The organism is Kinneretia sp. DJ1R-11 (assembly GCF_025717595.1).
Lineage (GTDB): Bacteria > Pseudomonadota > Gammaproteobacteria > Burkholderiales > Burkholderiaceae_C > Paucibacter_A.
Window position 1 is genome coordinate 1 of the sequence record NZ_JAJIRR010000006.1, and the last position, 55,746, is coordinate 55,746.

General features: G+C 65.3%; 54 protein-coding genes and 1 tRNA gene. 23 read left to right on the top strand and 32 right to left on the bottom strand.

The genetic code is table 11. The features are described from left to right. Positions 1-46: 46 nt before the first annotated feature. The gene (locus LNV23_RS11740; RefSeq protein ID WP_263563152.1) at positions 47-496 is read right to left on the bottom strand and encodes a hypothetical protein; all 450 of its coding nucleotides are present in this window, start codon (positions 494-496) and stop codon (positions 47-49) included. Between the two features lie 290 nt (positions 497-786). On the opposite strand from LNV23_RS11740, the gene LNV23_RS11745 reads away from it, so the two are divergent. Continuing rightward, positions 787-1,866, top strand: coding sequence for an integron integrase (locus LNV23_RS11745; protein ID WP_263563153.1), 1,080 nt, complete (start codon positions 787-789; stop codon positions 1,864-1,866). 95 nt (positions 1,867-1,961) lie between these two features. Here the strand turns inward: LNV23_RS11745 and LNV23_RS11750 are convergent, their stop codons facing one another. The 14 genes from LNV23_RS11750 to LNV23_RS11815 all read right to left on the bottom strand — a co-directional run bounded on the left by LNV23_RS11750 (position 1,962) and on the right by LNV23_RS11815 (position 16,833). Continuing rightward, the gene (locus LNV23_RS11750; protein ID WP_171828253.1) at positions 1,962-3,155 is read right to left on the bottom strand and encodes an acyl-CoA dehydrogenase; all 1,194 of its coding nucleotides are present in this window, start codon (positions 3,153-3,155) and stop codon (positions 1,962-1,964) included. Positions 3,156-3,342: 187 nt separating this feature from the next. Then, positions 3,343-3,771, bottom strand: a complete 429-nt coding sequence (locus tag LNV23_RS11755; RefSeq protein ID WP_263563154.1) for a RidA family protein — start codon at positions 3,769-3,771, stop codon at positions 3,343-3,345. A gap of 7 nt (positions 3,772-3,778) precedes the next feature. After that, positions 3,779-4,309 carry an acyl-CoA thioesterase gene (locus LNV23_RS11760; protein WP_263563155.1) on the bottom strand — a complete coding sequence of 177 codons (531 nt, stop codon included), beginning with the start codon at positions 4,307-4,309 and terminating at the stop codon, positions 3,779-3,781. 15 nt (positions 4,310-4,324) lie between these two features. After that, on the bottom strand, positions 4,325-5,023 hold the full coding sequence (locus LNV23_RS11765) for an ABC transporter ATP-binding protein (protein ID WP_411910576.1): 699 nt from the start codon (positions 5,021-5,023) through the stop codon (positions 4,325-4,327). Between the two features lie 41 nt (positions 5,024-5,064). Then, a complete protein-coding gene (locus tag LNV23_RS11770; protein ID WP_263563156.1) occupies positions 5,065-5,862 on the bottom strand; it encodes an ABC transporter ATP-binding protein in 798 nt (265 codons plus the stop codon). Then, the gene (locus LNV23_RS11775; RefSeq protein ID WP_263563157.1) at positions 5,859-6,848 is read right to left on the bottom strand and encodes a branched-chain amino acid ABC transporter permease; all 990 of its coding nucleotides are present in this window, start codon (positions 6,846-6,848) and stop codon (positions 5,859-5,861) included. Before LNV23_RS11775 ends, LNV23_RS11770 begins: the two co-directional genes overlap by 4 nt. 30 nt (positions 6,849-6,878) lie before the next feature. Beyond that, on the bottom strand, positions 6,879-7,799 hold the full coding sequence (locus LNV23_RS11780) for a branched-chain amino acid ABC transporter permease (RefSeq protein WP_263563158.1): 921 nt from the start codon (positions 7,797-7,799) through the stop codon (positions 6,879-6,881). Positions 7,800-7,813: 14 nt separating this feature from the next. Further along, a complete protein-coding gene (locus tag LNV23_RS11785; protein WP_411910571.1) occupies positions 7,814-9,028 on the bottom strand; it encodes an ABC transporter substrate-binding protein in 1,215 nt (404 codons plus the stop codon). A 207-nt stretch (positions 9,029-9,235) separates the two neighbouring features. Then, positions 9,236-10,891, bottom strand: a complete 1,656-nt coding sequence (locus LNV23_RS11790) for an AMP-binding protein (protein WP_263563348.1) — start codon at positions 10,889-10,891, stop codon at positions 9,236-9,238. Positions 10,892-10,914: 23 nt separating this feature from the next. Then, entirely contained in the window at positions 10,915-12,078 is a 1,164-nt protein-coding gene (locus LNV23_RS11795; RefSeq protein ID WP_263563159.1) for an acyl-CoA dehydrogenase family protein, read from the bottom strand. A 170-nt stretch (positions 12,079-12,248) separates the two neighbouring features. Then, positions 12,249-13,103: an enoyl-CoA hydratase family protein gene (locus LNV23_RS11800; protein WP_263563160.1), complete on the bottom strand. Its 855-nt coding sequence runs from the start codon at positions 13,101-13,103 to the stop codon at positions 12,249-12,251. Further along, a complete protein-coding gene (locus LNV23_RS11805) occupies positions 13,100-13,672 on the bottom strand; it encodes a MarR family winged helix-turn-helix transcriptional regulator (RefSeq protein WP_263563349.1) in 573 nt (190 codons plus the stop codon). Before LNV23_RS11805 ends, LNV23_RS11800 begins: the two co-directional genes overlap by 4 nt. 5 nt (positions 13,673-13,677) lie before the next feature. After that, the gene (locus LNV23_RS11810; protein WP_263563161.1) at positions 13,678-14,475 is read right to left on the bottom strand and encodes an SDR family NAD(P)-dependent oxidoreductase; all 798 of its coding nucleotides are present in this window, start codon (positions 14,473-14,475) and stop codon (positions 13,678-13,680) included. A gap of 3 nt (positions 14,476-14,478) precedes the next feature. Further along, on the bottom strand, positions 14,479-16,833 hold the full coding sequence (locus LNV23_RS11815; protein ID WP_263563162.1) for a bifunctional salicylyl-CoA 5-hydroxylase/oxidoreductase: 2,355 nt from the start codon (positions 16,831-16,833) through the stop codon (positions 14,479-14,481). Between the two features lie 278 nt (positions 16,834-17,111). On the opposite strand from LNV23_RS11815, the gene kynB reads away from it, so the two are divergent. The 6 genes from kynB to LNV23_RS11845 all read left to right on the top strand — a co-directional run bounded on the left by kynB (position 17,112) and on the right by LNV23_RS11845 (position 25,331). Further along, positions 17,112-17,741 carry an arylformamidase gene (gene kynB / locus LNV23_RS11820; protein ID WP_263563163.1) on the top strand — a complete coding sequence of 210 codons (630 nt, stop codon included), beginning with the start codon at positions 17,112-17,114 and terminating at the stop codon, positions 17,739-17,741. Positions 17,742-17,781: 40 nt separating this feature from the next. Further along, positions 17,782-19,080, top strand: a complete 1,299-nt coding sequence (kynU, locus tag LNV23_RS11825; RefSeq protein WP_263563164.1) for a kynureninase — start codon at positions 17,782-17,784, stop codon at positions 19,078-19,080. Next, positions 19,077-19,946: a tryptophan 2,3-dioxygenase gene (gene kynA / locus LNV23_RS11830; RefSeq protein WP_263563165.1), complete on the top strand. Its 870-nt coding sequence runs from the start codon at positions 19,077-19,079 to the stop codon at positions 19,944-19,946. Before kynU ends, kynA begins: the two co-directional genes overlap by 4 nt. A 171-nt stretch (positions 19,947-20,117) precedes the next feature. Further along, entirely contained in the window at positions 20,118-20,939 is an 822-nt protein-coding gene (locus tag LNV23_RS11835) for an ABC transporter substrate-binding protein (RefSeq protein ID WP_263563166.1), read from the top strand. Between the two features lie 28 nt (positions 20,940-20,967). After that, positions 20,968-23,412 (top strand): sensor histidine kinase, encoded by a 2,445-nt coding sequence (locus LNV23_RS11840; RefSeq protein WP_263563167.1) that lies wholly within the window; start codon positions 20,968-20,970, stop codon positions 23,410-23,412. Between the two features lie 110 nt (positions 23,413-23,522). Continuing rightward, on the top strand, positions 23,523-25,331 hold the full coding sequence (locus LNV23_RS11845; RefSeq protein WP_263563168.1) for an aminopeptidase P family protein: 1,809 nt from the start codon (positions 23,523-23,525) through the stop codon (positions 25,329-25,331). 94 nt (positions 25,332-25,425) lie between these two features. On the opposite strand, the gene LNV23_RS11850 is transcribed toward LNV23_RS11845, so the two are convergent. The 5 genes from LNV23_RS11850 to LNV23_RS11870 all read right to left on the bottom strand — a co-directional run bounded on the left by LNV23_RS11850 (position 25,426) and on the right by LNV23_RS11870 (position 29,686). Further along, on the bottom strand, positions 25,426-26,331 hold the full coding sequence (locus LNV23_RS11850; RefSeq protein WP_263563169.1) for a LytR/AlgR family response regulator transcription factor: 906 nt from the start codon (positions 26,329-26,331) through the stop codon (positions 25,426-25,428). Continuing rightward, positions 26,328-27,497: a sensor histidine kinase gene (locus tag LNV23_RS11855; protein WP_263563170.1), complete on the bottom strand. Its 1,170-nt coding sequence runs from the start codon at positions 27,495-27,497 to the stop codon at positions 26,328-26,330. The genes LNV23_RS11850 and LNV23_RS11855 overlap by 4 nt, the downstream gene beginning before the upstream one ends. 145 nt (positions 27,498-27,642) lie before the next feature. Next, the gene (locus LNV23_RS11860; RefSeq protein ID WP_263519830.1) at positions 27,643-27,891 is read right to left on the bottom strand and encodes a hypothetical protein; all 249 of its coding nucleotides are present in this window, start codon (positions 27,889-27,891) and stop codon (positions 27,643-27,645) included. Between the two features lie 107 nt (positions 27,892-27,998). Beyond that, positions 27,999-28,703 (bottom strand): glutathione S-transferase N-terminal domain-containing protein, encoded by a 705-nt coding sequence (locus LNV23_RS11865; protein ID WP_263563171.1) that lies wholly within the window; start codon positions 28,701-28,703, stop codon positions 27,999-28,001. A 95-nt stretch (positions 28,704-28,798) separates the two neighbouring features. Further along, the gene (locus LNV23_RS11870; RefSeq protein ID WP_263563172.1) at positions 28,799-29,686 is read right to left on the bottom strand and encodes a dienelactone hydrolase family protein; all 888 of its coding nucleotides are present in this window, start codon (positions 29,684-29,686) and stop codon (positions 28,799-28,801) included. Positions 29,687-29,940: 254 nt separating this feature from the next. Here LNV23_RS11870 and LNV23_RS11875 point away from each other — a divergent pair, with 254 nt between their 5' ends. From LNV23_RS11875 to LNV23_RS11905, 7 genes are all read left to right on the top strand, one after another. Next, a complete protein-coding gene (locus LNV23_RS11875) occupies positions 29,941-31,527 on the top strand; it encodes an ABC transporter substrate-binding protein (RefSeq protein ID WP_263563173.1) in 1,587 nt (528 codons plus the stop codon). Positions 31,528-31,722: 195 nt separating this feature from the next. After that, positions 31,723-32,751, top strand: a complete 1,029-nt coding sequence (locus LNV23_RS11880) for a sulfate ABC transporter substrate-binding protein (protein WP_411910572.1) — start codon at positions 31,723-31,725, stop codon at positions 32,749-32,751. A 24-nt stretch (positions 32,752-32,775) separates the two neighbouring features. After that, complete coding sequence (gene cysT / locus LNV23_RS11885; protein ID WP_263563174.1) at positions 32,776-33,678, top strand: sulfate ABC transporter permease subunit CysT; 903 nt, start codon at positions 32,776-32,778, stop codon at positions 33,676-33,678. Beyond that, positions 33,678-34,574, top strand: coding sequence for a sulfate ABC transporter permease subunit CysW (gene cysW, locus LNV23_RS11890; RefSeq protein WP_263563175.1), 897 nt, complete (start codon positions 33,678-33,680; stop codon positions 34,572-34,574). Before cysT ends, cysW begins: the two co-directional genes overlap by 1 nt. Next, the gene (locus tag LNV23_RS11895) at positions 34,571-35,668 is read left to right on the top strand and encodes a sulfate/molybdate ABC transporter ATP-binding protein (protein WP_263563176.1); all 1,098 of its coding nucleotides are present in this window, start codon (positions 34,571-34,573) and stop codon (positions 35,666-35,668) included. Before cysW ends, LNV23_RS11895 begins: the two co-directional genes overlap by 4 nt. A gap of 3 nt (positions 35,669-35,671) precedes the next feature. Continuing rightward, the gene (locus LNV23_RS11900; RefSeq protein WP_263563177.1) at positions 35,672-36,625 is read left to right on the top strand and encodes a CysB family HTH-type transcriptional regulator; all 954 of its coding nucleotides are present in this window, start codon (positions 35,672-35,674) and stop codon (positions 36,623-36,625) included. A 296-nt stretch (positions 36,626-36,921) separates the two neighbouring features. Then, positions 36,922-37,635: a hypothetical protein gene (locus LNV23_RS11905; protein ID WP_263563178.1), complete on the top strand. Its 714-nt coding sequence runs from the start codon at positions 36,922-36,924 to the stop codon at positions 37,633-37,635. A 110-nt stretch (positions 37,636-37,745) separates the two neighbouring features. Here the strand turns inward: LNV23_RS11905 and LNV23_RS11910 are convergent. The 4 genes from LNV23_RS11910 to LNV23_RS11925 all read right to left on the bottom strand — a co-directional run bounded on the left by LNV23_RS11910 (position 37,746) and on the right by LNV23_RS11925 (position 40,718). After that, a tRNA-Ser gene (locus LNV23_RS11910) sits at positions 37,746-37,833 on the bottom strand. Positions 37,834-37,915: 82 nt separating this feature from the next. Then, a complete protein-coding gene (gene serS, locus LNV23_RS11915; RefSeq protein WP_263563179.1) occupies positions 37,916-39,211 on the bottom strand; it encodes a serine--tRNA ligase in 1,296 nt (431 codons plus the stop codon). 87 nt (positions 39,212-39,298) lie between these two features. Then, on the bottom strand, positions 39,299-40,273 hold the full coding sequence (gene ispH / locus LNV23_RS11920) for a 4-hydroxy-3-methylbut-2-enyl diphosphate reductase (RefSeq protein WP_263519818.1): 975 nt from the start codon (positions 40,271-40,273) through the stop codon (positions 39,299-39,301). Between the two features lies 1 nt (position 40,274). After that, a complete protein-coding gene (locus tag LNV23_RS11925) occupies positions 40,275-40,718 on the bottom strand; it encodes an FKBP-type peptidyl-prolyl cis-trans isomerase (RefSeq protein ID WP_263519817.1) in 444 nt (147 codons plus the stop codon). Between the two features lie 138 nt (positions 40,719-40,856). Between LNV23_RS11925 and radC the strand changes: the two genes are divergently transcribed. Next, a complete protein-coding gene (gene radC / locus LNV23_RS11930; RefSeq protein WP_263563180.1) occupies positions 40,857-41,531 on the top strand; it encodes a RadC family protein in 675 nt (224 codons plus the stop codon). Positions 41,532-41,542: 11 nt separating this feature from the next. Next, positions 41,543-42,211 carry a Smr/MutS family protein gene (locus LNV23_RS11935; RefSeq protein WP_263519815.1) on the top strand — a complete coding sequence of 223 codons (669 nt, stop codon included), beginning with the start codon at positions 41,543-41,545 and terminating at the stop codon, positions 42,209-42,211. A gap of 135 nt (positions 42,212-42,346) precedes the next feature. On the opposite strand, the gene LNV23_RS11940 is transcribed toward LNV23_RS11935, so the two are convergent. Genes LNV23_RS11940 through LNV23_RS11950 form a run of 3 tightly spaced genes read right to left on the bottom strand, consistent with a single transcriptional unit; the run spans position 42,347 to position 44,318 of the window. Then, positions 42,347-42,790, bottom strand: coding sequence for a group II truncated hemoglobin (locus tag LNV23_RS11940; protein WP_263563181.1), 444 nt, complete (start codon positions 42,788-42,790; stop codon positions 42,347-42,349). Continuing rightward, a complete protein-coding gene (locus LNV23_RS11945; RefSeq protein ID WP_263563182.1) occupies positions 42,787-43,626 on the bottom strand; it encodes a MinD/ParA family protein in 840 nt (279 codons plus the stop codon). The genes LNV23_RS11940 and LNV23_RS11945 overlap by 4 nt, the downstream gene beginning before the upstream one ends. Then, a complete protein-coding gene (locus LNV23_RS11950; protein WP_263563183.1) occupies positions 43,623-44,318 on the bottom strand; it encodes a GGDEF domain-containing protein in 696 nt (231 codons plus the stop codon). The genes LNV23_RS11945 and LNV23_RS11950 overlap by 4 nt, the downstream gene beginning before the upstream one ends. Before the next feature lie 214 nt (positions 44,319-44,532). Here LNV23_RS11950 and LNV23_RS11955 point away from each other — a divergent pair, with 214 nt between their 5' ends. From LNV23_RS11955 to LNV23_RS11970, 4 genes are all read left to right on the top strand, one after another. Beyond that, positions 44,533-45,384 carry a CheR family methyltransferase gene (locus tag LNV23_RS11955; RefSeq protein WP_263563184.1) on the top strand — a complete coding sequence of 284 codons (852 nt, stop codon included), beginning with the start codon at positions 44,533-44,535 and terminating at the stop codon, positions 45,382-45,384. A 95-nt stretch (positions 45,385-45,479) separates the two neighbouring features. Further along, positions 45,480-46,112 carry a chemoreceptor glutamine deamidase CheD gene (gene cheD, locus LNV23_RS11960; protein ID WP_263519861.1) on the top strand — a complete coding sequence of 211 codons (633 nt, stop codon included), beginning with the start codon at positions 45,480-45,482 and terminating at the stop codon, positions 46,110-46,112. 27 nt (positions 46,113-46,139) lie between these two features. Next, positions 46,140-47,258 (top strand): protein-glutamate methylesterase/protein-glutamine glutaminase, encoded by a 1,119-nt coding sequence (locus LNV23_RS11965; RefSeq protein WP_263563185.1) that lies wholly within the window; start codon positions 46,140-46,142, stop codon positions 47,256-47,258. Positions 47,259-47,386: 128 nt separating this feature from the next. After that, positions 47,387-49,195: a GGDEF domain-containing protein gene (locus tag LNV23_RS11970; protein ID WP_263563186.1), complete on the top strand. Its 1,809-nt coding sequence runs from the start codon at positions 47,387-47,389 to the stop codon at positions 49,193-49,195. A 13-nt stretch (positions 49,196-49,208) separates the two neighbouring features. On the opposite strand, the gene hemW is transcribed toward LNV23_RS11970, so the two are convergent. From hemW to LNV23_RS11995, 5 genes are read right to left on the bottom strand one after another with little or no spacing between them, the layout of a single operon-like run. After that, a complete protein-coding gene (gene hemW / locus LNV23_RS11975) occupies positions 49,209-50,399 on the bottom strand; it encodes a radical SAM family heme chaperone HemW (protein ID WP_263563350.1) in 1,191 nt (396 codons plus the stop codon). Between the two features lie 13 nt (positions 50,400-50,412). Further along, positions 50,413-51,027, bottom strand: coding sequence for an RdgB/HAM1 family non-canonical purine NTP pyrophosphatase (gene rdgB / locus LNV23_RS11980; RefSeq protein WP_263563187.1), 615 nt, complete (start codon positions 51,025-51,027; stop codon positions 50,413-50,415). Then, entirely contained in the window at positions 51,024-51,761 is a 738-nt protein-coding gene (gene rph, locus LNV23_RS11985; protein WP_318023231.1) for a ribonuclease PH, read from the bottom strand. Before rph ends, rdgB begins: the two co-directional genes overlap by 4 nt. Before the next feature lie 13 nt (positions 51,762-51,774). Beyond that, entirely contained in the window at positions 51,775-52,719 is a 945-nt protein-coding gene (locus LNV23_RS11990) for a PP2C family protein-serine/threonine phosphatase (protein WP_263563188.1), read from the bottom strand. After that, the gene (locus LNV23_RS11995) at positions 52,716-53,684 is read right to left on the bottom strand and encodes a serine/threonine protein kinase (protein WP_102769957.1); all 969 of its coding nucleotides are present in this window, start codon (positions 53,682-53,684) and stop codon (positions 52,716-52,718) included. The genes LNV23_RS11990 and LNV23_RS11995 overlap by 4 nt, the downstream gene beginning before the upstream one ends. Positions 53,685-53,729: 45 nt before the next feature. On the opposite strand from LNV23_RS11995, the gene LNV23_RS12000 reads away from it, so the two are divergent. From LNV23_RS12000 to rpoZ, 3 genes are all read left to right on the top strand, one after another. Next, the gene (locus tag LNV23_RS12000; RefSeq protein ID WP_318023232.1) at positions 53,730-54,662 is read left to right on the top strand and encodes a YicC/YloC family endoribonuclease; all 933 of its coding nucleotides are present in this window, start codon (positions 53,730-53,732) and stop codon (positions 54,660-54,662) included. Between the two features lie 54 nt (positions 54,663-54,716). Continuing rightward, a complete protein-coding gene (gene gmk, locus LNV23_RS12005) occupies positions 54,717-55,337 on the top strand; it encodes a guanylate kinase (RefSeq protein WP_263519805.1) in 621 nt (206 codons plus the stop codon). A gap of 66 nt (positions 55,338-55,403) precedes the next feature. Beyond that, complete coding sequence (gene rpoZ, locus LNV23_RS12010; protein WP_263519804.1) at positions 55,404-55,607, top strand: DNA-directed RNA polymerase subunit omega; 204 nt, start codon at positions 55,404-55,406, stop codon at positions 55,605-55,607. The last annotated feature ends 139 nt before the right edge of the window (positions 55,608-55,746 follow it).

The window sequence follows — 55,746 nt, forward strand, 5'->3', positions numbered from 1 at the left end:
GTCTTGCTATTGGAGCTTGAAACGGTGGGAAGTCCTTGTAGACCGGTTAGACCGCACGCTGAATGGCCTCAGCTTGCACCTTCTTCCGACGCCACTGCAGCAGCAGTACCACCACCATAGCAAATCCGAATGCGGAGGCGCATCCGGCGGCGGCGCGCCCCGCGGGATTCTCAGCCGTGGTGAACGAGATTAGAAACATGATTCCGATGAAAGCAGCTTGCCAAATACCGGCAATGGATCGGCCAACCAACGGTAATACGACCTCGCCATTCGCGTGGTTCTTCCATCCGGCGAGTGTTTGCCAATTTCCCACGTTCCCAAGGACTGCAGTAATGGTGTCTCCTGCCTCAATGCGGGGCCATCCAGGAACCTGAACTGCGTAGCACTTCTTCCCTCCGGATTCGAACGAAAAATCCGTGTGCTGAGGTGCGTAGCGCGTGGCGGCTCTGCGCTGAACATCGAACACGCGGTCGAACGTGATTCTCTCGATGTGCATTTGCGGTCTAACGTGTTGTATATCGATGGCAAACGCCGCTTATCACGGCTGACGTCGCAATAACCGGCTCCACGCGAGTCCAGGCAAGTGCCTGTCGGCTTTGACTTTTTTCCCTGATTGACTGTTGTTTCATACAGTATTAAATTTCTGGTCAAAAGCCGCGCCTGTTACAAACACTCTGACGGGTTCGCGCGGCACCCTCAGGCGGGAAGGCGGAGCGTATGTTGCCATCAAATCGTGGCGTTATTTCAGCTCGCGAAAAACCCGGGTTGCCAGTTTCTGGCGATGCGATGGGCTCGCTGTCTGCATCGCAGCAACAGCAACAGCATTCACCCCCATCACCGCTGCGCCCGGTGAAGCTGCTGGATCAGCTGCGCGAGCGAATTCGATTGCTGCACTACAGCCGCAGCACCGAGCAGGCTTATGTCCATTGGTGCCGGGCTTTCATCCGTTTCCATGGCCTGCGCCACCCGCGCGACATGGGCGGCGCTGAGGTGGAGGCTTACCTGACTCACCTGGCGGCGGATCGTGGCTTGGCGCCGTCCAGCCATAGGCAGGCGCTGTCTGCCCTGCTCTTTCTGTATGGGCAAGTTTTGGGCTTGCAACTGCCCTGGATGAAGGACATTGGGCGGCCGATCCCCAAGCGGCGATTGCCGGTCGTGCTGAGCCCGGACGAGGTGTCGACAGTGCTGCAAAGAATGGAGGGCGAGCATCAGCTCTTGGCCCAGCTTTTGTACGGCACCGGCATGCGCATTTCCGAAGCCCTCGGGCTGCGGGTCAAAGATCTTGATTTTTCCCAGGGCGCGATCTACGTGCGGCAAGGAAAAGGAAGCAAGGACCGGGTCGTCATGTTGCCCAACTCATTGGGCGCCGCGCTGCAAGACCAACTGCGCCGAGTGCGCGCCATGTGGTGGGCCGATGTGGAAGCAGGCCAGGCCGGGGTGGAGTTGCCCTACGCGCTGGAGCGCAAATACCCACGCGCGGGCAGCAGCTGGGCCTGGTTCTGGCTGTTTCCGCAAGACCGGCTGTCCACCGATCCACGCAGCGGCGTCATCCGCCGACACCACCTCTACGCCGAGACCTTCCAGCGGGCGTTCAAGCGGGCGCTGGCGGCCGCACGCATCAGCAAGCCTGCCACGCCGCACACCTTGCGCCACTGCTTCGCCACCCACTTGCTGCAAACAGGCTACGACATCCGCACGGTGCAGGAGTTGCTGGGCCACTCGGATGTGGCCACCACCATGATCTACACCCATGTGCTCAAGCTGGGGGGTGGCGCGGTGCGCAGCCCGGTCGACAGCTTGCCTCGGCAACTGAGGGAACCGCAGCCGCTCTACCGGCTGCAAGCTCCCGCCGCCCTGCTGCACTGACACCCAGAGGAAGAATGGTAGACAGGGGAGAACGGAAGTAAGAGACAACCATGCGATCCCACCTCGATGGATCGCATGTCATGTCTGGTCTCGCTTCAGAACGCCGCAATCCCCGTCTGCGCCCGGCCCAGGATCAGGGCGTGGATGTCGTGGGTGCCTTCATAGGTGTTGACCACCTCGAGGTTCACCAGATGGCGGGCGATGCCGAATTCATCGCTGATGCCGTTGCCGCCCAGCATGTCGCGGGCCATGCGGGCGATGTCCAGGCTCTTGCCGCAGCTGTTGCGCTTCATGATGGAGGTGATCTCCACCGCGGCCGTGCCTTCGTCCTTCATGCGGCCCAGGCGCAGGCAGCCTTGCAGGCCCAGGGTGATCTCGGTCTGCATATCGGCCAGCTTCTTCTGGATCAGTTGGTTGGCGGCCAGGGGCTTGCCGAACTGCTGACGGTCCAGCACGTACTGGCGGGCGGTGTGCCAGCAGTCTTCGGCCGCGCCCAGCGCGCCCCAGGCAATGCCGTAGCGGGCGCTGTTCAGGCAGGTAAACGGGCCCTTCAGGCCACGCACCTCGGGGAAGGCGTTTTCTTCCGGGCAGAACACACCGTCCATGACGATTTCGCCCGTGATGGAGGCACGCAGGCCCACCTTGCCGTGGATGGCCGGGGCGCTCAGACCCTTCCAGCCCTTCTCGAGCACAAAGCCGCGGATGGCGCCTTCGTCGTCCTTGGCCCAGACCACGAAGACATCGGCCACGGGGCTGTTGGTGATCCACATCTTGGAGCCGGTGAGGCTGTAGCCGCCGTCCACCTTCTTGGCGCGGGTGACCATGGAGCCGGGGTCCGAGCCGTGGTTGGGTTCGGTCAGGCCGAAGCAGCCGATCCATTCGCCGGTGGCCAGCTTGGGCAGGTATTTCTGCTTGGTGGCTTCGTTGCCGAAGTCGTTGATCGGCACCATGACCAGCGAGCTCTGCACGCTCATCATCGAGCGGTAGCCCGAATCCACGCGCTCCACCTCGCGGGCGATCAGGCCGTAGGCCACGTAGTTGAGGCCCGGGCCGCCGTACTCAGGCGCGATGGTGGGGCCGAGCAGGCCGATCTCGCCCATCTCGCGGAAAATGGCCAGGTCGGTGCGCTCGTTGCGGAAAGCTTCCAACACGCGCGGCGCCAGCCGCTCCTGGCAGTAGGCCGCCGCGGCGTCGCGCACCATGCGCTCGTCGTCGCTGAGCTGCTCGTTCAGCAGCAGGGGGTCGTCCCAGTGGAATGAAGGAGAAGGTGCCTTGTTGCTCTTGCTCATGGTGTGTCTCTCGATCTGTTTTCTTCGTTCGTGGTCTCTGAAAGTGCGGCCGGTTGGCACCGGCCGCGCCTGTGGATCTCATCGCGGCCTGTGGTCCAGGCCCTCGGACCAAGCGCCACTGCGTAACGCCACTGTAACCAGCCGGAACCTCAGCCCGGCTGAGGCAGCGCAAAGTCCGGGTTGGCGTTCAAGGTATGACGGCGGTGACCTCGATCTCGACCTTGGCCCGGTCTTCCATCAGGCCCGCCACCTGCACCGCCGACATGGCGATCTGGTACTCATGCCCCAGCACCTCGCGGTAGGCCTGGCCCACCTCTCGGCCACGGGCCAGGTACTCGCGCTTGTCCAGCAGGTACCAGGTCATGCGGGTGATGTGGGCGGGCGTGGCGCCGGCTTCCGCCAGCACAGCCTTGATATTGAGCAGCGTCTGGCGCACCTGGGCGATGAAGTCATCGCTCTCGAACTGGCACTGCGCGTTCCAGCCGATCTGGCCGGCCACAAAGACCTGGCGGCCCGTGGCCGCCACGCCATTGGCATAGCCGCGTGGCGCGGCCCAGCCGGCCGGTTGCAGGATTTGTTTGTCGAGCGAAGTCGGGTTCTGATCGGTACTGCTCATGGTGAATTCACTCCTTGGGCCCGTCATGCGGGCCTGGCGCGCGCAACGTCGAGGCCAGAGTCAAGGCTGCGCGCAAATCATCGGGAAAGGCTTGGGGGCGGTGGGTGTCCAGCGAGGTGCAGACCAGCACCTGTTGAAACACCACGCGAGGGCCGGGACGGAGCACGCTCGACTCAGGCGCCCTGCCTTCATCATCGCCCTCCCCCTCAAAATGCACCGTCAGCCCCAGCGAGCTGCGGCCCAGCCGGGTGATGGCGATGCGCTGGATCAGAGTGTCGCCCATGCGGCTGATGCGCCGGAAATCGGTCTCCAGGTGCACGGTCGGCAGGCCGACACGGCGCGGGCCCAGCAGCTGCGAAAAATCCACGCCCAGTCCCTCGCTGACCCAGTCTTCGATCAAGGCATTGAGCATCTCGAAATAGCGCGGGTAGAAGACGATGCCGGCCGGGTCGCAATGGCCGAAACGCACCCGCTCGAGGCGCTCGAATACCCAGCGGGGGGCGGGCTCGCTGAGCTTCGTTTCCGTGTTCGTGTTCATATGCGTGCTCACCATTCACACCCCCAGATAGCGCTGCCAGAGCTCGGGCTGCGCGGCCAGCGCGGCCGAGTCGCCCGACCAGACCATGCGGCCGCGCTCCAGGACGTGGTGCCGGTCGGCCAGGCGGATCAGGCGCCGCACGTATTTGTCCACCACCAGAATCGTTTGCCCCGCTGCGCGCAGGTGATCGAGGCAACGCCAGATCTCCTCGCGCACCAGGGGCGCCAAGCCCTCGCTGGCCTCGTCCAGCACCAAGAGGCGCGGGTTGCCCATCAGGGCGCGGGCAATCGCCAGCATCTGCTGCTCGCCGCCCGAGAGCTGGTTGCCCATATTGGCGGCGCGCTCCTGCAGGCGTGGGAACAGGTGGAACACCCGCTCCTCGGTCCAGGGCTCGCGCGCAGCGCAGCGGTTGGCGGCAAAAGCCGTGAGGTTCTCGCGCACGCTGAGGTTGGGGAAGATCTGACGCCCTTCCGGCACCAGGCCCAGACCCAGGCGCGCGATGCGGTCGGCCGACCAGCCGGTCACATCCTCACCGCAGAAGCGAATGCGCCCGGCCGTGGGCGCCATCCAGCCGCACAGGCAGCGCAGCGTCGTGCTCTTGCCCATGCCATTGCGGCCCAGCAGGGTCAGCACCTCGCCGGCCTGCAAACGCAAATCGAGCCCGAACAGCACCTGGCTGCTGCCGTAAGCGGCCTGCAGGCCGCTCACTTCCAAGAGCGCTTCGCCGCCCGAGCTTTGGACGCCAGTTCCTGTGCTCACAGCGCGGCCTCCATTTCGTCACTGGCCTCGTCGCCCAGATAGGCGCGGCGCACCTCGGGGTGCTCGCGAATCTCCTGCGGCGTGCCGCTGGCGATGATGCGGCCGAACACCAGGGTGGAGATGCGGTCGGCCAGGCGGAACACCGCGTCCATGTCATGCTCCACCAGCAGCAGGGTCAGGCCTTGCTCGGCACGCAGGCGCTGCAGCAGCACCACCATGCGCTCGGATTCATCAGGGCCCATGCCGGCCATGGGCTCGTCCAGCAGCAGCAGGCGCGGCTGCGCCGCCAGGGCCAGGCCCACCTCCAGCTGCCGTTGCTCGCCATGGGCCAGGCTGCCCGCCAGCTCGTCGGCCCGCGCCGCCAGGCCGCACAGCTCCAGCAAGGCGGCCGCCTGCTCCTGCAAGGCCCGCTCGGCCGAAGCGCGGCGCCAGAGATTGGGCAAGCCGGGCCGGCGCGCCTGCAAGCCCAGGGCGATGTTGTCGCGCACGCTCAGGCGTTTGAAGATGCTGGTGATCTGGAAGGAGCGCACCAGGCCGGCGGCGACGCGGCCGGCCATGCCCAGGGGGGTCAGGTCTTGCCCGTCGAGCAGCACCCGGCCGCTGTCCGGCCGCAGCGCGCCCGAGAGCTGGTGGATCAGCGTGGTCTTGCCGGCGCCATTGGGGCCGATCAAGGCATGGATCTCGCCGCGGTGCAGGGCGAAGCTGGCTTCATCCGTCGCAGCCAGGGCGCCGAAGCGCTTGCACAGGCGCTCAACCTGCAGCATCGGCCCGGTGTTCTGCAGTGCCGCGCTCATGCCCGTGCCCTCCAGCGTGCGGCCAGGCCGGCCAGGCCTTGCGGCGCCAGCATCACCACGGCCAGCAGCAGCAGGCCCAGTGCCATCTGCCAATGCAAGGTGTAGCCGCTGAGCAGTTCCTCCAGCAGCAAGAGCACCACAGCACCCAGGGCCCCGCCCCAGAGCGAGCCGGCGCCGCCGATGATGACCATGATCATCAGCTGGCCCGACTGCGACCAGTGCAAGGTGTGCGGCGTGACCAGGCCGCTCAGGTTCGCCAGCAGCGCACCAGCCAGGCCGGCGATCGCCCCCGCCAGCACAAAGGCCTGCCACTGCAGGGCGAACACCCGCGCGCCCAGGGCATGCATGCGCGCCTCGTTCTCCTTGATGCCCTGCAGCAGGTGGCCAAAGGGCGAGTTGATCAGGCGCTGCAAGCCCCACATCACCGCCGCCGCCAAGGCCAGCAGCAGCCAGTACATCTGCGCATCGTTCTGCAAATTAACCAGGCCGCTGAGCTGCGAGCGCTGGACCAGTGGCAAGCCGTCCTCGCCGCCGTAGGCCTTGAGCGACACGGCCAGGTAATAGAACATCTGCGCGAAGGCCAGCGTGATCATGATGAAGTAAACCCCGCGTGTGCGCAGGCTGATGGCGCCGATCAAACCCGCCGCCAGGCCGCTGACCAACATGGCCACCGGCCAGGCGATCCAGGCCGAGCTGATGCCCGCGTCCATCAAGATGCCCACGGTGTACGCACCAAGGCCCACAAAGGCCGCGTGGCCAAAGCTGACCATGCCGCCGAAACCGAGGATCAGGTTCAGGCTGGACGCTGCGATCACAAAGATCAGCACGCGGCTGGCCACGCCGGTGTAGAACTCCAGGCCCAGGGCTGTGAGCAGGGGCGGCAAGGCGGCCAGGGCCGCCAGCAGCGGCCAGGCCCAGAGCCCGAGGCCACGATGGTCAAGCCGGCTGAGCGCGGGCGCTGCGGTGTCGGTGCTGTTGTGCTTCATGGGTGTGTGTTCGTGGGTCCGCATCGCATCTCAACCGCGCGCCGGGAACAGGCCCTGAGGTTTCCAGAACAGCACGGCCGCCATCAAGACGTAAATCAGGATGGAGGCCAGCGCCGGGCCCAAATTGGCGGCCAGTTCGGGCGAGGCCAGCTGGCGCAAAGCGGCGGGCAGCAGGCTGCGGCTGCAGGTGTCCACCACGCCCACCAGGAGCGCGCCGACCAGGGCGCCGCGGATGGAGCCGATGCCGCCGATCACCACCACCACAAAGGCCAGGATCAGGATGCTCTCGCCCATGCCCACCTGCACCGCCAGCAGCGGCCCCAGCAGCGAACCGGCCAGCGCGCACAGCGCCGCGCCGAAGCCGAACACCGCCGTGAACAGCCAGCGGATGTTCACGCCCAAGGCCGTGGCCATGGGCCGGTTCGAGGCGCCGGCCCGCACCCACATGCCGATGCGGCTGCGCGTCACCAGCACATACAGCAAAAGCGCGACCGCCAAGCCGACACCGATGATGAGCAGGCGATAAGCCGGGTAGTAGAGCCCCGGCAGCAGCTCCACCGGCCCGGACAGCGCCGCCGGCGTGTTCAGCATCACCGGCTGTTCGCCCCAGATCATGCGCACGCCTTCGTTGCAGATCAGGATCAGGGCAAAGGTCGCCAGCACCTGGGACAGGTGGTCACGGGCATAGAGCCGGCGCAGCACGCTCATCTCCAGCAGCATGCCGAACACCGCCGTGCCCAAGAGCGAAGCCAGCACCGCCAGGCCGAAGGAACCCGTGGCCTGCGCCACGGCGGCCGCCAGGTAGGCGCCCACCATGTACAGCGAGCCATGGGCCAGATTGATCATGTCCATGATGCCGAACACCAGGGTCAGCCCCGCAGCCAGCAAAAACAGCATGAGTCCGAACTGCAGGCCGTTCAATGCCTGCTCGGCGACGAGCACCCAATCCATCGCTGCGCCTCAGCTCACTTGGCAGCCATCTTGCAGGACGCCGCGTAGGCATCTGCATGGTTGCTGAAGATCTTGCCCAGGGTCTTGTTGGTGACGCGGCCCTGGGCGTCCTTGCCGATCACGCGCAGGTAGTAGTCCTGGATCGGGTACTGGTTGTTGTTGAACTTGAAGGCACCACGCACGGACTCGAACTTGGCGGCCTTGATGGCCTTGAGCAGCGCGTCCTTGTCCTCGATCTTGCCCTTCACATCGCGTACCGCGGCATTCATCAGCAAGGCCGCGTCATAGCCCTGGCTGGCGTAAAGCGAAGGCAGGCGGCCATAGTCTTTCTGGAAGTCGGCCACGAACTTCTTGTTGGCGGCGTTGTCCATGTCGTGCGCCCAGTGCGAGCTGTTGAACATGCCCAGCATGGGCTCACCCACGGCCTTGATCACATCCTCGTCGGCCGAGAAGCCGGGGCCGAACAGCGTCACGTCCTTGGACAGGCCGGCGCCGACAAACTGCTTGATGAAATTGATGCCCATGCCGCCGGGCAGGAAGATGTACATGGCATCGGGCTTGGCGGCGCGCGCCTGCGCCAGCTCGGCGGCGTAGTCCAGCTGGCCAAGCTTGGTGTAGATCTCCTCGACCACCGCGCCCTTGTAGAAGCGCTTGAAGCCGGTCAGCGCATCCTTGCCGGCCGGGTAGTTGGGCGCCAGCAGCACCAGCTTCTTGAAGCCCTTGTCCATCACCGTCTTGCCCACGGCCTCGTGCAGGTTGTCGTTCTGCCAGGCCACGTTGAAGAAATAGGGGTTGCACTGCTCACCGGCGTATTGCGAGGGGCCGGCATTGGCGCTGATGTAGGGCGTCTTGCTCTCGAACACGCTGGGGCCCACGGCCAGCATCAGGTTGGAAAACACGATGCCGGTCATGAAGTCGACCTTGTCGCGCTTGATCAGGCGGTCCGAGGTCTGCTTGGCGACCTCGGGGTTCTGCTGGTCGTCCGCGGTGATCAGCTCGACCGGCAGGCCGCCGAACTTGCCCCCCGCATGCTTGAGCCCCAGCTGAAAGCCATCGCGGATGTCCACGCCCAGGCCGGCGCCAGGGCCGGACAAGGTGCTGAGCAGGCCGACCTTGACCTTGTCGGCCGCCAAAGCGGAGCCGCTGGCGCCGAGCAACACGCAAGCCATCGCAGCTGAGTTCAAGGCGGCGGGCACGAGCTTCATCATCATTGAGCGCTTGGTCTTCATGGCAAGGGTCTCCAGGGCGGGGGTGAATGGGGCAATCAGCAAATCACAACACGAGGAATGGAACTGTTAGCTTGGGAATTTTCGTAGCGAGCGGCTGTCAGGCTAGGCGGACGGAGCGCAGGAACCGGAACGTACTTCCTGTACGTGAGGATTCCGAGCACCGGACCAACGACGCATGGCAGTCGCGCAGTAGAAAATTCACAAGCTCTAGGCGGGTTGACGCAGGCGGAAGCGTTGCAGCTTGCCGGTCTCGGTGCGCGGCAGGCGATCGCGGAACTCGATGGCGCGCGGGTATTTGTACGGAGCGATGGTGGCCTTGACGAAATCCTGCAAGGTCTTGCTCAGCTCGGGCCCGGCCTCGAAGCCGGGCCGCAGCACCACCACGGCCTTGACGATCTGGCCACGTTCTTCATCGGCCTGCCCGACCACTCCGCACTCGGCCACGGCCGGATGCAGCAGCAGAGCCGCTTCCACCTCGGGGCCGGCGATGTTGTAGCCGCCGGAGATGATCATGTCGTCGGTGCGCGCCTGGTAGACGAAGAAACCCTGCTCGTCGACGAGGTAGGCATCGCCGGTCAGGTTCCAGCCGTTCAGCACATAGTTCTTCTGGCGCTCGTCGGCCAGGTAGCGGCAGCCGGTCGGGCCCTTGACGGCCAGTCGACCCACCTGACCGGGAGGCAAGATCTGACCCTCCTCGCCCAGCACGCAGGCGCGGTAGCCCGGCACCGGCCGACCGGTGGCACCGGGCCGGGCCGTGGCCTCGTCGTGCGAGATAAAAATATGCAGCAGCTCGGTGGCGCCGATGCCGTCGATCAGCTCGATGCCGCCCTCGCCCGCCGCCGTGCGGCCGCGGGTCGCTTCTTTCCAGAGCTGGCGCGTGGCGGCGGGCAAGGCCTCGCCGGCGCTGACGCATTTGCGCAGGCTGCTCAGATCATGCTGATCAAGCAGCGGGGCCATCACCCGGTAAGACGTGGGCGCCGTGAACAGGACGGTGGCGCCGTAGCGGGCCACCGCCGGCAGCAAGGCCTCGGGCGAGGCCTTCTCCAACAGCACGGTCGAGGCGCCCACCGTCATCGGGAACAGCAGCAGGCCGCCCAGGCCAAAGGTGAAGGCCAGCGGCGGGCTGCCGATGAAGACATCGTCGGCCTGCGGGCGCAGCAGATGCGGCGGCCAGCAGCGACAGATGGCCATCACATCGCGGTGGAAATGCATGGTGCCTTTGGGCTGGCCCGTGGTGCCCGAGGTGAAGGCGATGATGCAGCAGTCCTCGGCGGCAGTGTCCACGGTGGCGAACTGCGCCGGCTTGGCCGCGGCGCGCGCCTCCAGGCCATCAGGCGCGGCGCTGTGGAACAGCAGGGCCTGTGTCAGACCCGGGCAGCGTTCGCGCGCCAGGTGCAGCTCCTCGGCCAGGCGCTCGTCGCACAGGGCGTGACGGATCTCGGCTTTCTGGATGATCTGTTCCAGCTCCACCGCGCGCAGCAGCGGCATGGTCGCCACGGCGATGGCGCCCACCTTCATCACCGCGAACCAGCAGGCCGCCATGGCTGGCGTGTTGGCACCACGCAGCAGCACCCGGTTGCCCGGCACCACACCCAGCTCATCGACCAGCACATGGGCGATGCGGTTGGCCTCGGCCTGCAGCTGGGCATAGCTCCAGCGCAGCGGCTGGCCGTCAACGCCAAAGCCTTGCACACAGAGGCGCTCGCCCTGGCCGCGCTCGACCCAGGCGTCCAGCAGCTCATGCGCGCAGTTCAGGCGTTCTGGGAACTGCAGCTCGGGCAGCTCGAAGATCAGCTCGGGCCACTGCTCGCGCGGCGGCAGGTGCTCAAACGCGAAGCAATCCTGGTGCGATGTGTAGGCCATGGCAGTGTTGGAGGCAGAGTTGCTCATTTCAACAAGTCCCGTCCGATGATCAGCTGCTGCACCTCGCTCGCGCCCTCGTAAATGCGCAGGGCACGGATTTCCCGGTACAGCGATTCCACGATTTCGCCGCTGCGCACGCCGCGGCCGCCATGCAGTTGCAGCGCGGCGTCAATCACCTGCTGCGCGCCCTCGGTGGCCATGAGCTTGGCCATGGCGGCCTCGCGCGTGACCGTCTGGCCCTGGTCGCGCTGCCAGGCGGCGCGGTAGACCAGCAGGGCCGAGCTGTCCACCGTGCAGGCCATGTCGGCCAGCTTGGCCTGGGCCAGGGGCAGATCGGCCAGATGGGCGCCGAACATGGCCCGGCTCTTGGCCTGGGCCAGGCCCTCTTGCAGGCCGCGCCGCGCAAAGCCCAGGGCGGCGGCGGCCACCGAGGTGCGGAAGACGTCGAGGGTGCGCATGGCGATCTTGAAGCCTTCAGCCGGCGCGCCGATGCGCTGGCTGGCCGGGATGCGGCAGTCGCTGAACTTCAGTCGCGCCAGCGGGTGCGGCGCAATCACCTCGATGCGCTCGGCAATCTCGAAGCCCGGCGTGCCGGCATCGACGATGAAGGCGCTGATGCCGCGCGAACCGGCCGCTTCGCCGGTGCGAGCAAACACCACATAGAAGTCGGCGATGCCCCCGTTGGAAATCCAGGTCTTTTCGCCGTTCAAGACATAGCTGTCACCCTCCAGCCGCGCACTGCACTGCAGGGCCGCCACATCGGAGCCGGCCTGCGGCTCGGACAGGGCAAAAGCCGCCAGTTTCTCGCCGCGCGCCACGGCCGGCAGATAACGCGCGCGTTGCTCGGGCGTGCCCGCCAGCGAGATCGCACCCGAGCCCAGGCCCTGCATGGCGAAGGCAAAGTCAGCCAGGCCGTTGTAGCGAGCCAGGGTTTCGCGCAGCAGGCAGATGGCGCGGGTGTCGATCACCTCGGCCGCGCCACCAAGCGCCGTGCCAGCCACCGCATGGCGCAGCCAGCCGCCCTGCCCCAAGGCTCGCACCAGGCTGATGCACTCGGCATCCACATCGGCACCATGGCCGCTGTGCAAGAACTCAGCGCACCAGGCGTCCAGCTGTGCCGCCAGCTCGCGGTGGCGCGGATCGAAAAACGGCCACTCCAGGTGTTTCAAAGCAGGATTGTTGAGCATCAATATCTCCTGGCCTGGGAAGGCAAGCACGACGAAGCACCGATGCAAATGCAACCACAGAGGCACAGAGGCACAGAGAGATGCGCAGCAAGAAACACCGAGTTTTCTTCCTCTGTGTCTCTGTGTCTCTGTGGTCTATCCCCTGCATTCATCTCGAAAGCAGCCATCGCTCAGTCTCCCTGAAACTCGGGCCGCTGCTTGGCCACGAAGGCGTGATACGCGCGGTGGAAATCCTGCGTCATCATGCAAATGGCCTGGGCCTGGGTTTCGGACTCGATGGCCTCGTCCACGCCCATGGCCCATTCCTGGTGCAGCATCTTCTTGGTCATGGCGTGGGCAAAGGCCGGGCCACCAGCGATCTGCTGCGCCCATTCCAGGGCCTCGGGCAGCAGACGCTCGGGCTCAACCAGGCGGTTCATGAAGCCCCAGCTCAAGCCCTCCTCGCCGCCCAGGCTGCGGCCGCTGTAGAGCAGGTCAGACGCGCGGCCCTGGCCGACGATGCGCGGCAGGATGGAGCAGGCGCCCATATCGCAGCCGGCCAGGCCGACGCGGGTGAACAGGAACGCGGTCTTGCTGCGCGCCGTGCCGACGCGCAGGTCCGAGGCCATGGCCATGATGGCGCCGGCACCGGCACAGACGCCGTCAATGGCGGCGATCACCGGCTGCGGGCAGGCGCGCATGGCCTTGACCAGATCGCCCGTCATGCGGGTGAAGGCCAGCAGGTCGGGCATGCTCATGGTGGTCAGCGGGCCGATGATCTCGTGCACATCGCCGCCGCTGCAGAAGTTGCCGCCCGCGCCCTGCACCACGATGGCGCGCACCTCATCGACATAGCTCAGGCGGCGGAACAGATCGCGCAGCTCGGCATAGCTCTCGAAGGTCAGCGGGTTCTTGCGCTCGGGCCGGTTCAGGGTGATCAGACCCACATCGCCGTGCTGGGCCCAGCCAAAGTGCTGGGGCGTGTAACCCTGCAGGCTCTGGCGATTGCCGTCGCGCAGGTGTTCGCTCATGGCGCGTTCCGTCATTTCTTTTTCTCCTTGCTCACGGGGCTGGTGGTCGCGGTGGTCGCCGCTGAGGCAGCATCCAGCGCACCCAGATGATTTTTCAAGACGGCCATCAGGCCGTAGAGCTCTGTCTTCTGCTCGGCCGACCAGCCGCCCAGCAGCTCCACCACCCATTGCTCATGCGTGGCCGCCATGCGCTTGAACTGGCGCCGGCCTTGCGGCGTGAGCTTGACGGTGAAGGAGCGACGGTCGCTGGGATGGGCCTCGCGCACGACCAGGCCTTCGGATTCGAGTTGGTCGGTGATGCCGGTGATGTTGCCGCCGGTCACCATCAGGCGCTGCGAGAGCTCGCGCATGGCCAGGCCCTCGGGGTGGCGCTCCAGCTGGGCCAGCAGGTCGAAGCGCGGCAAGGTGGTGGCGAAGTCCTGGCTCAGGCGCTTGCGGATCACGCCCTCCACCCGGTTGGTGCAGGCCAGCAGGCGCAGCCAGAGCTTGAGCGCCTGGTGGTGGTCGTCGATCACCCGCGATTCCAGGTCCGGCCCCAGGTCCAGGCCCGGGTCCAGCTCGGCGGAACCGAGGGCGCTTGTCATGCTTGTCATGGCAGCTCGCCCCCGCAGACCGAGATCGCCTGGCCGTTGATGGCCGCACTGTCGCGCCGCGCCAGCCAAAGCACGGTGGCTGCCACTTCCTGCGGCTGGATCAGGCGGCCCAGCGGGTTGCCTGCCGCCAGCTCGGCGCGGGCTTCTTCGGCACTCCGGCCGGTCTTTTGCATGATGGTCTGCACCGCCCGGTCGACGATGTCGGTCTCGGTGTAGCCGGGGCAGACGGCGTTGACGGTGACGCCCTTCTTGGCCGTCTCCTGCGCCATGGCGCGGGTCAGGCCCAGCACGCCATGCTTGGCGGCGCAGTAGGCAGCCACATAGGCATAACCCGTCAACGCAGCGGTGCTTGCCACATTGATGATGCGGCCGAAGCCGCGCGCCGTCATCACCGGCAAGACCTCGCGGCTGCACAAAAAGGTGCCGGTCAGATTGACCTGCAGCATGCGCTGCCAGAGCTCCAGCGAGGTGCGCGAGATCGGCGCGGTTTCCACCTGGCCGGCGTTGTTGACCAGGATGTCCACCGGCGCCAGCGCCGTGGCGGCGGCAAAGCCGCGCTGCACACTGGCTTCGTCCCCGACATCGACGATCTGAAACCCCACCTCACCCAGGGCCGCCAGGGCCAGCTGCTGCACCTGCAGGCGCTCGTGGTTGCGGCCCATCAAGGTAACGCGAGCGCCGGCCTGAAGCAGGCTTTGCGCAATGGCCGCGCCGATGCCGCTGCCACCGCCGGTGACCACGGCGTGCAGGCCTTGCAAAGGCTGCTGGACCAGAGGCGGAAAGTTGCCGGCCATGGCTCAGACCCCCAAGGCCTTGTTGGCCTGCTCTTGCGCGCTCAGGCCCGCGCTGGCCGAGGCTTGCTGCGCGCGCTGGCGCTCGAACTCTTTTTCCAGCTGCGGCTTGGCCGAGAGGTAGGCGCGCGGCCAGTCCAGGCCCGGCCCGGCTTGGTAGCCGATGCGGGCCGCTTCGCTGAGCGTCCAGGCCGGGTTGGCAAGATGCGGGCGGGCGATGGCGCAGAGGTCGGCCCGGCCGGCCGCGATGATGCTGTTGACATGGTCGGCCTCCGAGATGGCACCCACGGCCATGGTGGCGATGCCGACGCGGTTGCGGATGCTCTCGGAGAACGGGGTCTGCCACATGCGGCCGTAGGTGGGCTTCTCCTGCTTGCTGACCTGGCCCGAGGACACATCGATCAGGTCGGCGCCGGCCGCCTTGAAGGCCGCCGCGATCAGCACCGCGTCTTCCGGCGTGTTGCCGCCGGGCACCCAGTCATGGGCGGAGATGCGCACCGACATCGGCCGCTCCTCCGGCCAGACCGCACGCAAGGCGCGGAAGACCTCGAGCGGGTAGCGCAGGCGGTTCTCCAACGAGCCGCCGTATTCGTCGTCACGGTGGTTGGTCAGCGGCGAGAGGAAGCTGGACAGCAGATAGCCGTGGGCGCAGTGCAGCTCCAGCCAGTCGAATCCGGCCGCGGCCGCGCGGCGGGCGGCGGCGACAAACTCATCGCGCACCCGGTCCATATCGGCGCGGTCCATGGCGCGCGAGGTCTGGCTCACACCGGCCAGGTACTGTTGGGGCGAGGCCGAGATTAGCGGCCAGTTGCCAGTTTCCAGCGGCTGGTCGATGCCCTCCCAGCCGCGCCGGGTCGAGCCCTTGGCGCCGGCATGGCCCAGCTGCATGGCGATCTTGGCGCTGCTGTGGGTGTGTACAAAATCCACGATGCGCTGCCAGGCCAGGCCCTGCTCGTCGGTGTAGAGGCCGGGGCAGCCCGGCGTGATGCGGCCATCGGCCGAGGGGCAGGTCATCTCGGCAAAGACCAGGCCGGCGCCGCCGGTGGCGCGCGCGCCCAGATGCATCAGGTGGTAGTCGCCCACGACACCATCGACGCAGGAGTACTGCGCCATGGGCGAAACCACAACGCGGTTCTTCAGCGTCAGCCCGCGCAAGCGAAAAGGCGTGAACATGGGCGGCACGGCCTGCTCGGGCAAGCCGCTCTGCGCCGCCAGCCAGGCTTCGAAGCGCCCCACATAGCCAGCATCGCGCTGACGCAAGTTCTCGTGCGAGATGCGCTGCGAGCGGGTCAGCAGGGAATAGGCAAACTGCTCGGGCGCCAGATGGGCATGGCGCTCGACGTTCTCAAACCATTCGGTGGAGTTGCGTGCGGCGTTCTGGATGCGCAGCACCTCGATGCTGCGACTGGCCTGGTAGACCTCCAGGGCGCGCGTCAGATCACCGCCGGCGTCGCCGATATCGCGTGCCAGGGCGATGGCGTCTTCCAGCGCCAGCTTGGTGCCCGAGCCGATGGAAAAGTGCGCGGTGTGGGCGGCATCGCCCATCAGCACCACGGGCGCACGGCCGTTGTGATGCACCCAGTTCTTGCAGACCACGCGCGGGAAACGGATCCACTGCGCCGAGCCACGCAGGTGTGAGGCATTGCTGATCAGCGTGTGGCCGTCCAGCACCTTGGCGAACAGGCGCTCGCAGAAGGCAATGCCCTCTTCCTTGCTCATGGCCTCCAGGCCGGCGGCCTGCCAGACCGACTCGGGCGTCTCGACGATGAAGGTCGAGTGCGTTTCGTCGAACTTGTAGGCATGGGCCTGGAACCAGCCATGCTCGGTCTTCTGGAAATCGAAGGTGAAGGCGTCGAAGAGCTTGGTCGTGCCCAGCCAGACAAAGCGGCAGTGACGCAAATCGATATCGGGCTGGTAGCTGGCGCTGTACTTCTGGCGGATGCGGCTGTTCAGGCCGTCGCAGGCGATGATGAGGTCGGCATCCACGCCTTCATCGTCTTGCACATCATGTTCGTAGACCAGCTTCACACCCAGCTCGGCGCAGCGCGCCTGCAGGATGTTCAGCAGCTTCATGCGGCCGATGCCGCAGAAACCATGGCCGCCCGAACGCATGCTGCGGCCGGCGATGTGCACATCGATATCGTCCCAGTGGTTGAAGGCGGTCAGGATGGCCTCAGCCGTGGGCGCGTCGGCTTCGCGCATGGCACCCAGGGTCTGGTCGGAGAAGACCACGCCCCAGCCGAAGGTGTCGCCAGGGCGGTTGCGCTCCAGCACGGTGATCTCATGGCTGGGGTCTTGCTGCTTCATCAGCAGGGCGAAATACAGGCCGGCCGGGCCGCCGCCGATACAGGTGATGCGCATGCTGGGCTCTCGCTGAAACCGTGGTGTTGCGGCGCACTTTAGGCCTTGATAGTTTAAGCGTCAACAATTATTCTGAGCTTGCCGGATCGGGACATACCCTGTTCAATTTGGCTTCCGATTTCGTTTCAAACCCTGGGGCCGAACGTGCGTGCGCAGATGTTGGAATTAACCGACACCACGCGCTTTCAGGCCTTGTTAAGGTCTCGCCCGCTGTGAGCTCAGCCCCTGGCTTGGCCGCAGCTTCTGAGCTGTTGTTGATTCACTGAGAGCCATTGCCCATGCCGCCCAAGACACTCTGGGACATCTCGCCCACGGTCTCGCCCGAGGCCCCGATCTTTCCCGGCGACGAGCCCTACCGCCTGAACTGGACGGCACGGCTCTCGCCCGACTGCCCGGTTAATCTGAGCGCACTGACGATGTCGCCCCATGTCGGCGCTCATGCCGATGCGCCCTTGCACTACGCCAACGATGCCGCCGACGCGGCCAGCGTGGCGCTCGACGCCTATCTGGGCCCCTGCCGGGTGATCCACGCGATCGGCTGCGGGCCGCTGATCCGCATCGAACATGTGCAGCACGCGGCCGAGGGCCTGCCGCCGCGCGTGCTGGTGCGCTGCTGCGAGCGCGCCGATACGGTCTGGAACCCTGATTTCAGCGCCTTCGCGCCCGAGACCGTGGCCTGGCTGGCCGCGCGCGGCGTGCGCCTGATCGGCCTGGACACACCCTCGGTGGACCCCGCCAGCAGCAAGAGCCTGGACAGCCACCAGCAGCTGTTGCGCCTGGACCTGCGCGTGCTGGAGAACCTGGTGCTGGACGAGGTGCCCGAGGGCGACTACGAGCTGATCGCCCTGCCCCTGAAGCTGGCAGGCGCCTGCGCCTCGCCGGTGCGCGCCGTGCTGCGCGCGCTCTGAACGAATCCACTGATTTCGACTTTCCCCTGGAGACACGACCATGACCACCTTGCAAGACTGCGACGTCCTCGACCAAGAGGACCTCTTGCGCGAGCTGCGCCAGCAGTTCGACCTGCCGCCCGGCGTCATCTACCTGGACGGCAATTCCCTGGGCGTGCTGCCGCGCGCCACCCTGGGCCGCGTGCAGGAGGTGATCCAGCGCGAATGGGGCCAGGACCTGATCAAGAGCTGGAACACCGCCGGCTGGATGGACCTGCCCGGCAAGATCGGCGACAAGATCGCGCGCCTGGTGGGCGCCGGCCCGGGCGAGCTGGTGGTGGCCGACTCGACCTCGCTGAACCTCTACAAAGTGCTGTCTGCCGCCCTGCGCATCGCACAAGCGGATGCCCGGGCGCGCAAGGTGATCGTGTCCGAGCGAAGCAACTTCCCGACCGACCTCTACATCGCCGAAAGCCTGGCACGCCAGCATGGCGCGCGCCTGCATCTGTTGGACAGCGTGGACGAGATCGCCGGCACGCTGAACGCCGAGCTGGCCGTGCTGATGATCACCGAGGTCAACTACCGCACCGGCTACAGGCACGATATGAAGGCCTTGAGCGCCGCCGCCCACGCGGCCGGCGCCCTGGTGATCTGGGACCTGGCCCACTCGGCCGGCGCCGTGCCGGTGGACCTGAAAGGCGCGGATGCCGACTTCGCCGTCGGCTGCGGCTACAAATACCTGAACGGCGGCCCCGGCGCCCCGGCTTTTGTGTGGGCCCACCCGCGCCATGCCGACCGTTTCTGGCAGCCGCTCTCGGGCTGGCTGGGCCATGCCGCACCCTTCCAGTTCACGCCCGACTACCAACCCGCCCCCGGCATCAAGCGCTACATCTGCGGCACGCCGGCCATGCTGTCCACCGCGGCACTGGAATGCGGGGTCGACACCGTGCTGGCGGCCGAGGGCCTGGGCGGCATGGCCGCGCTGCGCAAAAAGAGCATTGCCCTGACGGAGCTCTTTATCGAGCTGGCCGAGGAACGCTGCGGCGCCCTGGGTGTGCGCCTGGCCTCGCCCCGCAATCCTGAGCAGCGCGGCAGCCAGGTCTGCCTAAGCCTGGCCGCGCCGCTGCAGCATGCCGGCTATGCGGTGATCCAGGCCCTGATCGCACGCGGCGTGATCGGCGACTTCCGCGCCGGTGACCCGGCCCGACTCGACGAGGTTCCCCACATCCTGCGCTTCGGCTTCACACCGCTCTACATCGGCTTTGCCGATGTCTATGCCGCTGTGGAACACCTCTACCAGGTGCTCAAGACCGAAGAGTGGCAGCGCCCCGAGTTCGCACGCCAGGGAGCGGTGACATGAGCTGCCCCTTCCATCAAGAAGGCTCGGAGGGCCGGACAGAGCAGATTGTCAAAGAGGAAGGAGCCCAGCTCGATTTCTCGAAAGACATGAGCTATGGCGACTACCTCAAGCTCGACCAGATTCTCAGCGCCCAGCATCCGCTTTCGCCCGAGCACAACGAGATGCTCTTCATCGTCCAGCACCAGACCTCGGAGCTGTGGATGAAGCTGATGCTGCACGAGATGCAAGCCGCCGTGGCCTGTGTGGCGGCCGACCGTCTGCCCGAGGCTTTCAAGATGCTGGCCCGGGTGTCCAAGATCATGGAGCAGCTGGTCCATGCCTGGGACGTGCTGGCCACCATGACGCCGCCCGAGTACACGGCCATCCGGCCCTACCTGTCCAACAGCAGCGGCTTCCAGAGCGCGCAGTACCGCCGCATCGAGTTCATGCTGGGCAACAAGAACGCGGCCATGCTCAAGCCGCACGCCCACCGGCCCGATCTGCTGGCCGAGGTGGAGGCCGCCTGGCGCGCGCCCTCGCTCTACGACGAGGCGATCCGCCTGATGCAGCGACGCGGCATCGCCGTGCCGGCCGAGGCCCTGGAGCGCGACTGGACCCAACCCTATGCCGCCAGCGAAGGCGTCAAGGCCGCCTGGCTGGAGGTCTACCGCCAGCCCGAGCAGCACTGGGATCTATATCAGATGGGCGAGGAACTGGTCGACCTGGAAGACGCCTTCCGGCTTTGGCGCTTCCGCCATGTCACCACGGTCGAGCGGGTGATCGGCTTCAAGCGCGGCACCGGCGGCACCTCGGGCGTGGGCTATTTGCGCAAGATGCTGGACACGGTGCTGTTTCCTGAGCTTTGGGCGCTGCGCACAGAACTGTGAGATCGATCGGGCGACAAAGCCTGTTCAGGTCGGCTTCTCCGCCCTTTCCATGACCTAAACGCCCTGGGCTTTGCTATACAGTCGCCGAAGACGGCAGCCCGTGGGAGCACCGGGCCCTGGACGGCCCCAACAACGGTGCCTGGATGCATGCCGCACACAGGGGTTTTTGTCATGCGCAGTTCGATCCGTATTCCAGGCCTTGCCCCTGTCTTGGCTGGCCTGGGCTGTTTGGCATTCCTGAGCGCCGCGCCAGTCCCGGCCCAGGCCGGAGAGGTCCTGACACGGGTGCAGCGCAGCCAGCTGCTGCGCGTATGCATTTGGCCGGCCTATTACGGCGTCACCTTCCGCAGCCCGCGCACCCAGGAGCTGATCGGCATCGACATCGACCTCTCCGCCGCCCTGGCCCAGGATCTGGGCGTCAAGCTCGAGCATGTCGAATCGTCTTTCGCCAGCTTGATCGAGGATCTGCGCAGCGATCGTTGCGATGTCGCCATGTTCGCCATTGGCATGACGGCCGAGCGGCGCCAGCAGCTGAGCTTCAGCAAACCCTATTTGCAGAGCGATGTCTACGGCATCACCACCCGATCCAGCCGCAGCATCCGCAGCTGGGCCGACATCGACAAGCCCGGCGTCAAGGTGGCGGTGCAGGCCGGCACTTTCATGGAACCCATCGTCAGCGCCTGGCTGAAGCAGGCGCAGACGGTGGTGATTCGCCCCCCGCAAACACGCGAGCAGGAGCTCGAAGCGGGCCGGGTCGACATCTTCATGACCGACTACCCTTACAGCCGCCGCCTGCTGGACAAGGCCGACTGGGCCCGACTGGTGTCGCCGCCCACACCCTTCTCAGTCATGCCATACGCCTATGCCGCCAAGCCCGGTGACGAGGAATGGCTGCAGCGCCTGAACGGTTTTGTCAGCGCCATCCAGGGCGACGGGCGCCTGGCCGCGGCGGCCCGCAAGCATGGGCTCAGCGACATCGTGCTGAAACGCTGAAGCCTGTAGCGCGTCCAACTTGGCCTTCATGAGCAGCCACCGAGCACCGCAGCTTCCCGCCTGGGTGAATGGCCGCGTGGCCATCTGGGGCTGCAGCTTGCTGAGCCTGGCCCTGGTGCTGCTTGGTGCGGGCTTTCTCTGGCTGGTCAACAGTCAGGAGCGCCAAGCCGAAAGTGAACACTGCACTTTCTACGCGCACACCCTGGAGGTCCAAAGCAACCAGGCCCTGGGCAGTTCCGAGCTGGCCTTGCTGGGCGTGGCGCGCAGCCTGGAAAGCCTGGAAGCGAGCCCGGGGAACAGCCGGGCCATCGACCGCCTGCTCAGCCAGAGCCTGAGCAACCTGCCCTTTGTACGCAGCTTTTCCCTGCTTGATGAGCATGGTCTGGTGCTGGCCAGTAGCAACCCGGACAACCAAGGCCGCAGGGTGGAACTGGCCCGGCTGCTGCCCAGCGATGGTGGCCCTGGCCTGGGCAGCTTGATCGCCGGGCGCGACCTGTATGAGTTGCAGGCCCCGGCCCCGGCCTCGGGCGCATCGCTGCTGGCCTTCAGCATGACCGTGAAGCAAAGCCAAGGGGCTCGCCATTTGATTGCAGTGCTCAATCCCGATTACTTTGCCAATCTGTTCGAGCGTCAGCTTGGGCAAAGCAGCCACCGGGTGGGTTTGTTCAATCTCCAAGGCCAGCTGATCGCTGCGAACCAGGCCCTCAATCTGGCGCCAGGCAGCTTGCTGCCCTCCCACGAGGTTTTCAAGAATCTGGTGCAAAACCGGGAGTTCGGCAGCTACAGCACGGCCGAAGGCCTGGACGGCGAGCCAGCGCTGGGCAGCTACCGCCTGACGCGCAACTACCCTTGGGTGCTGATCGTCGAGCGCTCGCAAAGCCTTCTGGCCGAGCATTTCGCACAGCGCGCCCAGGTCGTCGGCCTGAGCGTGCTGTCCGGTCTGGCACTGATGGCCCTGCTGGGCGCCCTGGCTTGGCGTGCTCTGGCCGCCTATGACCTGGCCCGCCATGATCTGCAGGCTGCCCATGCCGATCTGGCACGCAAAGAGGGCGAACAAAGACTGCTGATCAGCAGCGTGCAGGAGTTGATGTTCCGCACCGATGCTGAAGGTCGCTTGCAGTTCATCAACCATGCCGATTTCCTTGGCAAGCAGGGTGCGAAGCTGGGTACCCAATTCGAAGCCCTGATCGACCCACGCGACCAGGCGCGCGCGCGCAGCCTCTTCCACGCGGGCAATGCCCTGCTGAATCTGCCGATCGCATTGCGACTGCAAAGTCAGCAAGGACGCCAAAGGGTGCTGGAGGTCAGTGTCACGGCCGTGCGTCTGGACAACGGCCAGATTGGCGGCTTCGTCGGTTTTGCCATCGATGTGACCGAGCGCGAGGATGCCCGCCAGCGTCTGCAGGCCCAGCTCGATTTCACGGCGCGGCTGATCGACGTCTGTCCAATTCCCATCTTCGCCAAGGACCTGGGCCTGCGCTTTGTCATGGTCAACCAAGCCTGGAGCGAAATGGCCGGGGTCGACAAAGACTTGGCCCTGGGCCGCCGCCTGAGCGAACTGCGCCCGGCTACGCTGGCCCGCCAGGCCGAGGAGCAGGACGCATGCCTGCTGCGCCGCGGCGGCAGCGAGCAGCTGGAGGTCCAAGAGGACGGGCGAGATCTGCTGACCCACCGCACCGTCTTCACCGACGCCCAGGGCCGCACCGCCGGTGTGCTGGGCAGCGCCATCGACATCAGCCGTTTTGTCGAGGCCGAACGCCAGACCCGCGAAGCGCGTGATGCCGCTGAGCGCGCCAACAACGTCAAGAGTGAGTTCGTCACCCATATGAGCCACGAACTGCGGACGCCGCTGCAAAGCATCATCGGCTTCTCGGAGCTGGGTGTGGGCCGCAGCGGAGAAACGCCGCGCCTGCAGGACATGTTCGCGCGCATCCATGCCGCCAGCCAGCGCATGCTCGAGCTGGTGGACAAGCTGCTCGACCTGTCGCGGCTGGAAAGCACTGCGGGCCAGCTCAGCTTGACGGTGCAAGACCTGAGCCCCTTGCTGATCGCCCTGTCACGCGAGCTTCAAGCCCAGGCCGAGCAGGCCGGCGTGCAGCTGAACCTGCAGCTGCCTCCCCAAGAGCTGCGCGCCGCGGTCGAACCCGCTCGCCTGCAGCAGGCCTTGCACAATGTGCTGGACAACGCCTTGCGCTTCAGCCCCAAGGGATCGAGCGTCGAGATGAGCGCCAGCCAGGACGCCGCCGGCCTGTGCCTGAGCGTGCGCGACCACGGCCCCGGGATTTCACCGGCCGAGCTCGACCTGGTGTTCGCACCCTTCGTGCAGGGCCGCGACCACAAGCCCGGTATTGGCAATATCGGCCTCGGTCTGGCGATCTCGCGCCGCATCATGGCCGCGCATGGCGGCTCCATCAGCGCCCACAACCATGCCCAAGGGGGCTGCTTGTTCGAACTGCGGTTGCCGCCCGCTTGAATCCGGCCTGTCTTGGCACCAGCCCTGCCCCTCAGCCATGCCGTGCCACCTACAATTCCGCCCACTTCCGGCGCACACCCGCGCCGCTCGACCGCTTCGGAGACCAGACCATGGACGCCCGCACTTCCACCTTGACCCTGCGCATTGAGAAGATGCGTGACGCCCTGCAGCGCAACAATGCACACGCTGTGTTGGTGCCTTCGGCCGACCCGCATCTGTCCGAATACCTGCCCGAGCGCTGGCAGGCACGCCAGTGGCTGTCGGGCTTCACCGGCTCGGTCGGCACCCTGGTAGTGACGCGCGAACGCGCCGCCATCTTTGCCGACAGCCGCTACTGGACCCAGGCCGAGACCGAACTGGCCGGCACCGGCATCGAGCTGGTCAAGGTCATGAGCGGTGCGGCCACCGACTACATCGCCTGGATCGCCTCCCAGCTGCAAGCCGGCCAGACCTTGGCTGTAGACGGCCAAGTGCTGGGCCTGGCCCTGGCACGCCTGCTGAGCACGGCCATGACCGAGGCGCGCATCACCCTGCGCACCGACATCGACCTGGTCGACGAAGTCTGGGCCGAGCGCCCGGGCCTGCCTGACAGCACCGTCTGGGAACACGCCGCCCCGCAGGCCACCGTCAGCCGCGCCGACAAGCTGGCCGCCATACGCGCCGCCGTGGCCACCCAAGGCTGCAGCCACCACTTCATCAGCAGCGTCGACGACGTGGCCTGGTTGCTGAACCTGCGCGGTGCCGACGTCGACTACAACCCGGTCTTCATGGCCCATGTGCTGCTGGACGCACAGGCCGCCACCCTGTTCGTGGCCGAAGGCAAGATCGACGCCGCCCTGCAGGCCCGCCTGGCCGCCGACGGCGTGAGCATGCGCCCCTACGCTGCAGCCGCCACAGCCCTGACCGCCCTGCCGGCCGATGCGCGCGTGCTGATGGACCCCAAGCGCGTCACCTTCGGCCTGCGCCAAGCCGTGCCGGCCAGCGCCAGCGTGCGTGAAGCCATCAACCCCAGCACCCTGGCCAAGAGCCGCAAGACCGCCGCCGAAGCGGCCTTTGTGCGCGAAGCCATGGAGCAAGACGGCGCCGCCATGTGCGAGTTTTACGCCTGGCTGGAAGGCGCACTGGGCCAGCAGCGCATCACCGAGCTGACCATCGACGAAGAGCTGACGGCCGCACGCGCGCGGCGCCCCGGCTTCAAGGGCCTGAGCTTCCCCACCATCGCCGGTTTCAATGCCAATGGCGCCATGCCGCACTACCGCGCCACGCCGGCCTCGCACAGCGTGATCGAAGGCAAGGGCCTGCTGCTGATCGATTCGGGCGGCCAGTACCTGGGCGGCACCACCGACATCACCCGCGTCTGGGGCATCGGCGAGGTCAGCGCCGCGCAAAAGCGCGACTACACCCTGGTGCTCAAGGGCACGATCAACCTCTCGCGCGCCTGCTTCCCGCGCGGCACGCTCAGCCCCATGCTGGACGCGCTAGCGCGCAGCCCGCTGTGGGAGCATGGCTTGGACTACAGCCACGGCACCGGCCACGGCGTCGGCTACTTCATGAACGTCCATGAAGGCCCGCAAAGCATCTCGAAGGCCGTGCCGGACGCGACCATGGCCATGGAGCACGGCATGATCACCTCGATCGAACCAGGCCTCTATCGCCCGGGCCAATGGGGCGTGCGCATCGAGAACCTGGTACTCAACACCGGCCTGGAAACCCCCGAGCGCGGCCAGTTTGGCGAGATGCTGCGCTTCGAGACCCTGACCCTGTGCCCGATCGAGACCCGCTGTATCGACCTGAGTCTGATGCGCGCGGACGAGATCGCCTGGCTGAACCAGTACCACGCCGAAGTTCGCCGCCGCCTGAGCCCGCTGCTCAGTGGCGCCGGCCTGACCTGGCTGATGGCTCGCACGGAAGCGATCTGATCGCACCCGCAGTGCAACCCTCAGCAAAGCGGCTTCGGCCGCTTTTTTCATGCCGCAAGGCTCGCAGTGAGCACGGCGGCGACATCGCAAACAGCTACATCTGCCGGAACAGATGCAAGTAGCTGCGGCTGACCGGCAGCACCTCGGGCCGCTCCTTCAGATGCACATCGGCGGTCTCGTTCGGGCCGCGGGTGACATGGCTGATGGCATGCAGATTGACCACCACCGAGCGGTGGACCTGGGCAAAACGCTGCGGGTCGATCTGCTCCATCAGCTCGCGGATGGGCGTGCGGATCAAGGCCTCGCCCTCGGGCCAGACCACCAGGGTGTACTTCTCGTCCGAGCGCAAATAGATGATTTCGTCGACCGGGATCAGCTTCAAACTGGCGCCGACCGAGGCGCGTATCCATTGCAAAAACGGCCCGGCCGGCGAGGTGGTCGACGAGGTGCTTGCCAACGCGTCTGAGGGCATGGCCGCGCTCGCCGTCGGCGAGCGGTGGAGCCGCTCCAGCAACTGGGCGAGCACAGCATCCAGCGCCGCCGCAGATTGTTCCGCGGCCTGCGGCTGTTGCTGCTGCTGCTGCGGCTTCTCGGCGAAACGCTGCTTGAGCCGGGCCACGGTGTCGGCCAGGCGAGCCTCTTCGACCGGCTTGACCAGATAGTCCAAAGCCCCTTGCTCGAAAGCCTGGACGGCGTACTGCTCATAGGCGGTGACGAACACGATGTGGGCGCGCCGAGCCAGCTGACGGGCTGCTTCCACGCCATTGATGCCCGGCATATGGACATCGAGAAAGACGATATCGGGCCGCAGCTGCTCGAACTTCTCCACCGCCTCGCGGCCATTTCGCGCCTGACCCAGCACCTGCAGCTCAGGCCAGGCCTGCGCCAGTGCGCGCACCAGGCTGTCGCGCAGCAGCGGCTCGTCATCGGCGACCAAGGCCGTGGGCCCTGTGGCCGCTGCGGAGTGCTCGGGCCTGTTCGGCAAGGGGTTTGGATTCATGGCTGGAACTCGATCTCGGCGCGCAAGCCGTGCGGCGAATTTTCACTCAGGGTCAGCTGGGCGCCGGCCGGGTAAAAGACCTTGAGGCGCTCGCGCAGATTGCGCAAACCGGTACCGCTGCCGCCACTCTGCTGCAGACCGATGCCGCTGTCGCTGACCCAGAGCCGCACCGAGCCCGAATCTCCCTCGCGCGCGGCGCCGAGTTCGATATGGCCGCCCTCTTCGCTGGGATCGATGCCATGGCGCACCGCGTTCTCCACCAAGGTCAGCAAGGCCATGGGCGGGAAGCGCAAGGCCTCCAGGGTCTGAGGCAGCTGGATCTCGAAACTGAGGCGGTCGGGCATGCGCAGGTGCATCAGCTCGAGGTAGGCACGCACGAGGGTCAGCTCGTCGCCCAGCGTGGCCGCTTCGTTCTGCAGGCGCGGCATGGCGGCGCGCAGGTAAGCGATCAGGCTGCGCAGCACCGGCGCCGCCTGCGGGCTGCCGGTCTCGACCAAGGCACGCACATTGGCCAGGGTGTTGAACAGGAAATGCGGTTCCACCTGGGCCTGCAACAGACGCAGGCGTACATCCAGGGCCTGACGCTCGAGTTCGCTGCGCTCCAGCTCAAAACGCAAGGCTTGGCTGCGTGCCTCGGCGTCGCGCTGCCGGTAGAGCGCGCCCATGGCCAGCAAAGGTGCCACCAGCAGGCCGGAACCGGCGATCCAGAGGAAGCCAAAGATGCGGTTCTCACTGTTCAGCAAACGCTGCAGATCGCCGCCTACGGCCACCAGATACACCACCAAGGTGGCGGTGGGCACCATCAGCACCACGGCCAGGACCTGCATCAGCCAGCGCCCCAACCATTTGGGCAAGCGGCGGGGCCAATGGCCCGCTGCAGCAAATGCCAGCAGACCGAGCAGGCCCACGAAGAGCGTGCGCCCCAGCAGCACCGGGAAGCTGGTGGCGAAGATCGGCGACAAGAGCAAGGCCGCAAAGCCGGCCAGACCCAAGGTCGACAAGACCCGGCTGGGGTTCAGATAGGCCAGAAAGGCCTGCCAGGCTTCGCCTTGACTGAGCACGGCCGACTCGGCCAGCTCGGCCGGAGGGAGCAGCCCACCGATCGGGCTGGTGGCGCTGCTAGAGCTTGCAACCGAACGGCTCAGCGGAGAGGGAACTTTCAACATGCGGCCAGCGTAGCCGCTGTGCGCCCGGCGACCAAGGCTTTGCCGGCGCCGAGGCGACGAACAGCGGTTTATCGACCTTGGGCGACTGCCGCCCGCCCCAGGGAACGGCGCTTTTCAGCCACAGGCCACAGCGCGGGCCAGCGTTTCAGGCCAGGGCGCCGACCCTGCACATCACGAAGTCGCGGCCGGCATTGATGGCAAAGCGCAGGGCCTCAGCCGGCGAAGACCAGCCAAAACCTCCCGCCAGGCTCTCATCCCGAAAGGCCTCTTGCCGCGCCTGCTGGCCGCGCACACGAACCACCACCACGGCGGCCACATAGCCATAGCTGTTCAGGCGGTTCATGGCTCCTGCGTAGATGCGGTAGTCACCGGTGTCGACTTCTTCGAAATGCATGATGAGCTCCTGTGCGCCGCGGAACATCCCGCTTGCGGTGCACTGTGCGCGCCGGCGCTGCATTTCGCTCTAACTCCAAAGAGGGCCCCCATTGGAGGGGCTGGCGCTCAAGGCGTGCCTGGCTGCAGCAAACCGCGCTGCACGGCCGGGCGGGCCAGAAAGCTGCGCAGCACCCGGTCGACCTCGGGAAAATCTGCAAAGCCAACCAGGTCGCCGGCGCCGTAGAAGTTCAGCAGATTGCTGACCCAGGGCAGCACCGCAATATCGGCCACGGTGTAGTCATCGCCCATCAGCCAGCTGCGCCCAGCGAGGCGCTGATTCAGGACAGCCAGCAAGCGGCGCGACTCTGCCACATAGCGATCGCGCGGGCGCTTGTCTTCGTAGTCCTTGCCGGCGAATTTGTGAAAGAAACCGAGCTGGCCAAACATGGGGCCGACGCCGCCCATCTGAAACATCAGCCACTGCAAAGTCTCATAACGGCGTGCCGCATCGGTGGGCAAAAGCTGCCCGGTCTTCTCGGCCAGATAGACCAGGATGGCGCCGGATTCCCAGAGCGCCAGCGGCGCGGCACCTGGCCCCTGCGGGTCCAGGATGGCGGGAATCTTGTTGTTCGGATTCAGGGACAGAAACTCGGGCGACAACTGGTCCTGGCTGTCGAAGCTGACGCGGTGCGCCTCGTAGGGCAGACCGAGCTCCTCCAGCGCGATCGAAACCTTGACGCCATTGGGCGTGGGCAGCGAGTAGAGCTGCAGGCGCTCGGGATGGCGGGCCGGCCATTTGCGGCTGATGGCGAAGGAGCTCAGATCAGACATGGGCAAGCAGGGAATGGAGTTGAAATAAAACGCAGCGGCAGATCATCGCCGCCTGCCCATGACCTTGCCCTGACAAGCTCATCGATGCATCAACATCAAGCCAGCTTGGCCTTGAAAAAGTCCACCGTGCGCTGCCAGGCCAGCTTGGCCGCCTCGGCATCGAAGCGCGGCGTGGTGTCGTTGTTGAAGCCGTGCTGGGTGCCGGCGTAGATGTGCGCCTCAAACGACACACCGGCCGCCTTGAGCGCGGCTTCGTACTTGGGCCAGCCAGCGTTGATGCGTTCGTCCTGGGCGGCGTAATGGATCAGCAAGGGCGCCTTGATCTTGGGCACTTCCTCGGCCGGCGGCTGGCCGCCATAGAAAGGCACGGCAGCGGCCAGGTCGGGCAGCTGAGTGGCCAGGTAGTTGGCGATGCCGCCGCCGAAGCAGAAACCGACGACGCCCACACGGCCATTGCCCTCAGACAAGGCCTGCAGCGCGCGGGCCGCGGCCACGAAATCGGCCCGGGTCTTGCCGGCATCGAGCTTGCCGAAGAGCTCGCGCGCCTTGTCTTCGTCGCCGGGATAGCCACCGAGATTGAACAGGGCATCGGGCGCAAACGCCAGGAAGCCGTCCAAGGCCAGGCGGCGCGTGATGTCCTCGATATGCGGGTTCAAGCCGCGGTTCTCATGGACCACCAGCACCGAAGGCAGGCGGCCCTTGGCGCCGGCGGGCCGGGCCAGATAACCACGCACTCGGCCATTGCCCTGCGGCGAATCGATCTCCAGCCAGCGCGTGCTGATGCGCGCATCGTCGGGCTTGACCTGCTGGGCGACCGCAAAGCGCGGCGACAGAGCGGCCAGGGTGGCCGTGGCCGCGGCCGCGCTGCCCAGGGCGCGCTGGGCCTGGTCCAGAAAGCCACGGCGGCTGAGCCCCCCGTGCACATAGTGGTCGAAGAGCTGGAGGATCTCGGGCGAGAAATCCTGGGCGGTCAAACGTGTCATGGGTCGCGGCTCCGTGGATGCATTGAGGGGCGCTGGGCCGGTCTTGAGACCGGAGGGGTCTGCTCCGGCCATCAGCCCGGCATTCAAACCGCATAGCAGTCTCCTTGTCTACGAAGCTTTTCGCAAGACGATCTTCGCAATGGCAATGGCAAAGCTGCGACCATTGGCCACTCGGGGCACGCCGAGGGAGCGGTTTGCGTACACTGCCGCCCCTCCCCCATGCCCACCTGCTTTTGTTCCCCGGAGTCCCCTTCATGAAATCGCCCTTGCTGGCCTGTCTCTTGAGTGCCGCCCTGGGCTTGCTGGCCCCGGCCCCGGCCCAAGCCCAAACCCTGCGCTGGGCCAGCGCTGGCGACCCGCTGACACTGGACCCCTATGCCCAGAACGAAACCCTGACCAACACCGTCAACGGCCAGATCTATGAGTTCCTGGTCACGCGCGACCGGCAGCTGAACCTGGTGCCGCAGCTGGCCACCGAGTGGAAGCAGTTGGGCCCGCAGAGCTGGCGACTGAAGCTGCGCCCGGGCGTGAAGTTCCACGACGGCCGGCCCTTCACGGCCGACGATGTGGTCTTCTCCATTCAGCGCGCCCAGCAGCCGAGCTCGCAGATCGCCATGTATGCCAATGCGGTGGGCGAGCCGCGCAAGGTGGACGAGATGACCGTGGAGTTCAAGCTGCCCCAGGTGAACCCGGTCTTTCTGCAGCACCTGGCCACCCTCTACATCATGAGCCGCGGCTGGGCCGAGGCCCACAAGGCCACGCGCACCCAGGATTTCTCATCCAAGGAAGAGTCCTACGCCGCCTTCAACGCCAACGGCACCGGCCCCTTCATGCTGGTCAGCCGCGCGCCAGACAGCAAGACGGTGTTCAAGCGCAACCCCAAGTACTGGGGCCAAATCGAGGGCAATGTGCAGGAGGTGATTTACACGCCGATCAAGAGCGACGCCACCCGCACCGCCGCCCTGGTCTCGGGCGAGGTGGACTTCGTGCTCGACCCCTCGCCGCGTGATCTGGAAAACCTGTCGCGCACGCCCGGCGTCAAGATCATCAACGGCCCCGAGAACCGCATCATCTTCATCGGCCTGGATCAGGGCCGCGACGAGCTGCTCTACAGCAATGTCAAAGGCAAGAACCCCTTCAAGGATGTGCGCGTGCGGCGCGCGCTCTACCAGGCCATTGACATCGAGCTGATCAAGAGCAAGCTGATGAACGGCCAGTCGGCCCCGACCGGCGCCCTGGTGCCCTCGCCCCTGGGCAGCTTCAAGGACCCGGCCCTGGAAGCCCGCCTGCCCTACGACCTGACGGCCGCCAAAAAGCTGCTGGCCGAGGCCGGCTACGCCAATGGCTTCGAGTTCACGCTCGACTGCCCCAACAACCGCTATGTCAACGACGAGCGCATCTGCATGACCCTGGCCTCGCAATGGGCCAAGCTCGGCATCAAGACCCGTGTGAACGCCCAGCCCAAGGGCCTGATCTTCAGCAAGCTGGAGCAGCTCGACACCTCGGCCTATCTCTTCGGCTGGGGCGGCTCCATCACCGACCCCGAGAGCATCTTCACCTCGCATTTCCGCAATCGGGGCGAGAAAGGCGTGGGCGAATACAACCGAGGCAATTTCAAGGACGATGAGCTCGACGCCCTGGTCGCCGCCTCCAGCAAGGAGCCCGATGAGGCCAAGCGTCAGCTGCTGATCAAGCAGGCCTTCCGGCGTCAGGCCGAACAGGTGCATTACATCCCGCTGCACCGCCAGTTCATCCCCTGGGCAGCGCGCAGCAATGTTGAGGTGGTGCACCGGCCGGACAACTGGTTGGAATGGCGCTGGGTCACCGTGGGCTCCAAGTGAATCAGAGGAGCTTCACGCCCTCTGGCGGCCGACAGCAGCGCCCGAACTCCTGCAGCCGGTGGCCGGCTTTCAATTCAGCTCGTTATTCGATTCGCAGATAAACAAATTAAAAAACTATTGTTCCATGAATAAAGAGCGGCAGGCACAGTGCGGGTCCGACCTCACATACGGGCATGCCCTGCCCCGCCGCACATCATGGACAAGACCTCCCGCCGCACCGTTGCCCTGGCCGCCACCGCCCTGCTGGCCTGGAGCCTGATGCCCGCCGCTGCGCAAGCCCAAGGCGCAGCCGATGCCTTGCTGAACGTGTCCTACGACGTGAGCCGCGAGCTCTACAAAGAGATCAACCCGGCCTTCATCAAGCAGTACCAGGCCAAGAGCGGCAAGACCCTGACCATCAACCAATCGCACGGCGGCTCCAGCAAGCAGATCGGTGCCGTCATCGGCGGCCTGGAAGCCGATGTGGTGACCATGAATCAGGCCACCGACGTCGATGTGCTGGCCGAAAAAGGATTCACCCCGGCCGACTGGCGCAACCGCTTCCCCAACGGCGCGGCCCCCTACAGCTCCACCATCCTGTTCCTGGTTCGCAAAGGCAACCCCAAGGGCATCAAGGACTGGAACGACCTGACCCGTGCCGGTGTGCAGGTCATCATCCCCAACCCCAAGGTCACCGGCAACGGCCGCTACAGCTACCTGGCGGCCTGGGGCAGCGTGCTGGCCAAGGGCGGCTCTGAAGCGCAGGCCAAGGAGCTGGTGAGCAAGATCTTCGCCAATGTGCCGGTGCTGGACGGCGGTGGCCGCGGTGCCACCACCACCTTCACCCAGCGCGGCATCGGTGACGTGCTGCTGACCTTTGAATCGGAAGCCGAGCTGATCGAAAACGAATTCGGCAAGGGCTTGTTCGAGGTGGTCAACCCCAGCGTTTCGATTGAAGCCGACGCGCCCGTGGCCATCAACGACAAGGTCGCCGCCAAGAAAGGCACAGCCGCCACCGCCAAGGCCTACCTGGACTTCCTCTACACGCCCGAGGCCCAGTCCATCATCGCCCGCCACAACTTCCGCCCGCGTGATGCGGCCGTGTTCAAGCGCGAAGAAAAGCGCTTCGCGCCGATCAAGTTGTTCAGTGTCGACCAATTGCTGGGCGGCTGGGCCAAGGTCAGCAAGACCCACTTTGCCGACGGTGGCCAGTACGACCAGATCGTCGCCGGCATCAAGCGCTGAACCTCAGGGCTGGAATCGCTTCTCATGAGTTCTCACGCAATCGCCAGCAGCGCCGGTCCGGCCGGGCTGCCTTCGCTGGAGCCGGGCCAGCGCCGGGCCAAGCGCCGCGTGCTGCCCGGCTTCGGCTTGACCCTGGGTTTCACGCTCTTCTACCTCGGCCTGATCATCCTGATCCCGCTCTCGGCGGTGTTCATCAAGTCGGCAGGCCATGGCGCCGATGCCTTCTGGGCCGCAGCCAGTGCGCCGCGGGTTGTGGCTTCTTACAAGCTGAGCTTTGGCCTGTCACTGCTCGCAGCCGCGATCAATCTGGTCTTCGGCCTGATCCTGGCCTGGAGCCTGGTGCGCTATGAGTTCCCGGGCAAGAAGCTGGTGGATGCGCTGATCGACCTACCCTTCGCCTTGCCCACGGCCGTGGCCGGCATTGCGCTGACGGCGCTGTACGCCGGCAATGGCTGGCTCGGCTCGCTGCTGGCGCCTTACGGCATCAAGGTGGCCTTCACGCCGCTGGGCATTCTGGTGGCCCTGATTTTCATCGGCCTGCCCTTCATCGTGCGGACGGTGCAACCGGTGCTGGAGGACATGGAGACCGAGCTCGAAGAAGCCGCCGCCTCGCTGGGCGCGCACCGCTGGCAGACCTTCCGCCTGGTCGTGCTGCCGACGCTGACGCCGGCCCTGCTGACCGGCTTCGCCCTGGCCTTTGCGCGCGCCGTGGGCGAATACGGTTCAGTGATCTTCATTGCCGGCAATCTGCCCATGGTCAGCGAAATCACGCCGCTGATGATCATCTCCAAGCTGGAGCAATACGACTATGTCGGCGCCACTGCGATTGCCGCGGTGATGCTGATGTTCAGCTTCGTGCTGCTGCTGGCCATCAATGGCCTGCAAGCCTGGAGCTCGCGCCGCAACGGACAGGAAGGACGCAAATAATGGCCGGCATCGTTTCCGCCTTGGGCGTGCCGCAAAAGAGCAGCGGCGGCCGCTACCAGAGCAACCCCGCCACCCGCGAGGCTCCCTGGGTTCGCTGGACTCTGCTGACACTGGGACTGAGCTTCTTCTTCCTGTTCCTGTTGCTGCCCCTGGTGGCTGTTTTCCACGAGGCCTTGCGCAGAGGCTGGGATGTCTACATCGCTGCCCTGGTCGAGGCCGATGCGGTCTCCGCCATCAAACTGACCCTGATCGCGGCCTTCATCTCGGTGCCCTTGAACTTGGTCTTTGGCGTCAGCGCCGCCTGGGCCGTGGCCAAGCATGACTTCCGCGGCAAGCAGCTCCTGATCACCTTCATCGACCTGCCCTTCTCGGTTTCGCCGGTGGTGGCGGGCCTGGTCTATGTGCTGCTGTTCGGCGCGCAAGGCTGGTTCGGGCCCTGGCTGCAGGCGAACGATGTGAAGATCATCTTCGCCGTGCCAGGCATCGTGCTGGCCACCATCTTCGTGACCTTCCCCTTTGTGGCGCGCGAGCTGATCCCGCTGATGCAAGCGCAGGGCCGCGACGAAGAAGAAGCGGCCACCGTGCTGGGCGCCTCGGGCTGGCAGACCTTCTGGCGCGTCACCTTGCCCAATGTGAAGTGGGGCCTGCTCTACGGCGTGATCCTGTGCAATGCGCGCGCCATGGGCGAGTTCGGCGCCGTCTCGGTGGTGTCCGGCCACATCCGCGGCTACACCAACACCCTGCCTCTGCACGTGGAAATTCTCTACAACGAGTACCAGTTCGCGGCCGCCTTTGCCGTCGCGTCCCTGCTGGCCCTGCTGGCCCTGGTGACCCTGGTTCTCAAGCAATTCGTCGAGTGGCGCGCCCACCGAACCCTGAAGGAAGCATCGACATGAGCATCCAAGTCCGCAACATCCACAAGTCCTTCGGTGCCTTCACCGCCCTGGGCGATGTCAGCCTCGACTTCCCCACCGGCGAGCTGGTGGCCCTGCTGGGCCCCTCGGGCTGCGGCAAGACCACGCTTTTGCGCATCATTGCCGGCCTGGAGACGGCCGACCGGGGTCAGGTCTTGCTGGACGGCGAAGACGCGTCCGACACCCATGTGCGCGAGCGCCAGGTCGGCTTTGTGTTCCAGCATTACGCCCTGTTCCGCCACATGACGGTGTTTGAGAACGTGGCCTTCGGTCTGCGCGTCAAGCCGCGCAAGGAACGGCCCAGCGAGGCGGTGATCCGCAAAAAGGTCCATGAGCTGCTGAACCTGGTGCAACTGGACTGGTTGGCCGACCGATTCCCGCCCCAGCTCAGCGGCGGCCAGCGCCAGCGCATCGCACTGGCCCGCGCCCTGGCGGTGGAGCCACGCGTGCTGCTGCTGGACGAGCCCTTTGGCGCGCTCGACGCCAAGGTGCGCAAGGAGCTGCGCCGCTGGCTGCGCCGCCTGCACGATGAGCTGCACATCACCAGCGTCTTCGTCACCCATGACCAGGAAGAAGCCCTGGAAGTGGCCGACCGCGTGGTGTTGATGGACCACGGCCGCGTCGAGCAAATCGGCACGCCGCAAGAGGTGTATGAAAAGCCGGCGACGCCCTTCGTCTATGGCTTCCTCGGCGCGGTCAACCGCTTCGAGGGCCATGCCGAGAACGGCGTGGTCCACATCGGCGAACACCAGCTGCAGCACGGCGCCACCTTCAACACCACCGGCCCGGTGCAGGCCTATGCCCGCCCGCATGAGCTGCAAATCCTGACTGCGCCGGATGCCCAAGGCCTGTCGGCCACGGTGGAGCGCGTGCTGAGCTTTGGCGCCAGCGCTCGCGTTGAGCTGCTCGGCCCCAAGGGCCAGCACCTGGAGGCCGAGCTGAGCCGTGAACGCGCCGAGGCCCTGAGCCTCTACAGCGGCCAGCGCGTGCACTTGGCGGCCAGCCGCCTGAGCCTGTTTGAAGCGGGCCAGAACTCCGAAACCCCGCGTGCAGCCAGCACCGTCAAGGCAGCCTGAGGCATGAACTTCCAGCAACTGCGCTCCATCCGCGAGGCTCAGCGTCGCGGCTTCAATCTGACCGAAGTGGCCCATGCCCTGCACACTTCGCAGCCGGGCGTGAGCCGGCAGATCCGCGAGCTGGAGGACGAGCTGGGCATCGAGATCTTCATGCGCGCTGGCAAGCGCCTGACCGGGCTGACCGAACCGGGCCGCCATGTGCTGCCCATCATCGAACGCATGCTGCACGAGGCCGACAACCTGCGCCGCGCTGGTGATGACTTCGCCCGCACCGGCGTGGGCACCTTGCGCATTGCCGCCACCCACAGCCAGGCCCGCTATGCCCTGCCGCCGGCGGTGCGCGATTTCCGCGCCGCCCACCCCGATGTCGCCCTCCATCTGCACCAAGGCTCACCTCAGCAGGTGGCCCGACTGCTGCTCGACGGTGAAGCCGACATCGGCATCGCCACCGAGGCCCTGGCCCAGTATGACGAGCTGATCGCCCTGCCCTGCTACCGCTGGACCCACTCGGTGGTCGTACCACCCGACCATGCGCTGGCGAAAGAAGCGGCCGAGGGTCAGGTCTTGACCCTGGAGCGACTGTCCAAGTTCCCCATCATCACCTACGAGCTCGGCTACACCGGCCGCTCCCACATCGACGACGCGTTCCGCGCTGCTGGCTTGGAACTCAATGTCGTGCTGGCCGCCATGGACGCCGACGTGATCAAGACCTATGTGGAGCTGGGCCTCGGCGTTGGCATCGTCGCTTCGATCGCTTACGACGACGAGCGCGACCTGCATCTCTCGGCCATCGACGCCCGCCATCTCTTCGCCGACAACATGACCCGTCTGGCCGTCCGCCGCGGCGCCTATCTGCGGGACTATGTCTACGCTTTCATGTCCACCTTTGCCGCACCGCTGACCCGCGAGGCCGTGGAAGCGGCCGCACAGGAATCAGCATCCCCGGCCAGCCTCTAAACAGCACAGAACGAAGCCTGTAACTTTCGTTCAATCGTGCAAGAAACGGCAATAGAAAGCTGGAATCCTTCGAAGCCAGGACCCTTGATTGGTCTTATAGTGGCATTCATTGTGACCGATGGGCGCTCGCTGCTGAAAAGCAAGCTGCGCCGCACTTCAGTTCCACTTTGTCTCCTCGATCGGATGCCCGATCGATTGGTTTGCCGCCTCCGGGCGACTGAACCGGCCCCTGCAGGCTTGTGAGTCTGCCGGGGCATTTTTTTGTCCCCCGCACACGATTGAGATCAGGGCAGAACTTGCAACAGTCGCAGCGGCAGGCGGCCAGCTTCGCCGCCGCCCAGATCAACGGAGCAGCCCTGCCGGCACACAAGGCAGCGAGCATTGACCGGCCGTCGGCCCTGGGGGAAGTCGCGGTGGCTGCAGAGCTTGACCACTGCGGCATCAACCTGGGAATTGACCCATCCGCTCGCATCAGCCGCGGCGAACTCCGTGCGCGCAAGGACGGTGCCTTTGCATTCGCCACAGGGGTGGCATCGTTGGGGCTCACCCTTGAAACCACCGCCGGGGTCTTCAGGGGAGATTTTGGTCATCTTCACGCCAAGCGTCACAGAAACTCGGGCACGCCGGACAATCAGAGCTGGGAGCATCGGTCAAGCCAGCTCACCTCCCCCATCGGAGGGCACCCTTTGCGGGGGTGTGAAGCCGGCCACCTTCGGAGGACAGTTGCATCCATCGACAGGAGAGCCCACATGCAGTTCCAGAACCGTTCCAGCAGCCACGCATCGTTTCTCAGTTCGGTCCTGCCACGGGTCCACGCTGCGAGCACGCCACAGCATGCCATGCGCCGCCGCATCAAGGCTCGCAATAGGCGCGAATCTCAGCACGGCACCATCGCCCCGACAGCACCGCCCCTGCCCTCGGTGATGCCGCAAACACTTGAAGTCGAGGACTGCGATTGGGAGACCTGGCTCGATGCTGGCGGCGACCTGCTGATGGGCATGCCGGACTGAGTCAACGGTAGCCTTTTGCCCCATCCAACGCCGATCAAAAAATCGGCGCGCACAAAACAAAAAACGGGCCACTTGGGCCCGTTTTGCTGCGCCTGCTGAAACAGGCTTTTTGGAGGAGAGGGGGGGATTCGAACCCCCGAGACGTTTCCGTCCGCCTGATTTCGAGTCAGGTACATTCAACCACTCTGCCACCTCTCCGGTATTCTGGTGCTCGCGTTGGTTGCTGCGAGTAAGCCCGCTAGTATAGCGAGCTTTTTCAGATTTGCCAGTACTTTCTTGCTCAGGCGCGCAGAATTTCCGCGCCGCCCATATAGGGCCGCAGAACTTCAGGCACGGTGATGCTGCCATCGGCGTTCTGATAATTCTCCAGAACGGCCACCAAGGTGCGGCCCACGGCCAAGCCGGAGCCGTTCAGGGTGTGGACCAATTCGTTCTTGCCCTGCTCGTTCTTGAAGCGGGCCTGCATGCGGCGCGCTTGGAAGGCTTCCATATTCGAGCAGGAACTGATCTCCCGGTAGGTGTTCTGGGCTGGCACCCAGACCTCGAGGTCATAGGTCTTGGTGGCGCCAAAGCCCATATCGCCGGTGCACAGCAACACCGTGCGATAGGGCAAGCCCAGCTTCTGCAGGATGGCCTCGGCATGCAGGGTCATCTCTTCCAGCGCGGCCATGCTGTGCTCGGGGTGCTCGATGCGCACCATCTCGACCTTGTCGAACTGGTGCTGACGAATCAGACCCCGGGTGTCTCGGCCGGCACTGCCCGCTTCTGAGCGGAAGCAGGGGCTGTGCGCGGTCAGCTTGATCGGCAAGTCAGCAGCATCAAGCACTTGCTCGCGAACGGTGTTGGTCAGCGGAATCTCGGAGGTAGAGATCAGGTACTGCTCCTGCGCCTGGTCATCGCCACCACGCAGCACCCAGAACATGTCTTCCTTGAACTTGGGCAGCTGGCCCGTGCCTTCCAACACCTCGCGATTGACGATGTAGGGCGTGTAGCACTCGGTGTAGCCATGTTCCTCGGTCTGGGTGTCCAGCATGAACTGGGCCAGGGCGCGGTGCAGGCGGGCGACTTTGCCCTTGAGAAAGGAGAAACGCGAACCGCTGAGCTTGGCGCCGGTCTCGAAATCCAGGCCCAGGGCGGCGCCCAGATCGACATGGTCGCGCACCTCGAAATCGAAGCTGCGCGGCGTGCCCCAGCGACGCACTTCCAAATTGCCGCTCTCGTCGCTGCCCACCGGCACGCTCTCGTGCGGCAGATTGGGCACGCTCATCAGCATGGAGCTGAGTTCGGCCTGAATCGCTTCCAAGCGCTCGGCTGCAGCCTTGAGCTCATCACCAATGCCGCCGACCTCGGCCATCACGGCCGATGCATCCTGACCCTTGCCCTTCAACATGCCAATCTGCTTGGACAGGCTGTTGCGGCGGCTTTGCAGTTCCTCGGTGCGCATCTGCACGCCTTTGCGCTCGCTCTCAAGCGCGGCGTAACGGGCTTCATCCAGGAAGGATTGCGGGTTCTTGCGGGTGTTGAGACGGGCCACCACGGCGGCCAGGTCCTTGCGCAATAGGTTGATGTCTAGCATTTGAAAAGGTGTCCTTGGAATTCAGTCGATTCTATGAAAGCAAAACGGCGCCGAGTGGGGCGCCGCCGGCATGACGCTGCACCGGCATCAAGATCGAGAGCTGCTCAGCTCGGCCATGGATTTGTCGCCCAGCCCCATGGGCAATGGGAAGCGCACATGCTCTTCCACGCCTGGCAGGCTGCGCACCGTGGTCGCGCCCAGTTCGCGCAAGCGCTGAATCACGGCTTGCACCAAGACGTCCGGCGCCGAGGCCCCGGCGGTCAGGCCGACACGGGCACGGCCGTCCAGCCACTCGGGCTGCAAATCTTCAGCGGCGTCGACCATATAGCCGGGCGTACCGAGGCGCTGAGCCAGCTCACGCAAGCGATTGCTGTTTGAGCTGGTCGGGCTGCCAACGACGATGACCACATCGACCTGCGGCGCCAACACCTTGACCGCGTCCTGGCGGTTCTGGGTGGCGTAGCAGATGTCTTGCTTCTTGGGCTCACGCACCAAGGGGAAATGCGCTTTCACCGCCGCCAGAATCTCGGCCGCATCGTCAACGCTGAGCGTGGTCTGCGTCACCACCGCCAGCTTGGCCGGATTGTTGACGCGCACATGGGGCACATCGCCGACCTCCTCGACCAGATAGATGCCTTCACTGAGCTGGCCCATGGTGCCCTCGACCTCGGGATGCCCCTTGTGGCCGATCATGATGAACTCATAGCCCTCGCGGTGCAGCTTGGCCACTTCCACATGGACCTTGGTCACCAAGGGGCAGGTCGCGTCAAACACCTGGAAGCCGCGTTGGGCCGCTTCCTGGCGCACCGCTTGGCTGACGCCGTGGGCGCTGAACACCAAGGTGGCGCCCGGCGGCACTTCGGCCAAGTCCTCGATGAAGATGGCGCCTCGCGCCTTCAAATCATTGACCACATAGGTGTTGTGCACGATCTCGTGGCGCACATAGATCGGCGCCCCGAACTTCACGAGCGCTCGCTCGACGATTTCGATGGCACGATCCACGCCGGCGCAAAAACCGCGCGGTTCGGCCAGCAGAACTTCCTGAGGCTTGATATTCGGCATGTCAGAGCACCCCGATCACTTGCACTTCAAAACTCACCGGCTGGCCGGCCAGCGGATGGTTGAAGTCGAACAAAAGCGCTTCGCCATCCACTTCCCGGATCACACCGGCATAGCTGGCCTGGCCGTCGGGCGTGGGGAACTGCACCACATCGCCGACGTGGTACTCCTCGTGCGGGTCGCCGAGCTGGCGCAACAAGCTCAGCTTGACCCGCTGCAACATATCGGCATTGCGCTCACCAAAGGCTTCGCCGGCGGCCAGCTCGAACTGGGTGCGCGTGCCTTCGGCCAGGCCGATCAGGCGCGCTTCGATGGCCGGCGACAACTCGCCCGTGCCCAGGGACAGCGTGGCAGGCTTGTCATCGAAGGTGTTGATGACGTCGGCACCGTCCGGCCCCGAAAGGCGGTAGTGCAGAGTCAGGAAAGAACCGGCTTGGATAAGATTCATGAGGGCACAGGGTCGGAATTGCCGCGATTTTAGGGCCTACGCGCATTGCGCTTGGGCGAGGCGCTGCCAAAGCCTTGCGGACTTCCCTGCCCTCTTGCCCCAGCCCCTCCTGCCTCCAGCCCGTCCGGAGTCTCCGCCATGCCGTTCCATGACCTGCCGCCCGACGCCCGGCCGCGCGAGAAGCTGCTGTCCCGCGGCCCTGAAGCTCTGGCCGATGCGGAGCTGCTGGCCTTGCTGCTGCGAACCGGGCTGAAGGGTTTGCCCGTGCTGCAGATGGCGCAGCAACTGCTAGACCGCTTTGGCGGCTGGCACGGACTCTTGCATGCCAGCGTGGCGGACCTGAAGCAGATCAAAGGCCTGGGCCCGGCCAAGCGGGCCGAAATCGCGGCTGTGCTCGAGATTGCCCGCCGGTCCCTGCACGGTGAGTTGGCACAGCGTGCGGTGTTCGATGCCCCCGAGGCGGTGCGCCGCTACCTCAGCCTCCAGCTCGGGGGCCGGGATCACGAGGTCTTTGCCGTGCTCTTCCTTGACGCCCAGCACCGCCTGATCGCGCTGGAGGAGATGTTTCGCGGCACCTTGACACAAACCAGCGTCTACCCTCGCGAGGTCGTCAAACGCGGACTGGCTCTGGGCGCGGCCGCCGTGATCCTGGCCCACAACCATCCATCCGGCGTGGCCGAACCTTCGCGCGCCGACGAGATCCTGACCCAGGCCTTGCAGTCGGCACTGAGCCTGGTGGACATCCGGGTACTTGACCATTTCGTGGTGGGCATGGGCGAGGTCATCTCGATGGCGGAGCGTGGGCAAATATGATGGCGCTCGCCATGAAGCCCTCGCCCTCCAAACGCTCGACGCCCGCCCTGAACAGCCTTCAAGACCTGAAGCTGCTGCAGCGCGAACTGGCGCTGCAGCGGCGCGCCGAGGAAGAACGCCAGGAGCGCTTGGCCGCAGCCGCCCGCCTGGCCGAGCAGGAACGGCGCATCTTCGAGCTGAGCATCGGCCCGGTCACGCGCCTGGCCGCCAGCCAGCAGCGAGTGATGCATCGCCTGCCCCCGCCGGCGCCCGAGCCCCTGCAGCGTGAAGCCGATGAGCGCCAGGTACTCTTGCAGGCCTTGTCCGACGACTTTGATGTCGACACCTTGCTGGAAACCGACGACACCCTGTCCTTTCGCCGGCCCGAGATCACGCAGGAAGTGGTGCGCAAGCTGCGGCGCGGCCACTGGAGCTTGCAAGCCCAGTTGGACCTGCACGGCCTGCGCCGTGACCAGGCCCGAGAGGCCTTGGGCCAGTTCGTCCAGGACAGCGCTCGCCGCGGCCTGCGCTGCGTGCGCGTGGTTCACGGCAAGGGCAATGGTTCGCCCGGCCGCGAGCCGGTTCTGAAAGCACGCGTGCGTCGCTGGTTGGTGCAGAAAGACCAAGTCCTGGCCTTTGTTCAGGCCCGCGCCAGCGACGGCGGCAGCGGCGCCTTGATGGTCTTGCTGGCCGGCACTTAACTTCCAAACGCCGCCACCCCACTCAAGCCGACCGCCGGGCCGCCCCAAGACCGGCTTGAGGACTCAGCCGCCGGCCGCGCCGGCCGCTGAGTCCGGTCCCCTCGGGGGACCGACCGCGTACCCGCGGGCGAGGGGTTAACAATTGCGCATCCAGTCCGCCGTCCCCATAAAGCTCTCAAGCAGCCGCTGTTGCAGCGCTGGGTCCAGCGCCACATCTTGCATGGCCATGCCCATGCATGCAACCCACTGGTCACGCTCAGCGATGCCAATTCTGAAAGGCAGATGCCGAGCGCGCAGGCGCGGATGGCCGAAGCGTTCGATGTAGTGGTCGGGGCCGCCCAGCCAACCGCAGAGGAACCAGAACAGCTTGTCGCGAGCGATGTCGAGGCTGGGGCCGTGGGCGGCGCGCAGCTCAGTGAACGCGGGCTCCAGCTCCATCAGATCGTAGAAGCGATCGACCAAGGCGCGCACCCGCGCTTCACCGCCCACCCACTCGAAAGCGGTGGCCGGCGTGGGCTCTGGCGAGCCAGACAGCGCGGAGGAAGTGGGAGATTCGGGGGAAGTGTCTGAACTGCTCATCCCAGCAGTTTATTGGCCAATGCTTTGATGGCCTGGGCTGCATCACTGCCTGGGTAGTGTTCGAGCACCAACTGGCGCTTGAGCACCGCCTGGCGCACCGCCTGGTCGCTCTTGACCTCGCCGAGCAACTCCAACTTGAAAGCCTGGCCCGGCTTGGCGCCGACAAAGCGCTGCAGCACCTGCTGCAACTGCCCGCAAATCAGCTTGCCTTCACCGACCCGGTTGGCCTGATTGACCAGCAGGCCGACTTCGCGACGGTCCTGCTGGGTGGCCAGCACCTTGATGGTGGCGTAGGCGTCGGTCAGTGAAGTGGGCTCGGGCGTGGCCACGACCAGCACATCGGCGGCCATGGAGATGGAAAACAGCACCACATCAGAGATGCCTGCGCCGGTATCGAACAAGATCCAGTCAAAGCGCGGCCGAACCATCTCGACGATGTGCAGGAGCTTGTCGCGCACTTCAGGCGTCAGGCGCGAGTATTCGACCATGCCCGAGCCGGCGAGCAGCACCGAAAAGCCGCCCGGCGCCGGCAGGATGGCCTGTTCTAGGGTCGCCTTTTCCGTGAACACATCGTGCAGGGTCAGCTTGGGGTGCAAGTTCAGCACCACATCGAGATTGGCCAGCCCCAGGTCGGCATCCAGCACCAGCACTTTCTGGCCGCGCAGGGCCAAAGCGGCAGCCAGGTTGGCCGTGACAAAGGTCTTGCCCACGCCGCCCTTGCCGCTGGTCACGGCCAAGGTGCGGGCACCCGCGCGGCTGCCCGTCTTGGGCGCCGGCCGAGCCGCCCCTTGCGGTGCCATCGGCATCGATGCAGCAGGATCAGGTGTCGTACTCATTCACTTTCCTGTTGCGTTACGGCGAACAACATGCCTTTTTCTTCGGCGCTGACCAGGGACTCCACCTGATTCTCCAGACAGGCACGGTTGCGGCCTTCAGCCTTGGCCCGGTAGAGCTGCCGGTCGGCCCGCTCCATCCAAAGCAAGGACGAGGACCTCACCCACTGCGGCGCAAAAGCACCGCCCAAGCTGACCGTCACCGACAAAACCTGGCCCGAGGCGATTTGGATGCGCAGCTCGGCCACTCGTTCACGCAAGCGCTCTGCCACCGTGGCCGCAAATCCGGCAGCACATTTGGGCAGGACGATGGCGAATTCCTCGCCACCGACGCGCGCCACCGTATCCATGGGTCGCACCACCTGATTGAGTGCCCCGGCGACGGCTTGGATCACCACATCGCCGGCCGCATGACCGTAGCTGTCGTTGACGGCCTTGAAATGATCGATGTCCAGCATGAGGAGCAAGGCCGATTCGCCGGACCGAGCAACCCGGTCCACTTCGCGCGACAGCGCCATTTCAAAACTGCGACGATTGACCAAGCCGGTCAAGGCATCCTTGCTGGACAGATCGCACAAAGCATCCAGAATGCCTTGCACCCAGTCCTCGCTGTACGGTTCCGCCTCAGGCAGCAAAGCGCCGGCCTGCTGCAGCAGCTGCAGGGCCAGGTCGAGCCGCAGGCGTCGGGCGTCCATCAAAGCGGGTGGTGGGCTTGTTTCCAAGATGTTCCAAGGGCGAGTGCGGGCTCAGTCTAGCAGTGGGGGTTTGTGGCCAAAGTTGCAATCTGGCCCTCATTGGCGGCTTTGTTTGCCCTATGCTGAAGGCGCTTGAACCGCCAGACTGCCAGTCGATGCAAAATCAAAACCCGGGCTGCGCACAGCCGCCATGGGCGATAACCGAGCTCCACCTATGCCAGCTGTTCCAAGTGCCTCAGGCGCCGAAGTCATCGACCACGAGTTCAGCTTCAGTCGCGCCGACTTCGACCGCGTACGGGAACTGATCTACAAGCATGCCGGCATCAGCTTGCACGATGGCAAGCACGCCATGGTCTACAGCCGCCTGTCCCGGCGATTGCGCGAGACCGGCCACAAGTCCTTCGCGGCCTATCTGCAATGGCTGGAGAACGCCAGCGGCGCCGAAGGCACGCAGGAGTGGCAGGAGTTCGTCAACTGCCTGACCACCAACCTGACCTCCTTCTTCCGCGAAGAGCACCACTTCCACGCCCTGACCGACGACCTCAAGCCTTTGGCCGGCAAGCCGGTGCGCATCTGGTGTTGCGCAGCTTCAACCGGCGAAGAGCCCTACTCGATCGCCATCACCTGCAGCGAAGCCCTGGGTAGCAATGCTCAGATGCAAATCGTGGCCAGCGACATCGACACCAATGTGCTGAACACAGCGCGCCGCGGTGTCTACAACGCCGACGCCCGCGGTCTGGACTCGAACCGGTTGAAGACCTTCTTCATGCGCGGCACCGGCGGCAACTCGGGCCGCATCCGCGTCAAGCCTGAGTTGCAGCGCTGGATCGACTTCAAGTCTCTGAATCTGATGGATGCGCAGTGGTCGCTCGGTGAGCCCTTCCACATCGTGTTCTGCCGCAATGTGATGATCTATTTCGATCCGCCCACGCAGCGCAAGGTGCTGGAGCGCATCCACCGCGTGATGCGACCGAACGGCTTGCTGTTCGTCGGCCACTCCGAGAATTTCACCGATTCGCGAGACCTCTTCCGCCTGCGCGGCAAGACCATTTACGAGCGCGTCTGAGCCCAGCGCCGGCGCAGCCCTCAAGTTCAAACTCCAGCGACCGATAAAAAAACATGAGCACCCCCCCGCCCCCTTCCGGTGCAGGCACCGGCTCGATGTTCACCAGTGGCGCGGGAGCGGCCCGCGTTGCCCAGCTCAAGGCCGTGCCGCGCAAGCCAGGTGAAGCATCGTTCTTCTTCTACGACGCCCATTTCAAGAATGCGGCGGTGAAGATCCTGCCCGGTGAATACTTCGTGGACAACGAAGACCTGCTGGTCATGACCACCCTCGGCTCCTGCATTGCAGCCTGCCTGTGGGACCGCCATGCGCAGATCGGTGGCATGAATCACTTCATGCTCCCAGAAGGCAGCGGCGACTCAGGGCGCTACGGCTCCTTCGCCATGGAACTGCTGATCAACGAGATGATGAAGCGCGGCGCCTCCAAGGGCCGCATGGAAGCCAAGATCTTTGGCGGTGGCGCCGTGATCGCCGGCATGAACACCATCAATGTCGGCGAGCGCAACACCAATTTCGTGATCGATTTCCTCAAGCTCGAGCGCATCCCCATCGTTTCCAAGGACGTGATGGACATCTACCCGCGCAAGGTTTGCTTCCTGCCCTTCAGCGGCAAGGCCATGGTCAAACGACTGGCCCCCGCCAACACCGACGCCCTGGTGCAACAGGATCGCAATGCCGCGCAAAAAGCCCAGCCCGTGGTGGCAACGGGTGGCTCGGTCGACCTGTTCTGATTTCAGGCCCAAGAGGAGAAGTACGCAATGGCCAAAACAACTGTGGTGGTGGTCGACGATTCGGCGCTGGTGCGCAGCATCCTGACCGAGATCATCAACCGCCAGACCGATATGGAATGCATCGGCGCCGCCGCCGACCCACTGCTGGCGCGCGAAATGATCCGAGCCCTCAACCCCGATGTGATCACCTTGGACATCGAGATGCCGCGCATGGACGGCCTGGATTTCCTGTCCCGCCTGATGCGCCTGCGGCCCATGCCTGTGGTGATGGTGTCCACGCTGACCGAGCGCGGCGCCGAAGTGACCCTGAAGGCGCTCGAACTCGGTGCGGTGGACTTCGTGGCCAAGCCCAAGATCGGCGTGGCCGATGGCATCCGCCTGCTCGCCGATGACATCACCGACAAAATTCGCATTGCTGCCAAGGCCCACATCCGGCGCAGCCATGCCGCCCTGCCCGCCTCGGGTGCCACCGGCGCCTCAGCCCACGCAGGGCACGCACCGGCCGCACCGGCCAAGCCCGTCACCATGGCCAGCTTGGGCCGGCTTTCGACCGAAAAAATCATCTTCATCGGCGCCTCCACCGGCGGCACCGAAGCGACCAAGGACGTGTTGATCAATCTGCCCGCCGACTGCCCGGCCGTGGTCATCACCCAGCACATGCCGCCCGGCTTCACCAAGAGCTATGCAGCGCGCCTGGACAGCCTGTGCCGCATCCGCATCAAGGAGGCCACGGACGGCGAGCGCATCCTGCCCGGCCATGGCTATATCGCGCCGGGCGGATTCCATCTCAGCGTCGAACGCTCCGGCGCCAACTACATCGCCCGGGTCCAGGACGGTGAACCGGTGAACCGGCACAAGCCCTCGGTCGAGGTGCTGTTCCATTCCGCGGCGCGTGTGGTCGGGCCAAATGCACTGGGCATCATGTTGACCGGCATGGGCGCCGACGGCGCCAAGGCCATGAAGGTCATGAAGGACGCCGGCTCCTACAACCTGGTGCAGGACGAGGCCACCTGCGTGGTCTTCGGCATGCCGCGTGAGGCCATCAATGCGGGTGCTGCCGACGAAGTGCTGCCGCTGAATCAGATCGCACCGCGTCTGATCGAGCGCCTGCGCAGCACCTCGGGCATGTCACTCAATCGCGTGTAGGCAGGCCGCCACACCGGGCCTAACGCCAAGGCCGCAGGGCTGAGCAATTGCTCACGCCGCTGCGGCCTTCGTCGTTTCCGGGGCTGCGTTTCGTCGCCCTGTCACGCATGCGCGGCAGCATGCAAGGCATGACGAACACCGCCACTCTGAACCGTCCGCCGCTGGCGTCGCCACCGGCCCAGCGCGCCCCCTTGAGCGTACAGACGCTGATTGATCAGGCCCTGCTCACCACGGTATTCCAGCCGATCGCTCAGCTCGATTGCGGCCTGATCTACGGCCACGAGGCCCTGGTGCGCGGGCCCCTCGGCAGCGCCCTGGAATACCCCGATGCGCTGTTCAGCGCCGGGCGCGAGGAAGGGCTGAGCAACGAGCTGGAAGTGCACTGCGCCATGCAGGCCATTGCGGACTGGAGCCGGCTCAAGCTGCCTGGCCGCCTGCTGCTCAATATGAGCGCCACGGCCCTGTCCAGCGCTGTCTCCGAGGGCGTGGCGCAAGATCGGCTGTTCGTCTGCGAAGACCATGGCATCTGCGCCAGCCGCCTGATGATCGAGCTGACCGAACATGAGCGTGTCGCCGACATCGAAAGCCTGCGCCGCGCCATCGCAGTGCTGCGCCGCAAGGGCGTGGGCATCGCCTTGGACGACTTCGGTGACGGCCGCTCCTCGCTGCGCCTGTGGTCGGAGATCCAGCCCGACATCGTCAAGATCGACAAGTACTTCACCCACGACCTGCCCGACCATGCGGAGAAGCTGCAGACCTTCCGTGCCCTGCTGCAACTGGCCGAAACCTTTGGCGCCCAGCTGGTGGCCGAGGGCATCGAGAACGCCGAGGAACTGCGCGTGCTGCGTGATCTCGGCGTGGCCTTCGGGCAAGGCTGGCTGATCGGCCGCCCCAGCCGCGACGGCGCCCGCGAAGCGCTCAGTGGCGCCCGCGACGTGCTGTCCAGCAGCGAGATTGCGGTGCTGCCCGAGCTGCGCCGCGCCTCCAGCAATGGCGTGACGGCCGAGCGTCTGATGATGGAAGCCGTCACGGTGACGGCGGAAACCACCCATGAGCAGCTGTTCCGCGTCTTCAACGCACACGAGGATTTGCACGCCATTGCAGTGCTCAACGCGGGCCAAGAGCCGGTGGCCCTGATCGACCGGGCGCAGTTCATCAATCGCTGGGCCAAGCCCTTCTTCATGGACCTGTACGGTCGCCACTCCTGCACCCTGTTTGCCAACCCGACGCCCTTGATCGTCAACGCCGACACCGGTATCGAGGCCCTGACCACGGTGCTGACTTCGGCCGACCAGCGCTATTTACGCGAAGGCTTCATCATCGTGCGCGAGGGCCGCTATCTGGGCCTGGGCACGGGCGAACAGCTGGTGCGCTCGGTCACCGAGGCGCGCATCGAAGCGGCGCGCCATGCCAACCCGCTGACCTTTCTGCCCGGCAACATCCCGATCAGCCAGCACATCGGACGGCTGCTGACCAGCGGCCGTGAGTTCGTGGCTGCCTATGCCGACCTCAACCACTTCAAGCCCTTCAACGATGAGTACGGCTATTGGCGCGGCGACGAGATGATCCGCTTGGTGGCGCGCGTGGCCAGCAACCACTGCGACAGCCAGCGCGACTTTCTCGGCCATGTCGGCGGCGATGATTTCGTCATGCTGTTCCAGAGCGCCGACTGGGAGCAGCGTTGCGAGCAGATCGTCAACGGCTTCAATGAACTGGCCCGCAACCTCTTCGATGCCGCAGCCCTGCAAGCCGGCGGCATCATGGCCGAGGACCGCCACGGTGATATGCGCTTCCACCCCTGCACCACGCTCAGCATTGGCGCGGTGCGGGTCAGCCCCGGCAGCCTGCAGCGCGCCGAAGATGTGGCCAGCGCTGCGGCCACGGCCAAGCGTCATGCCAAGCATGAGGCCTTGAGTGTCTATGTGATGGCGGCCTGAGGCGCCGAAGCGATCAATCCGCCAAGAACAGGGATTGCAGGTCGCTGAGGAAATCGAAGCCCCGGGCGGTGGCCGCGATGCGCGCCGGGTCGAGCTCGAGCAGGCCGCGCTGGCGACCTTGCTCCAGGGCGCGGGCAATGCTCGACGGCGGCAGGCCGGTACGTTCCAGATAGGACTGCAGGCCCACGCCCTCGCGCAGGCGCAAGGCATTGAGCATGAACTCGAAAGGCAGCTCGGCGCGGGCCACTTCGTTCTCGTTGGACACCGCCGTTCCGTCAATCGCCTGCGTCATATAGGCCGCCGGCTCACGCCAGCGCACCTGGCGCAGCACGCGGTGCGGGAAGGAAATTTTGCTGTGCGCACCGGCGCCGATGCCGAGGTAGTCACCGAACTGCCAGTAGTTCAGATTGTGAGCGCAACGGTGTCCAGCCCGGGCATAGGCCGAGACTTCATAACGATCCATGCCCACGGCACCGGTGCGCGCCGTGATCAGGTCCAACATCTCGCTGGCCAGGTCAGCATCGGGCAGGTCCTGCGGCGGTGCTGTGGCGAAACGGGTGTTGGGCTCGATGGTCAGGTGATAGACGGACAGATGCGGCGGCGCAAAAGCCAGGGCCATGCTCAGTTCCAGATCCAGCTCGGCCAGGCTCTGGCCCGGCAATGCGTACATCAGGTCGATGTTGAAGGTTTCGAACGCCTGCGCTGCCTCGGCGATGGCGGCTCGCGCCTGCTCGCCGTTGTGCACCCGGCCCAAGGCCTTGAGCTTGGCATCGTCGAAACTCTGCACGCCGATGGACAAGCGGGTCACGCCGGCCGCGCGGAAGCCCTTGAAGCGGTCGCGCTCGAAAGTCCCCGGGTTGGCTTCCAGCGTGATTTCGCAGCCCGGCTCCAGCGGCAAGCGGGCGCGCAGGTCCGAGATCAGCTCGGCAATCTGCTCCGGCGGAAACAGGCTGGGCGTGCCGCCGCCGATGAAGATGCTGACCACCGGCCGGCCCCAAATCAAAGGCAGTGCCGCCTCCAGGTCTGCCCGCAAGGCGGCCAGGTAAGCGCGCGCGGTGTCAACCGGAAGTTCGCGCGCGGCACCGTCGACGCGCCATTCATGGCTGTTGAAATCACAGTACGGGCATTTGCGCAGACACCAGGGCAGGTGCACATAGAGCGAGAGCGGCGGCAGCGCCGGCAGGCTCAGCGTGCCCGGCCGCATCAGGCGAATGACATCAGCCAAGATGCCAGACCTCGCGCATCTGCTCGGCCAAGTCGGCGGCAGCCAAAGCGCGGTGGCTCCGCCCATTCTTTTCGCTCCCGCTCAACTCGGCCACGCTGCGGCCCAAGTCGGGAATGAACATCAGCGGGTCATAACCAAAACCGGCCTCGCCTTGAGCATCACACAAAATCTGCCCCTGCCAGCGACCCATGGCAATCAGCGGCTCAGGGTCGCGCGCGCTGCGCACGGCCACCAGAGCACAGACAAAGCGTGCCGCCCGCTGCTCGGGCGCAGGAAACTGCGCCAATTGCTCCAAGAGCACGCGGTTGTTGTCGGCGTCCGACTTGGGCTGGCCGAACAGCGTGGCATAACGTGCAGAAAGCACGCCAGGCGCACCCGCCAGCACCTCGACCACCAGGCCGGAGTCATCGGCAAGGGCCGGCAGACCGCTGGCCTCGGCCGCATGCCGGGCCTTGGCTAGAGCGTTCTCGGCGAAGGTGCCAAAAGGCTCTTCGGCCTCCGAGATGCCGAGCGAACCCTGGGTCAGCAACTCCACGCCCAAGGGCGCGAACAAGGCCTGCAGCTCGATCAACTTCTTGGCATTGTTGGAGGCGAGAACAATCTTCATGCCGACAGGGCTGCCTTTTGGGCAGCCAGCAGCTCACGAATACCCTTCTCTGCCAGGTCCAGCAAGGCATTCATCTCGGCGCGGCTGAAGGCCACGCCCTCGGCCGTGCCTTGCAGTTCGACAAAACCGCCGTCGGCCGTCATCACCACATTCATGTCGGTGTCGCAGGCCGAGTCTTCGGTGTACTCCAAGTCCAGCAGGGGCGTGCCCTCGACGATGCCCACCGAAATCGCTGCCACCGCCTGGCGGATCGGGCTGGCCGTGATCTTGCCCTGAGCCAAGAGCCAGCTGACCGCATCGGCCGCTGCCACATAGGCGCCGGTGATCGCCGCAGTGCGGGTACCGCCATCGGCTTGCAGCACATCGCAGTCGAGTGCGATGGTGCGTTCACCCAACAGCTTCAGATCAAACACACAGCGCAGCGAGCGGCCGATCAGGCGCTGAATTTCCTGGGTGCGACCGCTCTGCTTGCCTCGGGCGGCCTCGCGGTCGCTGCGGGTGTGGGTGGCGCGCGGCAGCATGCCGTATTCCGCAGTGACCCAGCCTTCACCGGATCCGCGCTTGTGCGGCGGCACTTTTTCTTCCACCGAGGCCGTGCACAGCACCTTGGTGCCGCCGAATTCAATCAGCACCGAACCTTCGGCATGGCAGGTGTATTGGCGGGTGATGCGCACCGTGCGAAGTGCATCCGCCGCGCGGCCACTGGCGCGCAGCGCGCGGTTTGTTTCAGTCATGATGAAAAGTCCTTCAGGATTTCTTGAGAACGCCGTTCTGGCGCTCGTTGGCGCGGCGTATGGCTTCATTGATCTCGCGCACCGAGCGCTCGATTTCGGCCTCATCCAGCTCATCACCGCCGGAGCGGGCATCCTGGCCGGCGGCTTGGATGGTGGTGGCGAAGCCATCGTCGGACAGGCTGCGGGTGGAAATGCCGGCTTCGGTGTGGCCGTCGTCTGAATCAGCCTCGCCTTCCCACTCCACCGCCAGAGCCGTGACATTGTCACAGCGCGGCCCACCATTGCGCAGGGCCTGCTCCACCAGCTCCGGCACGGCATCAGCGACCGCGCTGGCAGCCAAATGCTCGGTGATCAAGTCATCGGGCACCGTGCCCCACAGTCCGTCGGAGCAGAGCAGCAGTCGGTCTCCCTGTTCGAGCAGCATGGGGCCATGGGTATCGACCATGGGCTTGCCCGGGCTGCCCAGGCAAGTCAGCAAGACATTGCGGTTGAAGGTCTCGCCTTCTTGCGGCACCCGGCCCAAGGCATTTTGCAGCTCGAGGTAGGAGTGGTCGCGGGTGCGAGCGATCAGCTTGCCGGCCCGCACCATATACAAACGGGAATCGCCGCAATGCGCCCAGAAAGCCCGCCGCCCCTGTAACACACAGGCCACGATGGTGGTGCGCGGCGTGTCGCTCATGCCTTTCTCGGCGGCATAGCGGAGCAGTTGCTGATGGGCGATCAGCACGGCATCCTGCAAAAAAGCCGCCGGGTCCTGCAAGGCCGGCGTGGCATCGCGCTGGAACAGCGCCGCCAAAGTCTGCAGGGCCATCTGCGCGGCCACCTCGCCCTCGGGATGCCCACCGAGACCATCGGCCAAGGCAAACAGCCCGGCCTCACGGGTGTAGCAATACCCCATGCGGTCTTCATTCTTCTCACGCCGGCCGCGGCGGCTCACCTGGAAGGTGCTGAACCTCACGCTTTGGCTCCGGTCTTCAGATTCTCCAGTTGCAACTTGAGGCGCTCGCTGAAACTGAGTTTGGTGTAGCGGCGCTCGGTCTCACGTGCCAGCTCCTTCTGCAAGGAGAACACGCTTTGGGGACGCGACAAAGGGTCCAGCGACATGCACCATTCCGTCACTTCGATGAGATTGTCGGAATAGACATTGCGCAAGCGCGACAGACTCAGGGCCAGGCGATCCTTCTCCAGGCGCTGCGGCGCGTCATTGGGCGGATAGCCCTGCATGCAGGCGTAGATGCAGGCGCCGATGGCATAGATGTCGGTCCAGGGGCCTAAGGCGCCATCTCGCCGGTACATCTCAGGCGCAGCGAAGCCCGGCGTGTACATGGGACGGATGAAATTGCCTTCCTTGCTCAGCACCTCTCGCGCCGCGCCGAAGTCCAGCAAGACCGCCTTGTTTTCATTGGTGATGAAGATATTGGCCGGCTTGATGTCCAAGTGCAGCATCTTGTGCTGGTGCACGATGCGCAAGCCGCGCAGGATCTCGTCGAAGAGGCTGCGGATGGTCGACTCGCGGAACACCTTGTCGCGCTTCATATCGCGCGCGGTGACGATGAAGTCCTGCAAGGTGTCACCCTGCAAGTAGTTCATCACCATGTAGACGGTTTCGTTCTCGCGCAGGAAGTTCAGCACCGAAACCACGCTCGGGTGTGAAATTTGCGCCAGGGAACGGCCTTCTTCGAAGAAGCTCTTCAAGCCCAGACGGTACAGTGGCTGCTTCTCGGGTTTGACGCGCGGCGTCAACTCGCCTGGCGAACGTTCAGCCAGGCTGGAGGGCAGATATTCCTTGAGGGCGACGAGGTGGCGTTCTGGGTCTTCGGCCAAATACACCACGCCGAATCCGCCTGCTGCCAACCGTTTGATGATCTGGTAGCCCCCAACCACCGTTCCCGCAGGCAAGGGCGCCGGTTTCGGCTTTGACATAATCGAGTTTTATTCCACACCGAACGCTAGATGCCAGTCTACAGCATGACGGGATATGCCAGCGTCAGCTCGCAACCCTCCGCCCCCAGTGAAAACACCGGGGCCTCCAATGCCAACACTGCGGCAGGCCAGAGCGCCAGCGCGGCCACCGTGACTGTCGAGTTGCGTTCGGTCAACGGCCGTTTCCTGGACCTGGGCTTTCGCATGCCCGAGGATTTGCGCGGTCTGGAACCGGCCCTGCGTGAACTGCTGACAGCCAAACTCAAGCGCGGCAAGATCGAGCTGCGCATCAACACCCAACGCGAAAGCGACAGCAACTGGCCCCAGCCACAGTCTGATCAGCTGAACAAGCTGGCACGGCTGGAAGGCTCGGTACAGAACTGGCTGCCCAAGGCCCAACCCCTGTCGGTCCACGAAGCCCTGATCTGGTGCAAGGGTGGCGGCTCGGCGACCGAGAAGCTCGACGAACCGGCCCTGGAGGCCGCTCGCCAGTGCGTGGCAGGCCTGCTGGAGGCACGCGAACGCGAGGGCGAGAAGCTGGTCGCCATCTTGCTGGAGCGCATCAGCCATCTGCGCCAGCTGGCCGATGCCGCCGAGCCCATGCTGCCGGCCATCGTGCAGCGCCAGCAGCAGCGTTTTCTCGAGCGTTGGCAAGAAGCCCTGGCCAGCACCGGCGCGGCCCAGACCATCCCCGAAGAGAACCTGCGCGAGCGCGCCCTCAACGAGGCCGCTGCCTACGCCATCCGCATCGACGTGGCTGAAGAACTGGCCCGTCTGCGCGCTCACCTGGAAGAAATCGCCCGTCTGCTCAAGAAGGGTGGCGAGATCGGCAAGCGCCTGGACTTCCTGATTCAGGAACTGCACCGCGAGGCCAACACCCTGGGCTCCAAGGCCGCGGCCCTGGAGTTGACCAATATCTCGGTGGAGATGAAGGTCGCCGTGGAGCAGTTGCGCGAGCAGGTGCAGAACATCGAATAAGCCGGCTGCCCCACAGCCTTTCGCAGCCATTCCCTCTAAACAACGCTCCGTTTCATGGAATATCCCGGCAATCTCTTCGTCGTCGCTGCACCCAGCGGCGCCGGCAAATCCAGCTTGGTCAAGGCCTTGCTGGAACTCGACGCCAAGCTCGACGTCTCGATCTCCCACACCTCGCGTGCCCCGCGCGGCCAGGAACAGCACGGCCGAGAGTACTGGTTCACGCCCGAGGCCGAGTTCCGCGCCATGGCGGCCCGTGGTGAGTTCTTCGAATGGGCCGAGGTGCATGGCAATCTGTACGGCACCTCACGCGCCGCCATCGAAGCCCGCATGGCCCATGGTGATGATGTGGTGCTCGAGATCGACTTCCAAGGGGCACTGCAGATCAAGCAGCTGTTCCCCTATGCGGTACTGATCTTCATCCTGCCGCCGAGCTGGGACGAGCTGCAGCAACGATTGAACCGCCGCGGCGACACCGCGCCTGAGGTGATTGCCCAGCGAATGGCCAATGCACGCATCGAGGTGGCGCAAGCGCAAAACTTCGATTTCGTGGTCGTGAACGCCGTGTTTGACACCGCAGTTTTCGATCTCAAGGCCATCGTCCACGCACAGCGGTTAAAATACGCGGCTCAGCGCCGGAATCGCTCAGCCGTCTTCCGCGCTCTTGATCTGCCCTGAAGCCTGTTTGCCTGGCAAATATCTTCAGAATCCGATCCCCACGAACACCTGAACTGGAATCCACACATGGCCCGCATCACCGTTGAAGACTGCCTGACCAAGATCCCCAACCGCTTCCAGCTGGTGCTCGCCGCAACCTACCGCGCCCGCATGCTGAGCCAAGGCCACACGCCCAAGGTCGAAAGCAAGAACAAGCCCGGCATCACCGCACTGCGCGAGATCGCGGCTGGCGAAGTCGGCATTGAAATGCTGCGCAAAGTGCCGGTCTGATTCAGCCGCCACTGCTCTGAACAACGGGCGCCTCCGGGCGCCCGTTGTCGTTTCTGCTCACCGAGATGACAGGCAGGCGATACCGAATGACACGGTCTTCTGCGCCAGCGCAGATGGCAGCTGATTTCATCGGTTAAAT

Bases quoted from the DNA above. Each gene is read 5' to 3' on its own strand.
- cysW (WP_263563175.1), top strand. From the start codon at position 33,678: ATGGCCGGCATCGTTTCCGCCTTGGGCGTGCCGCAAAAGAGCAGCGGC.
- kynB (WP_263563163.1), top strand. From the start codon at position 17,112: ATGCCGCCCAAGACACTCTGGGACATCTCGCCCACGGTCTCGCCCGAG.
- serS (WP_263563179.1), bottom strand. From the start codon at position 39,211: ATGCTAGACATCAACCTATTGCGCAAGGACCTGGCCGCCGTGGTGGCC.
- rdgB (WP_263563187.1), bottom strand. From the start codon at position 51,027: ATGAAGATTGTTCTCGCCTCCAACAATGCCAAGAAGTTGATCGAGCTG.
- LNV23_RS11795 (WP_263563159.1), bottom strand. From the start codon at position 12,078: ATGCTCAACAATCCTGCTTTGAAACACCTGGAGTGGCCGTTTTTCGAT.
- kynA (WP_263563165.1), top strand. From the start codon at position 19,077: ATGAGCTGCCCCTTCCATCAAGAAGGCTCGGAGGGCCGGACAGAGCAG.
- LNV23_RS11970 (WP_263563186.1), top strand. From the start codon at position 47,387: ATGACGAACACCGCCACTCTGAACCGTCCGCCGCTGGCGTCGCCACCG.
- LNV23_RS11855 (WP_263563170.1), bottom strand. From the start codon at position 27,497: ATGTTGAAAGTTCCCTCTCCGCTGAGCCGTTCGGTTGCAAGCTCTAGC.
- LNV23_RS11745 (WP_263563153.1), top strand. From the start codon at position 787: ATGGGCTCGCTGTCTGCATCGCAGCAACAGCAACAGCATTCACCCCCA.
- LNV23_RS11900 (WP_263563177.1), top strand. From the start codon at position 35,672: ATGAACTTCCAGCAACTGCGCTCCATCCGCGAGGCTCAGCGTCGCGGC.
- LNV23_RS11875 (WP_263563173.1), top strand. From the start codon at position 29,941: ATGAAATCGCCCTTGCTGGCCTGTCTCTTGAGTGCCGCCCTGGGCTTG.
- LNV23_RS11965 (WP_263563185.1), top strand. From the start codon at position 46,140: ATGGCCAAAACAACTGTGGTGGTGGTCGACGATTCGGCGCTGGTGCGC.
- LNV23_RS11805 (WP_263563349.1), bottom strand. From the start codon at position 13,672: ATGACAAGCGCCCTCGGTTCCGCCGAGCTGGACCCGGGCCTGGACCTG.
- LNV23_RS11950 (WP_263563183.1), bottom strand. From the start codon at position 44,318: ATGGACGCCCGACGCCTGCGGCTCGACCTGGCCCTGCAGCTGCTGCAG.
- LNV23_RS11775 (WP_263563157.1), bottom strand. From the start codon at position 6,848: ATGAAGCACAACAGCACCGACACCGCAGCGCCCGCGCTCAGCCGGCTT.
- LNV23_RS11925 (WP_263519817.1), bottom strand. From the start codon at position 40,718: ATGAATCTTATCCAAGCCGGTTCTTTCCTGACTCTGCACTACCGCCTT.
- LNV23_RS11995 (WP_102769957.1), bottom strand. From the start codon at position 53,684: ATGTCAAAGCCGAAACCGGCGCCCTTGCCTGCGGGAACGGTGGTTGGG.
- LNV23_RS11750 (WP_171828253.1), bottom strand. From the start codon at position 3,155: ATGAGCAAGAGCAACAAGGCACCTTCTCCTTCATTCCACTGGGACGAC.
- LNV23_RS12000 (WP_318023232.1), top strand. From the start codon at position 53,730: ATGACGGGATATGCCAGCGTCAGCTCGCAACCCTCCGCCCCCAGTGAA.
- LNV23_RS11740 (WP_263563152.1), bottom strand. From the start codon at position 496: ATGCACATCGAGAGAATCACGTTCGACCGCGTGTTCGATGTTCAGCGC.
- LNV23_RS11790 (WP_263563348.1), bottom strand. From the start codon at position 10,891: ATGGCCTACACATCGCACCAGGATTGCTTCGCGTTTGAGCACCTGCCG.
- LNV23_RS11810 (WP_263563161.1), bottom strand. From the start codon at position 14,475: ATGGCCGGCAACTTTCCGCCTCTGGTCCAGCAGCCTTTGCAAGGCCTG.
- gmk (WP_263519805.1), top strand. From the start codon at position 54,717: ATGGAATATCCCGGCAATCTCTTCGTCGTCGCTGCACCCAGCGGCGCC.
- LNV23_RS11845 (WP_263563168.1), top strand. From the start codon at position 23,523: ATGGACGCCCGCACTTCCACCTTGACCCTGCGCATTGAGAAGATGCGT.
- LNV23_RS11935 (WP_263519815.1), top strand. From the start codon at position 41,543: ATGAAGCCCTCGCCCTCCAAACGCTCGACGCCCGCCCTGAACAGCCTT.
- LNV23_RS11945 (WP_263563182.1), bottom strand. From the start codon at position 43,626: ATGAGTACGACACCTGATCCTGCTGCATCGATGCCGATGGCACCGCAA.
- LNV23_RS11940 (WP_263563181.1), bottom strand. From the start codon at position 42,790: ATGAGCAGTTCAGACACTTCCCCCGAATCTCCCACTTCCTCCGCGCTG.
- LNV23_RS11815 (WP_263563162.1), bottom strand. From the start codon at position 16,833: ATGCGCATCACCTGTATCGGCGGCGGCCCGGCCGGCCTGTATTTCGCC.
- cysT (WP_263563174.1), top strand. From the start codon at position 32,776: ATGAGTTCTCACGCAATCGCCAGCAGCGCCGGTCCGGCCGGGCTGCCT.
- LNV23_RS11840 (WP_263563167.1), top strand. From the start codon at position 20,968: ATGAGCAGCCACCGAGCACCGCAGCTTCCCGCCTGGGTGAATGGCCGC.
- LNV23_RS11800 (WP_263563160.1), bottom strand. From the start codon at position 13,103: ATGACGGAACGCGCCATGAGCGAACACCTGCGCGACGGCAATCGCCAG.
- LNV23_RS11755 (WP_263563154.1), bottom strand. From the start codon at position 3,771: ATGAGCAGTACCGATCAGAACCCGACTTCGCTCGACAAACAAATCCTG.
- LNV23_RS11870 (WP_263563172.1), bottom strand. From the start codon at position 29,686: ATGACACGTTTGACCGCCCAGGATTTCTCGCCCGAGATCCTCCAGCTC.
- kynU (WP_263563164.1), top strand. From the start codon at position 17,782: ATGACCACCTTGCAAGACTGCGACGTCCTCGACCAAGAGGACCTCTTG.
- LNV23_RS11895 (WP_263563176.1), top strand. From the start codon at position 34,571: ATGAGCATCCAAGTCCGCAACATCCACAAGTCCTTCGGTGCCTTCACC.
- LNV23_RS11860 (WP_263519830.1), bottom strand. From the start codon at position 27,891: ATGCATTTCGAAGAAGTCGACACCGGTGACTACCGCATCTACGCAGGA.
- LNV23_RS11785 (WP_411910571.1), bottom strand. From the start codon at position 9,028: ATGAAGACCAAGCGCTCAATGATGATGAAGCTCGTGCCCGCCGCCTTG.
- rph (WP_318023231.1), bottom strand. From the start codon at position 51,761: ATGACTGAAACAAACCGCGCGCTGCGCGCCAGTGGCCGCGCGGCGGAT.
- LNV23_RS11880 (WP_411910572.1), top strand. From the start codon at position 31,723: ATGGACAAGACCTCCCGCCGCACCGTTGCCCTGGCCGCCACCGCCCTG.
- LNV23_RS11780 (WP_263563158.1), bottom strand. From the start codon at position 7,799: ATGGATTGGGTGCTCGTCGCCGAGCAGGCATTGAACGGCCTGCAGTTC.
- rpoZ (WP_263519804.1), top strand. From the start codon at position 55,404: ATGGCCCGCATCACCGTTGAAGACTGCCTGACCAAGATCCCCAACCGC.
- cheD (WP_263519861.1), top strand. From the start codon at position 45,480: ATGTTCACCAGTGGCGCGGGAGCGGCCCGCGTTGCCCAGCTCAAGGCC.
- radC (WP_263563180.1), top strand. From the start codon at position 40,857: ATGCCGTTCCATGACCTGCCGCCCGACGCCCGGCCGCGCGAGAAGCTG.
- LNV23_RS11865 (WP_263563171.1), bottom strand. From the start codon at position 28,703: ATGTCTGATCTGAGCTCCTTCGCCATCAGCCGCAAATGGCCGGCCCGC.
- ispH (WP_263519818.1), bottom strand. From the start codon at position 40,273: ATGCCGAATATCAAGCCTCAGGAAGTTCTGCTGGCCGAACCGCGCGGT.
- LNV23_RS11760 (WP_263563155.1), bottom strand. From the start codon at position 4,309: ATGAACACGAACACGGAAACGAAGCTCAGCGAGCCCGCCCCCCGCTGG.
- LNV23_RS11835 (WP_263563166.1), top strand. From the start codon at position 20,118: ATGCGCAGTTCGATCCGTATTCCAGGCCTTGCCCCTGTCTTGGCTGGC.
- LNV23_RS11770 (WP_263563156.1), bottom strand. From the start codon at position 5,862: ATGAGCGCGGCACTGCAGAACACCGGGCCGATGCTGCAGGTTGAGCGC.
- hemW (WP_263563350.1), bottom strand. From the start codon at position 50,399: ATGCGGCCGGGCACGCTGAGCCTGCCGGCGCTGCCGCCGCTCTCGCTC.
- LNV23_RS11850 (WP_263563169.1), bottom strand. From the start codon at position 26,331: ATGAATCCAAACCCCTTGCCGAACAGGCCCGAGCACTCCGCAGCGGCC.
- LNV23_RS11955 (WP_263563184.1), top strand. From the start codon at position 44,533: ATGCCAGCTGTTCCAAGTGCCTCAGGCGCCGAAGTCATCGACCACGAG.